Genomic DNA, 49,490 nt, shown 5'->3' on the forward strand with positions numbered 1-49,490 from the left:
GACGTGACAGGAGTTCAGTCGTGGGTTGTTGACCTGTCTGTGTTTTCCTCGGTTGTGAACAACCCAGCGACGATCGTCTCGATTAGTGCCTCCTCGATAGCCTCATAGGAGTCGTCAGGGATGATCGGAGTATTGCGTGCCTGCGTAACGAACAACACTGACCGCATGAGTCCCCGCACGACATCTGGGTCGTCGATCCAAACCTCGTCGTGTTCGACCCACTCGTCTGGCTGTTGGAGTACCCGTTTGAAAGTTGTCGGTGACTCGAATTGCTCGCTGGTCAGGTCGCCTTCGTAGGTGGCCCCGTCCAACTGCGATTCAAGTCGTCGTATCTCACCGCCGACGAACAACCGCCGTATCAGCGGGTTCGTCCGTACCTCACCAAGGGTCGTCCGCAGGATCATCTCCGCCTCCTCGCGGGGCGTTTCGGCGGCGACCATCGCTGACTCCAACGTCTCAAACAATCGCTCGCGCTCACTAAGCAATACCGTGAGATACAGCGCTTCTTTCGAGTCGAAAAATTGGTAGAACGTACTCGTTCCGATTCCGACCTCACTCGTCACGTCGCTCACGCGCGTCCGATCGAATCCAAATCTCGTGAAGTAGTCGTGACCCGCCTCAATCAACTCCCTTCGGAGGCGCTTGCGGTCCTCGTTGGTAAACTGCGTCATGACTGCCACCCGAGTGAGAGGTCACCACTGGCACCTCGAAATACGTCTGTACGCCCACCCACAAATCGAGACCGGTAGTTGTGCTGGGATCGGCTTGTATGGCCGCTGCGGTCCCGTTCGCTTCGTTCCATACACACATTAGGACTCCAAGAAAGAAATCTTTATTGGTTCGTAGAGGTAGCATTGTGTATGCAACGACCGAATCCCTTGTTAAGAGATCTGCCCTCTTTCATCAGTTGTCAACCGACGGTATCCACGGAGGGACGGTAACGGATGTATACTCGACCGCTCTCCGTGATACTTGTGAGTGTTTTGCTTGTCACGAGTGGTATCGGTATCGGTGCAGTCAGTGCAGAGATGGCTGGACTAGGAACCGGTGTCGACGCGACCAACGGTGAGATGGCCAATAACGACGCGGCCGCGGCAATCGACGGGCCCACCGACGGTGCTTCGGCACAGACTGAGAGCAACGCCCGCGGGTCACCCGATATGGGCGCGTATGTCACAAATCCGAACATTGTCCCTGGCCAGACAAACGAAGTTGGAGTGACAATCACCAACGATGGAAACCTCCGCTCTGGAACTCCCCAAGAGGGCGAGGCAGTGACGACCGCGCGTAACGTCCGCATCAAGGCTGAAGCGGAGGGACCGATCTCTGTTGAGTCAGACACGATTGCGATCGGCAGTGTGACTACGACGACGCCAAGTGAAGCGCCTGTGAGCATCAACGTTCCCGAGAATATCGATGCTGGCTCCTACTCAATTGATCTTGATATCACCTACACGTATCTCTCCTCTTCAGGAAACAACGATCGCACCGTGACGGTCTCCCGTAGCGTTGATGTGCGTGTGCGAAACGATGCTCGATTCCAAGTTGTCGATGCCGAAAGCAACGCGCAGGTCGGTGATTCAGGAACGCTCGACGTCGAACTCGAAAACACTGGGTTAGAACCGGCAACTCGGGCCGACGTGCAGCTCACCTCGGCCGCCGGGGCGCTCACGTTCAGCGGTGGGCAGTCGAGTACCGCTCGAATCGCCGAGCTGGCACCGGGCGAGACGGCCACCGTTACCTACGATGTCGAGGTCGCCGCCGACTCGGCCGTCCGGTCGTATGCGGTCACCGGAGAAGTCATCTTTAAAGATCCGAGCGGTATCACGCGGACCGACGAGAGTCTCTCCTTCGGAGTACGGCCGCTGGCGGAACAGGATTTCACGGTCGATGACGTCCAACCAAACCTGTACGTCGGCGAAGACGGCGAGGTGAGAGGCTCCGTGACGAACGAGGGGCCGGAACCGGCTCGGAACGTTGTGGTCCGGTACACGGGCGAGGACCAGAATGTGCTGCCGATCGAGCGATCGACCGCAGTCGGAACGCTCGACCCCGGCGAGTCCACGAGCTTCACCCTGCCAATAGCGATCAACGGCGAGGCCGAGCCTGGTCTACGCTCCCTTGATCTGGCAGTCGGATACCGCAACGCCGACGGCGAAGTCCGTACTGATGATGACCTTGTGGTCGACGTTGCGGTCGAGCCCAAACGCGACCGGTTCGGCGTTGAAGTCCAGAACCGCACCATCTCCGCGGGCGGCACTCGCATGGTCGACGTGGCTGTGACGAACAACATGAACGAGACCGCGAGCGACATCGAAGGCCGGCTGTTCGCCAACGACCCGCTTGATACCGGTGACACGGACACGGGATACGTTCAGTCACTCGACCCCGGCGAGACGACGACGATGACTCTCGAGGTGACAACCACCGGGTCCGCGACGCCGGGAAGCACGTATCCGATCTCGCTTGACTTCCGGTACGACGACGCCGATGGCGACAGCCAGCTCACCGACACCTACCGCGTCCCGATCGACGTCACCGAGAGCGAGGACGGCGGACTTCCGCTGCCGGTGATCGTCGTCGCGCTCCTCGTCGTCGGGACGGGAGTGCTTGTCGTCTACCGGAGGCGGCAGTAGCCAATGTCGCTCGGCGAGCGGATCGAGGCGTGGACGCGGCAGCTCAACGACGAGATAGTCGACAGCCCCCGGCGCGTCATTGTCGTCTTCCTCGTGCTCACGCTGGTGTTCGCCGGTGGGATAGGGCTTGTCAGTACCGACACCGAAGCCACCGATTCGTTCACCGACGGGCTCGACGAGCAGGAGGCGCTCGACGCCGTCAACGAGGAGTTCGAGGATCCCTTCGAGCCGGAGGGTGAGTCGACACAGCTCATCCACTCAGGGAGCAACGTCCTCACGAGAGAGGCGCTGCTCAGGGACCTCAGGGTGCTAGAAGAGGTGGAGTCGCGCGACGACCTCCGGGTCGCCTCGGCGAACGGCCCGGCCACGGCCGTCGCGCAGGCGATTGACCCCTCGGCGACCACCGCGGCCGAACAGCGGCGCGTCATCGAGTCGACGAGCGAGACGCAGGTGAGGCGGGTCATCCGCGAGCTGTCGGGAGAGCAACGGTTCACCGGCACCCTCTCGACGGACTTTAATCCGACGAGCGCGAGCGCCTCGGCGTCGATCACGGTGGTCTCACACGACGTGCCAGCCGGCTTCTCCGACGGCGACCTCGAAGAGATCCAGATCGACATCCGGTCAATCGCGGCCGACCAGCCCGGCGAGATAACGGCGTTCGGCACCGGTGTCACCAACGCGGAGACGGCGAACGTTATTGGCGACTCGCTCACCATTGTGATGCCGGTTGTCGTGTTGCTGTTGCTGCTGTTCCTCGTCGTCGCCTACCGGGACCCGATTGACCTCTCGCTCGGGCTGTTGTCACTCCTGATGACCGTGATCTGGACGTTTGGCTTTCTCGGCTTTTCAGGGATCCCCTTCAACCAGCAGATGATCTCGGTGCCGGTGTTGCTGCTTGCGGTCGGCGTCGACTTCGGGATCCACATCATCAATCGGTATCGCGAGGAGGCTGTCGCGGGATACGAGGCGATAGAGGCGATGCGAGAGGCGAACAACCAGCTGATGATCGCGTTCATCATCGTCACCGTTACCACCGTGTTCGGATTCGGCGCGAATGTCATCTCCGATCTGACGCCGATCCGAAATATGGGAATCGCCTCGGGGATCGGAATTATCTTCACCTTCCTGATCTTCGGGCTGTTCCTCCCCGCGGCGAAGTTGGAAGTTGACAAGCTGCGCAAAAAATACAATATCCCTGAGTTCAACTCCGCGCCGATCTCTTCGGAGGAGTCGACGCTCGGGAAGCTCCTGACCGCCCCGGCACAGGTCAGCAAGTACGCGCCGGTCGCGTTCGTCGTCGTCCTGCTCGTGACGGGGGGTATGGCCGCGGCATACGGCAGTGGGGTTGACACTTCCTTCGAAACGGAGGATTTCCTCCCGCCAGAAGAGCAGCCGGACTACGTGACGGGGCTGCCGGAGCCGTTCGCGCCGAGCGAGTACACCGTCACGGAAACGATCAATCTCCTCGAAGACCGCTTTGCGACCAATCAGGACCAGTCGGTGAAGTTGTACGTTGAGGGAAACTTCGAGGAGAGCCACGCTCTGGAGGCGCTTGATGATCCAAACGACGACGCGCCAGGAGCACTAGCAGTCGGCGACGGTGGATCCGCACAGCCGACGAGTATCGTGACTGTGATTCAGTCGTACGCTGACCAGAATCCCGAGTTCGCCGAGTTGGTTGCTCGCAACGACGTCAACGGCGACGGAACTCCTGACCGGAACCTCGCACTGATCTACGATGAACTGTTCGCCTCGTCGGCCGGTGACCGCGCCGAGCAGTACCTCACGCCGGACCGTCGGAGCGCACAGGTAGAGTACGCTATTGACTCGGATGCCTCGCAGGCGGAAGCCGCGGTTGACGCCCGGGAGTTCGCCGAGGAGTTCCGATACGAGACGACGGCGACCGGCCAGCTGGTTGTCTTCGACGCCGTGACCGACATCATCTTCGACTCGGCGATTCAAGGACTGATCGTCGCAATGGGACTGACTGGTGTGTTTCTCGTCGTGGCGTACGCCGTCTTAGAGGGGAAGCCGCTTCTCGGAATTGTGAACCTCTTCCCGATCCTGATCGCGATCGCGTTCCTGCTCGGGACGATGCGGTTCCTCGACATGTCGCTGAACGCCCTAACGGCGACAATCCTCTCCATCTCGATCGGCCTCGGAATCGCATACTCTGTCCACGCGACCCACCGATTTATCGACGAGTTCAACGCGGGCGCTGACGCTCAAGAGTCGATGATGATTACACTCTCTGGGACCGGTGGCGCTCTACTCGGCAGTATGCTCACTACCTCGCTCGGGACTGGCGCGCTCGCACTCGCAATCACACCAGTGCTTGGTGACTTTGGCCTACTGATGGCGATCAGTGTGGTGTATTCGTTTGTGTTTACCGTCATTGCGTTACCTCCCGCCGTACTGTTGTGGGAGCGATATCACACCACGTTGCTCCGGATCCCGACACCCAGACTTGGATGAGATCGCCTGTCGCACCGCGCCTCAGCGGAGTTCGGCGCGGCGCACAGCGATCTCCAGATCGAATTCGGCTGGGTCTGTTGAATCATTCGCCTCTTCAGCGTCGTAGCGTATCACCACGTTCTCAAAAGTTCGGGTTCCGGTGTCGAACGAGTCGAACGTCTCCTCGGCGTACGTCCGGCCGACCGCTGTCCGGTCGTCGACCCGCGGTGGGTGATACGTTCGATCATCTTCCGGTGGTTCATAGTAGGCGTCGATACGGAGCTCAAGGGTGCCATATGTGTACTCACCAGAGTTGCGAATGGCCACATCGGCAACAATCTGAGATAGATATATAGATTCGATAATCCGCGAAATGTTCGTTGATTCGACCGTTATCCCGGCAGGATCGGGAGTTTCGTTTTCCCCATCAGATGCGTTCGCGACCGCACTCGTATCGTCAGTCTGTGCCGCGGTTCCTTCATTTCCTGCCCCACTTCCCGTCGTCGGATCGCCGACCTCGCTCTCACTTTCTGTCTCCGTTCTCTCCTCGACTGCCTGTCCGTTGCCGTCAGTCGCATCCGGATTAGCCTCAATGAGACAGCCAGCGAGCGCGAGGGGAGCGGCAGCTGCGAGAAGACGCCGCCGTGAGCGTGGTCGAGTCATACAGTTCTTTCAACACGAGCCAAATTAAAACTTGAGTCCGGCAAACTGGTGGGTTCAAATCCCGATCGAAAGGTGAGATTGAACAGAAAAAAGACGGCAGGGCTCTCGTCCTGTGAACCGCTCGGGGTCAAGCCCCAAGGCACTCAGCCTGCTCCGCCTGTAGAGACCGGTACGATCTGCCTCTGACATCAAGCCACCACCCAGGTATCGACAAGTTGACCCTGCCACTGCGGCCGTTCCTCCCAGGCGTCACCGGAGAATCCGGTTGCGAGGAGGAACTCGCCGGCCTGGAGGAGATAGCCGTACTGCACACCGGGGAACTCGTCAAGATCTTTGCGAGTACTCCCTGCCTCGCGGTGGTAGTACCGATGCCACGCAGTCGCGTCGTCGCTTGCGTTTGTCTCCGGCACGATCGGCTCACGACCCTCAGTGTCGCCGGCATTCAAAATTGCGCTCAAGCGCTCGTTGGCACGCCCAGCGCTAGAATACCGCTGGACGTAGACTGGGACCCCGTCAAGATCGCCGGGAGCCCCACGGAACGCTACACCGCGGCGGCTGGCTGGTTCCGGGCGAGAAGCGACGGTGACGAACAGCTCAGCGGTTCGGTCGTCCGTTTGAATAACCGGACCAAGCCGCTCTCGAAGTGTTTCTCGCTGCTCTTGAGGCAGGGCCTCATCGGTGAAGGTTGGTGGATACATTCCCGACTCGTCTGAATACGGTTGGTACGCGAGTGTCGAGAACTGACGGTAGCCGGGAGCTGCAAGTTCGGCAAGGACTTTGTCGGGACCACCGGGCGCGAGTCGTTCAAGCAGCCGGTTGTGGATCGGATTTCGGGAGAATCGCCTGCCAATGTAAATTGGCGTTCGGATCTGGAAAAATGACAGGTGCATCCGTTCGAGTTCCTCCACAAACCGGTCGGCATCGTTCCGACGCGCAAACCGGATGAGTTCCGGAACATGGTTGTCAGTTTGTGCTCGGATCAGACCGGCCGGCTCAAAATGTGGTTCGAGCGCGGCTGCTGAGCGCTCAGCTGCGTCGTAGCCGGCGGCCTCAAGCCGTTTAGCCATCGCAGCTGTCGGGTCCGTTTGTCCGTCGATCGACTTCCGGACCGATTCAATTATCGTAAGCACGTCGGCCGTCGCCTCGCGGTAGGTGTCAATCGCGGAGGGGTACGACACGGCGAACCAGATCGTGTCGTCGACGACTGATCGGGTTGCCGCAGCGAGGTCGGGATGTGGGCCGAGATTGTCGTTTGTCGGGTCACCTGCCTGATCATCGTCTGGCGGCATCCCCCTATCCGGATCGCTCTCGTTGGGTACCGGCTCATCGGGGTAGGTGACCCCGTCGACGTCGAGACAGCCAGTGAGACAGACCGTAGCACTGGCGGTTAGGAGGTTGCGTCGTGTCCGTTGCACGCTCCTCTATCAGATAGGAAAGAACTTAAATCATCTTGAGATACCTAGTCGTCAGATACAGAGAACCCACGCGAAAGCCTTGAGATCACGCTCCGAGGGGTTCACTCGTCTCTTTCGACATCGAAGTCGAAGCTGTGATTCGTCTCTCCGTCGACAGCCTCAACAGACGAGTCGGCCGCATTACTCTTGGCGGCATCATCGACCTCCGCATCGTCGTCTTCGCCTACACTACCGTCACCTGCGCCTCCAGCAGTGTCATCAGTCAGTACACGATCGGGATCGACTTCGTCTTCGCGCCCGTCGCCATCGACATCGCTGTCTCTACCGGCCGCTGTGTCGTGATCATCCAAACTCGACAGAGGTTGCGTGGCAACTGCTTGTCGTTGTATCTCATCGATCCGGGGGATGTCCGTGACGTTCGAAAGGACTACGGTCGCAGTAATCTCTGTCGCACCGGAAACCGGTTCGTCGCCGGCCAGTACTTCTACAGTTGTTGTTTCCTCTTCGAGGAGGTACCGGCCAGTCTCGAACCCCTTCCGCGAGATAGTGTTGGGTGGGCCGGAGAGGATCAGCAAGACCCGATCGGCAGAATCGACCGCACATGGGAGGGTTAGCTTCGATTCGAGCGCTTGTCGTATCAGTCGCTTGATGGTCGCAGCATCAGCGCCGTTATCGTCTGTGTCATTCGAGAGACTGAGCAGCCGTAGCAGCCGCGCGAACAGATTGTTGTCGTCGCAGTTGAGCTCGTGAGTTGCGTAGCCGATTGTGGTGACACCGCCAATTTCGAGCGTCCGGCTGAGATCAGCTGAGTCGACACGCATCTCTGAGGTGGCCTCCGGGTCGCGCTCACCAGCACCGAAGACTGCTAATAGGCGCGTGACGATACCCTCATTTATTTCATTATGGCGTGCGGCGACTGAGTCAGTGCTATGCCGCCACGCCTCGTTATCAACGGCGAAGGTAGCGTCGGCGAGTGGCACAAGCGTTCGGATCCCACGAGCCGCGGTAAGCGCCCGATGGTCCGGTTCTGTCGTTGATGGTAACACACCGAGAACGTACACCGGCGTCTCATGGATTGCGTTGAGTTCCTCAAGTAGAACGCTTCCCACGCCACTACCGGTGCCGCCACCGAGCCCGACGACTAGCATCGTAGCGGCCACCTCGGTCTCATCAATCTGATCGAGCGCACGACGGATCTCTGGTAGCTCCGCCTCGGCAACCGTAGCGCCAACATCGGGGTTGCCGCCGACACCGTAGGAATCAATTATGTCTGTGTGTGTCCCTGTGTGGACACGATCTGCGTCGCCGTTGTCTTCAGCAGACACCGACACGTCTGTAGAGTTCGGCCGACGCTTGACGGCAGAGTGGGTTTCGCCGAGTAAGACCTGTCGCTCTTCGGAAATCTCCCTCGTGTCTTCGAAGGCCCTGTCGTCGGTGTTAAACACGAGGATGTTCCCAGCAGTGATCGACCGTCCCGTTGCCTGCTCACGGCGAACGAAGTGATCGACGATTCGGGTACCTGCGTCACCGACACCAACGAGTGCGAGTTTCATGTGTTCACCGGCAACAACCAATGACGGCCGACACACGGACGCCGATCGGTACGGGAGAGACAGCTGTCGAGGATACCCCGGTAACAGGTTCTGCGTGCGATGGGAGACACGCGATCCGCAGCCTCAGACAATCGGGTCCAGATCATTGTCATCATCGGTGATCAACGACTGGATCTCTTCTTCCCGGACTGCATCCTGTTCTCTGATCTTGTTCTGTGCATCGACTGCTTGGTTCTGTATCTCATCGATCCGAGGGGTCTCTGTGACATTCGAAAGAAGTACCACTGCCGCAAGCGTCGACGATCCAGGTCTGGGGTCGTCACCTGCGAGAACGTCAACTGTGTCGGCCGCTGATTCAAGCCACTCACGAGCAGACTCAACGCCTTTCCGTGAGATGGCTTCTGGCGGCCCGGCAAAGACGATGAGCGCACGGTCTGCGCTCGATACCTCACAGGGGACGGTCAATCGAGAGTTGACAGCCCGGCGGACGAGTCCCTTGATTTTGGCGGCGTCAGTGGATTCGTCCTCAGATTGCTCCGAGTCATTGAATTTCGACAGCAGACCTTGCTTTGCGGGCGAGAGCTCAGTCGAAGCGTAGCCAATCGAGGAGACCCCGCCCGTATCCAGAGTGCGCATAATGTCACTAGAGTCCATCGCGTTCTCACCCACCTCAGACTCGTCGACTTCACCAGCCGCCAACAGGGTGACAATCCGGGTCGCGAGCTCCTCGTTCATCTCTTCGTAGCCCTGCTCTATCGTCTGGCCACGCGAGCGCCAGGCATCATTGTCGAAGGCGATGAAATTATCAACCTTAGTGACAAACGACTGGAGCGATCGAGCGGCGTTTAACGCGGGGCGTCCACCCTCGTATTTGCCCGGGAGCACACCGAGGCCGTACACCGGCTCGTCGTACATCTTCTGGATCTCGTCGATGACAACCGGAGCGGCACCGCTACCAGTGCCACCACCGAGTCCAGCCGCGACGAGTACCGCGTCAACCTCGTGGATCTCGACGTCGTCGAAGACGCGGCGGATCTCATCGATGTCAGTTGTGGCAACCTCGGCACCGATCTCGGCGTCACCACCGACACCGTGGCCGCGAGCCTTCCGGTGTGTGTCTCCCATGAGAACCCGACGGTCCTCGGGAATGTTCTCCGGTTTTGCGAGGTCTGTTCGTGCCGTGTTGATGATAAGGGCGTGTCGACAGAGGTTCCGTCCCGTCTCAACCTCGAACTCGATCATCTGGTCGATGAGTTTGCTTCCAGCGTTTCCAACGCCGATCGTAGCGAGCTTCATCTGTTGAGCCCCCAAGATGCCTCAGTAGGGAGATGTGCGCGCGACTGTTGTCCGGCAATCGCGGCGGCGACACAAATCTTATGGTCCATATGGTTATCGGAACACATGGACTCAACACGTATGAAGATACGTCAGACGCACAGCATCCCGTTAACTTTGGCGTGAATTTGGTAGACGGCGAAGGCTTCGAGCCAATTTTGAGTGGTCTCTAGCGCAACATGACTAGAAATATTTGCGAACGATGATGTTCGCCGTTCTATTTCCCAAAAGACACGTTCGATAGCATTCCGATTTCCATGGCGAATCACCCGAAATCGATAGCCATCTTCAGCAAGGACTGGGCCGAGATAATCGGCGGCATCAACGAGAAATTCGACATCATCAAGCTGGTAGCGTTGGTGAAGCTCGGTGAGAAACCACCGCGTCGTCTGTTTCGTTGCGGTCGAATAGAGGCTTACATGGAGAATTTCGTTGGTATACGGATCAACCGCGCCATACAGCCAGAACTTCTGACCATGGAGGCGGATCATCTTTTCATCAACCGCGAGCTGATCCGCGGAGACTGTCGAGATCGGCTATAGATCGGCCTTATGAACCAGTTGTGAATAACGACGTGACTCCGATTGATCCCGAACCTTTCGAGATGTTTACTTACCTCGCGGAGCGACATACCGGCCAAGTGACAGCGGATCCCTACTTCAATCGCCTATCGCGGCGTCCGATCTCGCTCCACAAACGACAAGTCAACCCACGCGATACGTTCGCTGAGGCGCTCGATTTGAGGCATAGACACTCTGAAGTCGAGCGCCTCATCCTCTAACTTAACGCGACCCTTCAGCGCGGGGAGGATGTCAAGTCAGGACGGCTGTCGATCCCCCTGATCGTACTCAGGAATGGAAGCCGGCGACACGCCCCGAGAACGAAGCGATGCCAAGTCGAACTTCGAATCATGATCTTGTAGGGCGATATCGCCGGCGTCTCCCTACATACACTCGTCAGGTATAGGATTAGTGACTCAAGTAATATTACGGCGCTCGCTGTCACTCATCAGGTGAGGCATCGTCCGTTGACATCCTCCTGCTCCTGAAGACGTGGAAACCCCGAGCGGTGGGAGTTTCAGGTTCGCAACCATGGACGCCGCCACTTCACGGGAACCCGTTTAACCCGGTCGTCGTGATCGGTAGCTATCTAGCCGTGCCAAGCGACTGTTACGGAGAATCAAGGAGAAAGCCTCGCGCTTCAGCGCGGGGATGAATCTGACCATCCCTCCACAATCCACCGTTCGATGGCATAGGAGGATATTCCACGCTGTGCCAATATCCACACCATTAACTAGGAATACTGTCATAGGTTACGTATGGCAAAACAGGTCGTCACGCGCACCTATACTGCTTCCATTCGGAACCAGTCACGGGTGTCGGACGATCTTGATGCCCTCGGGTTCGCAGCCTCGAAACTCTGGAATGTCGGTCGGTGGACATGTATCCGGATTTGGGACGAAATCGGTCACATCCCAAACCACGCCGAACTCACGCGTACCTCGAGAATCACGAACGCTATGATGACCTACATTCTCAGTCAAGTTAGCGAGTCCTTCAAGAACTCGCTGAAGCGTTCCGTGGGTGGTACGGCAAACGACGCAACGGAGATTCGAGAGCGAACCCGCCCGGCTACCGCAAACACGACGACGAACACCCACGAAGTACGCTCACGTTCAAAGCCGCCGGCTTCAAACTCGATACCCAGTACAATCGCGTCCGACTCTCAAAAGGCTCGAACCTCAAGGAGTATTGGTCCGACTTCATCCTCTATGAATTCCACACTCGACCCGACGTTGACCTCTCTACCGTAGAGAACGTCCAACAAGTGAAGGTGGTTTGGACAGGTGAGAAGTGGGAACTCCACTTCGTCTGTAAGGTTGAAATTGACGTGTCTGACTCGCCCGGCGAGCAGACTGTCGGCATCGATCTCGGGATCAACAACTTCGCCGCGCTCGCCTACGAAGACGGTCACAGCGAGCTATACCCACTCAACTGTCTGAAGCAGGACGACTACTACTTCAGCAAGCAGCTCGCTCAGTGTAACGATTCGAACTCCGAGCAAGCCACGCGGCTAAACCAGAAGAGATCTGGTCGGCGTACCCACTACTTCCACACGCTTTCGAAACACATTGTCCAGCGGTGTGTCGAGGAAGATGTTGGGACGATCGTGATCGGTGATCTCTCCGGAATCCGTGAGAACGACGAGACCGATGAGTCGAAAGACTGGGGTATACACGGCAATCTCGACTTACACTCGTGGGCGTTCGACCGGTTCACAAAGCTGCTCACTTATAAGGCTGAGATGGAAGACATCACGGTTGAGGAGGTGTCTGAGCGCGACACATCGAAGTCGTGTTCGTGTTGTGGTCGCAAACGGGATGCGACCGTGTTGAACGTGGATTGTACGTGTGCGACGACTGCGGGACGACGGCAAACGCAGACGTGAACGGGGCCGAGAACATTCGACAGAAAGTATCTCCGAGTTCACCGAATTTGTCGGTGAATAGGAGTAACGGCTGGTTGGCACAGCCATCGACGTTCTTGTTTGACAAGGAAACTGGCGCGTTCGCGCCTCAAGAACAGGTCACGTCGTAAACCACAATATCCCAACTAAGCGGCGCGGTGCCGTGAGAATCCTCGCGCTTCAGCGCGGGGAGGATGTCAAACTGCTTTCGGGTCGAAGAGACCCACAGCTACCGTGAAACGCCGAATCGGCTGAAGTACATGGCTGAAGTTCGTGACGCTCTCGATTTGGATCAGGACGATCTCCCCGATCACACGACGATCTACAAGTCGTTTGATCGGCTAAAAATGTGGGTGTGGCGGGCGCTGCTGCGCGTTTCCGCGCAGCAGCACCCGCAGTCTGGCCACGTTGCGCTCGACAGCACGTTTTTTGACCGCCGACGTGCGTCATTGTACTTCCGCCAGCGGGCAGGACGAACGATACAGACGCTCAAAGCGACGACATTAACAGATGTAGAATCGATTGCTGTTCTCGACGTCCACATCGCAGCACGGTGGAAGCACGATACGAAGACCGGACCGCAGGTCGTCGCCGCCGACAACGGCTTCCAAGACTGGCATACCGAGTACGAAATCGCCGCACACGACGTTGAGTATCTCGTTCACTACCGTGGTTCGTCAGCGAAAGCAGCCGCGAACAACGCGCTCAACCGAGCAAACGGCTACGCTCAGCGGTGGATGGCCGAAACGTCCTACTCGACAACGAAGCGCTCGCTCGGCGATGCCGTGCGAGCGCTTGCTGGTATCGACAGTTCCGTGAAATTGTCCTCCTGTTCGCCATTATCAACATAGGACCGCTGTGTGAACCACGGCAACTGTGACTCAGCATTTATTCAACACAGCAGGTTCGACAACTACTGTTAAGCACTGGCTTTCTCCTTGGACCTCCGTAATGATCACAAGGCTCCGTTGAATTCTGTCGGACCGCCAATAGTGAACCCACCACGCTGTATGGTGACCTCAATGTCGAAGTTATCCGCTGATTTTGAGAGGTCAAAGTCACACCTAATAGACCTATCAGACTCAACCGTGGCCACACAGTTGAGTGTCTGACTGATTCCACCGTTGGGCTCTTCGGCTGTCACGCGAACGATAACCGACCCATCCGGCGCAAGATTGGTGTCAGCAGTCACAGAAAGCTGTGGATCATCACTTACGGACTGGTTTGTGAACTGGGCAGTCGGCTCGACGATGGCGAACGACTCGCTGAACGAGACACGTGGCACAGACGAGGGAGCCGACTCACCGACTGTGAAGTCCATTCTGTACTCACCAGTTGCGAACGCATCAGTGTCCATGGTTACAACGAGCCCGCCGGCCGCGGGATCGTACGTTGTGTCAACTGCCGCGAGCGGTGCAGTCGGCACATCACCATTTGCCGTCCGCGGGCGAAGATCTACCCCGTGGCCAAGTGTCCCATTGCCAGCAGGACCGTACAGCACGGTGCCACGCTCCCGGTGGGTTGACCGGTTACCGTGAAGTGTCACAGTCACGTCTGTAGCCCCCGTCGTGTCGGGATTACGCATCTTGTAGGCTGTAAGGAGTGTATGGTTCTCTGAGACGGTAACTGGACGGTCAAAGGTGATTGTGATGCGCCCATCGGTACCTGTCCGAATATTCTGAATCGCGGCACTGACAGAGCGGTCGACGAAGCCATTTCCCGTCTCATCAACGCCGAACACGTCGATATCGCTTCGGGAAAACTGGTGGACGCCCCGCGGCGGCACGTTGTTGTCGACGCCGTAATCGATGGTTAGCGACCGCATTGAGATAGTCTCATTCGGGACAGTCTGAACCGTATGTATTGTGTCTGCGGTCGGTGTACTGTCCATGACGTAGACGAGGTTGCGCGCAGGCGCTGGTGATTCAAGGACGCCACCGATTCCACTCACCCCAAAGCGTGTCCGGACGCGATCACCACGGGCAGCCGACAGGAGTGCCCCAGTGGCGTCTGTCGAGGCCATCGACTCATCTGCGCCGATCTCACTCGTATTGGTTGCCGGATCGTTTTCCGATTCGATTACGGGTGTATTGGGAGCGACGACGCTGGCATGTGTCCCACCTGCCTCTGGCTCGTCGACAGAGAGGACCGCCGCAACGCTCGTCTCATCAGTCGAGACGATCAGATTGTAGCGGCCGGGATCGAGGGCGGTGACCGCTGAAGTGTCAGTCACACCTGACTCGGTCAGGAGCTCAACGGAGTCTCCGTCGCTCCCTGCGGTAAAGCGGTCGGCATCATCGATATTGCCACCCCGGACGGTGTTCGAGCGCACAGAAACAGTACCGTCGCCGTCGCCATCACGGACGCGGAGTGCCGCTTGGTACTGCTGGTTGGCCGAGTTGATCCGGAGGGTAGCGTGATCGGTGTTACGCAACTGGAGGTCGATAGTGGCGACATCGCCCTGGGTGACTGTCGTCTGGGCGTCGCTGAAGCCAACTGCTGGCTCAGACTGGGCCGCTGCGGGGGCGGCGATTGTCGCGCCGATCCCTCCGAGTCCGACGAGAAGAACAGTCGCGACGAGGGCGAGACGTGTATCCATATACATGATATGTTACCATTGTCGCGGATAAATACTTTCTGTGAGGCAGAGCCGTGATCGGACGTTTCGAAGGCTCTCTCTGGTGATCACACTACGTGGCTGACAGGTGGGAACGCGAAACCGGATGTCCGTTTATCGCACAGCGTGTCACACGAGGAGCGTCGATTCTCTGATCGGTTAGGATCGCGGCACAATCAGAGCTACACGCCAAGAACAGCCCCATATCGTACAAAGCGACCGAGCTGCGCCGCTCACGAGTGTGAGACAAGCGTGGAAAAATGGAACCGCAAACCGCGTGAGCCGAACAGGCCGTCCGTTCGGTGATTACTGTCGTTAGTTGTTACGGCGAGTGGCGAGGAGCGCGGCCGCGATGAGCGCGACAAGCGCGACGAGCGCACCGAAGCCGGGCGTACCGTCGTCGGTACTGTCGCCGGAGCCGTCACCGGAACTGTCGCCGGAGCCGTCACCGGAACTGTCGCCGGAGCCGTCACCGGAACTGTCGCCGGAGCCGTCACCGGAACTGTCGCCGGAGCCGTCACCGGAACTGTCGCCGGAGCCGTCACCGGAACTGTCGCCGGAGCCGTCACCGGAACTGTCGCCGGAGCCGTCACCGGAGCCATCGTCGGTGCCGTCGTCAGTCTGGCGTTCTTCGACAATTTCGACCTCGGCGCGGTCCGTGTTCGTACTGTCGTCAGATTCGACAGTGTACGTACCGGGTTCGAGGTTGGAGGTGTCAACCGTGGCGTTCCACTGACCGTCGGTCTCCCACTCGTCAGTGCTCGAGATTTCCAGAGACTCGCCGTCCTCGTTCAGGACCTCGACGGTGATCGAGTTGTCGTCGGCACGGAGGTTGGTCGAACCGGAGACGACCATCGTCTCACCGGTCGCGACCGGGTTGACGCCCTCGGCCTGCGCCTCTTCGGGGTAGACCGAGTCGATCGTCGTCTGGCTCTCCGCGTAGCGGAACGTCTGCGTGACCATCAGGTCGTCGCTCGCCGTGTCCTCGGTCGTCTCGCTGACGATCCGGTCACGGACCTGATTGGCGTTCAGATTGGTGTTGCTGAGGTTCTGGTTGACCCAGTTTTTGAGGGCGGTGACATCGTTGCCACCCTGGCCCGGAATATCGCTGTCGCCGATCACGTCGTCACGACTCTGCGAGATGAAGTGCGCGGTGACCGTCCCCTCGGACAGCCGGGAGTTGACGCCGGCGCGGTTCGGGATCGTGACGTCTTCCTCGTCGATTGTCCCGTCGCTGTCGACGTCGACCTCCTGGGCCACGAGGTTACCGCGGCGGTCCACGAAGATCAGCGCGATGCTGGACTGGCCCTCTGCGGAGCCGGAGATGTCGGCCTGGTTGTCGAGATCGTAGTTGATCTGGCCATTGATAGTCTCCAGCTGCGCGTTGAGCTCACCTTCGACCGTCCGGAGCGACTGCGACGTGCTCGACGCACGGCTGAACTCCGTCGTCGTCAGGGTGTCCTGACCGTTGGACTCGCTGGCGTCAACGACGCCGTAGCGGTACGTACCGGCCTGGTTGATCAGGGATTCGCCGGGGTTGCTCTGACCGGTGCTGGTCAGGGTGATGTCCTCCTGCTCGTACTCGTCGGCCGAGTCGACCGAGATACCCGAGTAGAGGAGCTCCCAGGCGTTGTTGTCGCGGACGTAGATGTCGACGTTGTCGGCACTGGTCGCAGTACCGTTGATGTCGACTTCGGAGCCGATGGTGTATTCGCCGGTCGGGCTACCGATGGTGATGTCGCCCGACTCGACGGAGAAGTCGGTGTCGTCCTCCGAGTCCTGACCGCTCACGCTGGAGAACGAGCCCGAACTCTGGGTGCCGTACACGTCGAGCGTGACCGACGTGTCGTCGAGGGCAGAAGTGCGGATCGATCCGACACCTTCCGTGCCGTCGATCTCGACGACTGCGTAGGCGTACGACGCGTTTTCGGGGGTAAGACCGGTGGCACCTGAGTCGTTCGCGAAGCCGACTGCCGAGGTGTCTCCGACGTTACGGAAGACGTTACTAATGCTGTCGCTGCGGAAGTACTGCTCGTCGATCGTAACCATGTGGTACTGACCGTTCGTACCGCCGCTCACGGTGTACTGGAGGTTAGTTCCCTGCGTGACCGAGTCGCTAGCAGTGTTGATCGAGAGCGTGTCGTCGTTGGTCAGTTCGATCGTGTACTCCTCGACGACGGCGTCATAGTCGAGGTCGTCTGCACCCTCGAAGATGACGGTGTATTCGCCGGCGTCCTCACCGTTGAGGTCGAGTCTCGAAGTCTGCTCACCGTTGCCGGAGAGCGTCTCGGGGCCGGTGACGACCTCGCTGGTGATGTCCGTTCCGCTCGGGTCCTCGACGGTGAGGCTAAGATCCTCGGCCTCGTTGAAGTTCCACTCAGCCGCGATGTCGAGGCTGCCGGCGTTGTCCGGGCCGACCGTACTAAGATCGTCTCCGTTCAGCTGGACCTCCGCGGTGGTGATCGTCGGCTCGACAACGGTGACCCCGAACGCGGGCGCGGTTCCGGGACCGTTCGTGTCGTAGGATCCCGTATCAGCATTCTGCGGGATCGGAAGCCGAAGGGGCGTGCCCTCACGGTTTCCGGACGTACCTTCGAGGTCACTAGCATCGAGCGTGGACCCGTCGTTGTTGATGAACGTCAGGTCGTCCTCACCCTGGAAGACGTTCGTGCCGTTGAAGACCTCGTCCTCACCGGGGGAACGCTGAGCGCTGCCGGTGGTGTAGCTGGTCTCGAAGCTACCGGTGGCCGTGATGACGCCGGAACCGGTGGTAACCGGGGCGCCGGACCCGTTATCCGAGTGAAGACCCAGGTCGAGGTTGTAGGACCCCGCCGACGGGTTCGTCAGCCCAGCAACTGCCACGGTGTGCGAGTTGCCCGACTGCGCGAGCATCTGCGGACTGCTCATATTGATGATGAGCTGGTCCGCGCTCGCGTCGTAAACCGTCGGGGTTCCGGGAGCGGTAAGATCGCTGTTTGTAACACCACTAAGGTCGACATCGCTACTGCTGATCGACACGTAAGTGGCGTTAACGTTGCTGTTCGCGTTTCCGCTAACATTGAAGTCAACTGTATACGTTACGCCTGTCGCTTCTGCGGCGGAACTGGTCAGTGTAATCTCGTCAACACTGACCGAGTCGCCGGATTCGACCGCCGCGGCAGGTGCCGCAGCGAATCCGACGGCCACCATGGAGATGACCATGAGAACGCTGAAGAAGACCGCGTTGGCCTTCGTGCGTGTATTGTCGTTTGTCATTGTGTGTTGTGTTGTCTGCGTCGCGACACCCTGCTTTGTCCTCACCTTGTTCGCCCGTTCGTCATCAACCAACGTTACATCGAGGGCGCGACCGGACTTGGATCGGAGTACTCGCAACCGGCGTCGCATTTTCGCACCGGATAGGGGTACTGCATATTCAACGAATATCGGCTAGTATAAGTGCTTTGTGACCATCTGGGTGTGTGAACGCCCCACACAAGCTGTAGCGGGCGTCAGACGGTCGTTTTTAAAATTGAGAAAGACGGTCGCAACAGGCCGTGACACAGTCAGTCTTGGCCAGATCCGTGCGTTCCGTCTGAACGGAACATCTACATACACACCGTGATCTAGTCAAGATGGGTTCGGACCCTCTCAGGCGACTGGGCCCTGGTTTTCAGGGTAGGGGACTTGCCCAGTCGTCTGCGTTCCCACATTAACTCCGAGAACCTCCAGTTACGGAGAATCGAGGAGAAAGCCTCGCGCTCCACGCGGGGTAAATATCAAGATCCTGTCTCCTCGAACGCAGCGGCAGCTGCGTCGCCCCACGAGCCAAAGCGGCGCTGATAGGTTGCGAGCCCGTACTCGCCCTCGCGAGCGACATCTGTCGAGGTCGGCTGCTCACCGAGCTCGTCACGCAACCGATGAAGATCGGCGATGAGTTCGGCATCGGTGATTTTGTTTCGGTTCGGTGGGTCGAGGTCAGCTGCCTCCAGCGCGTCAGCCCACGAGCCGAAGCGTCTCATGTACGTTTGATCGCTGTGAGAGCCGTGTTCGCGCATCTCTTTCGAGGTGGGCGAATGTCCGAGTTTATCGGCGAGTGCGCGTAGGTCCTGGCGTAACGTTTTCTCTGACACACACGCCCCGGAGGTTCGACCTGAGCCGGTACTGCTCGAAGGGCGGAACTCATCAAGTGTATCTCTGGTCACATCGTCGAAGACCTCGACAAGGGCTGTGGTCCAAGACCCGTAGTGTTTCTCGTATGTTTCTGTCCAGTGGGCACCGTGTTCGTTCATCTCACTGACGGTCGGGAGATGGCCGAGCTCTTCACGGAGGCGCTGAAGTTCAGCGGCGAGATCAGCTTTCGAGACAGGTGTATTCGGTGAATTGGGTTCGAATCCTGCTTGTTTCACCCCTTTGTTCCACGAGCCGAAGCGTCGATGAATCGTGCTGTCGGCGATGTCACTGTACTCGTCGAACTGTGTGATTGTTGGAGCGCCATCAGCATCGGCGACGTCGGCGACGCGACGGATCTCCTCAAGCAGCGCTTCGTCACTGTGTATCTCGCTGGTGCGTTTGGTGCCAGCGTTGGCCGCGTCGGCGGTGTCCTCCGGGATGGTCTCAAAGGCGGCCTCGAGAACGTCGCCCCACGAGTCAAAGCGGTCGTAGTAGGTCTGGAGCGAATACCTGCCGTGTTCGCGGACAACCGTCGTCGTTGGCCTTCCTCCCAACTCGTCGTGAAGCCGACGCACCTCGGTGAGCAACTCCTCGGTCGTTACACCCTGCGGTGGCGGCGGCTCGAACCCAGCCGCTTCAAGCGCATCTCGCCACGAGCCGAACCGATCTCGATACGTCGTTGGCGCGTGGGCCCCGCGCTCTTGGACGTCGACCGTCGTCGGACGCTCTCCATCGTCGTCGAGCCGCTGGAGCTCGGCGATGAGCTCGGCGTCGGAGACGTGTTCCCACTCGCGGTCAGGAACCTCACCGAAGATCTCCTCAAGGGCGTCTGCCCACGAGCCAAACCGCTCGTAGTAGGTGATGTACGCGTACGCGCCGTACTCGTCCATCTGGCCGGCAGTGGGGATCTGGTCGAGTTTGTCACGGAGTCGGCGGAGTTCGGTGACAAGGTTGTTACGCGGGATCTTGTTGGGTGATGCGTGCGGATCAAGGCCGGCCTGCTCGACCGCAGTACCCCACGAACCAAAGCGGCGCGTGATGGTGGACGATGACAGGTCGGCGTGCTCGTCGAACACCCGCCTGCTCGGCACCCCGTCGACGGCGGGGAGCTCCGAGACACGACGGATCTCGTCGAGAAGATCCGCATCGCTGTACGGGGGCATGTCTGGGAGAGGGTCGGCCGGCCGTATGAGTGTTCGGACAGCGCTTCAGGAACAGACGGTTCGTCCGCTGTTGTCTGAACCCTCCTTCGTCGCCGCTACGCTAGAGTTCTAGTTCCGTCGTCAATCGCGGGTTCGGGTCAATACGGCGATCTCACCGTACTTCGGGGCACGGTACTCCCCACCATCACTCTCAACGGCGTAGTTATCGTTATCGACGACATCGTCGATTTTCTCGAGGATCGCTTCGTGTTCATCCTCACTCGTGAGCGCCTCAATGTGACTGTCGTCACAGTCTGTATCCGCCTCTAACGGTGTGTCTGTGTTGAAGATTGCTCAACACCGAGTGACTCACTGTTCGTCGCACAAGATGTCAGCGCCTCTGTAGAGTGCTGTGTTGAATAGACGTTGAGTCACAGTTACAGCGGCTCACACAGCGGTTCTATGTTGGTGATGGCGAACATGAGAACAATTTCACGGAACTGTCGATACCAGCTCAGCGCTCGCACGGCATCGCCGAGCGAGCGCTTCGTTGTCGAATAGGATGTTTCGGCCATCCATCGCTGAGAGTAGCCGTTTGCTCGATTGAGCGCGTTGTTCGCGGCCGCTTTCGCTGACGAACCGCGGTAGTGAACAAGGTACTCAACATCATGTGCGGCAATTTCGTACTCGGTATGCCAGTCTTGGAAGCCATTATCAGCGGCGACAGACTGCAGGTCGTCCGCAGAAACGCGGACGACCTGCGGTCCGGTCTTTGTATCATGCTTCCACCGTGCTGCGATGTGGACATCGAGAACAGCAAGCGATTCCACATCAGTCACTGTCGTCGCTTTGAGCGTTTGTATCGTTTGTCCTGCCCGCTGGCGGAAGTACGATGACGTACGTTGCCGGTCGAAAAACGTGCTGTCGAGCGCAACGTGGCCAGACTGCGGGTGCTGCTGCGCGGAAACGCGCAGCAGCGCCCGCCACACCCACATTTTCAGCCGATCAAACGACTTGTGGATCGTCGTGTGATCGGGGAGATCGTCCTGATCTAAGTCGAGAGCGTCACGAACCTCAGCCATGTACTTCAGCCGATTCGGCGTTTCACGGTAGCTGTGGGTCTCTTCGACCCGGAAACAGTGAAGAATGACATGGACCTAGCGGGCGAACCCGCCGCTGGCGGGCTCGCCCGCGTGCTTCCCTAACGCTTGTTTAGCTAGGTCACGACACTGCTCAATGAATTCGAGGATGTCGATCTCCATGTCAGGTTCGATTTCCTCGGCTTCACCCTTCTAAACCGATGATATCGGTATATAATATCGCTATTCACCTATGGAAACGCTGCTACCCGGGCAAACCACGTCTAGCGATAAAATGATTACGCCGTCCGGGGATTTCCCCTTTCCACAGCCGGTAGGCAGTCGAAACGTGTCTGCGGTGCGGTCGCTGTCTGGCGATAGCTGGCGCTCACGGAGGGCCTCGGTCGGCCACTGAGGGTCGCCGAGTCGGCGGCCCTCAGATCCCTCGTCTACGCGGTCACACCCGGTGGATCATACGCTTCTCCCCGATCAAGCATATGGTAGATCGATACCAGCATCTTCCGAGCTGCCGCCACGATCGCTTTCTGTGAGTTCTTTCGGCTTGCTAACCGGTCGTAGAACCGGCTCAGGTACTCGTCGTTACTGGTATGGACTGCGGTGTTTGCTGCTTGAACAAGCAGCCATCGCACACGACCTGATCCACGTTTCGAGATGCTCCCTTCGATCCGCGAGTCGCCTGACCCGCGGATCACCGGGTTCAATCCGACGTAACTGACGACCTCCTTGTCACCGTCAAACCGGTCGATCCCGCCTAACTCCGCGTAGATCGTCAGCGCCGTGTAGTAACTCACACCGAGAATCGTCATCAGCAGCTGGGTCTCCTTCAGAGACCCAGCGCGCTCTTCGATCGTCTCATCGAGCTTCTGAAGCTCTTCGGTGAGCGACTCGATCAGGTCGAGATACGACTCAAGTAACGTGTCGAACGGTACCGGGAGCGAGAGTTCCCGCAGGGACTCTCGCCCCTTCTCGCTCAGTGGTTTCACGTCCTCAGTAATGCCGTGATCGGAGAGGAGTCCATGAACCTTGTTTGCGTACTTAGTACGCTTTTCGACCAACGTCTGTCACCCGCGCACGAGTGCGCGGGCTTCCCTGACCTCTTCGGTTGGGACGTAGCTTTCAGGCACCGAATTTAACCGAAGCATCCGCGCGAGTTCTTTCGCGTCCACGCGGTCGGTTTTCTTGTCGGTGTCTGCGATCTGGTTGATCTTTTTGGGATGAGCGACGGTCACATCCAAGTGCTCGGACAGCGTATCGTGGATGTGGTAGTAGTTGGAGGTCGCCTCAAGCACGGCTTGTGCGCCGGCGTACCGCTGAGCGAGGTCGTCGAGGTTCGCGTTTTCGACGCGAACCTCTTCGACGATCGTCCCAGCCTCATCCATCACTGCCACCTGTGCGTACCGTTTGTGGATGTCAATTCCGGGGTACATAGCTTGTTCACCCGGGATGCCAGTGCGTGAAGTAGAGATTCACCTATTCGGGCTTTCCCGGATGCCGCGGGCCGCGGCATCCGGGCTGTAGCGCCCATGACTCGACTTCTTTTGCATACGGACCAGTCAACACAACGTGCTCTGTGGCACTGAATAGCGGTCGGTCTCTTGCGCCCCATGTCTTAGTTCACGCGCTCATGGCGTAGCAGCGTTTCCATCGAGTCAACACAGTAGTGTGAACGGTCTTGTAAGCGCGACCAAGTAGCGGCGCGATTTGGTTGATACTTAGTAGCGTATCCGCGTAGAGCCTGAAAGCGAGAAGCACCTCACCACAGGAGAGGTGCTTCTCGTGAAATGGCGTTCCGTAGGTGTAGACCGGCTTAAAGTTACAGTTACGACATCGAACCCGGTCACGGGTCTCCGATATCATCAGACGCTGGTGACCGCAGCGTGGACAGGATGTATGCTCCTAGAACTGCTTGAGTCGCCGCTCGATGAGGTCATCGAGCGGCTCCGTGTTGATTTCGATAGCTCCCAGCTCAATCAGCTGTCGAAACATCCCGCCGAACGCTGGCTGAGTAGAAGCCATATCGCCAGATTAGCATCGGCTCAGTGTAATTATACGGTCTTTCCACGTTTCTACATAAGAGGGATATTCGCGTTCTCACCAGTCGGCGACGGTCTGTTCGTCGACGTCGACGATGTCGCAGCGGAGTCGCAGCTGAAAGAGTCGCTTTACAACAGCATCGTGTGCCCCTGACAGCGTCCACAGGTGGATCCCACCACCTGCGAGTGCTGTTCCTGAGTAACCAGGATGTTAGAGTACAACCCAGCCAGAAATAAGGACAACGATAGAGAAGCATTAGATCTAACAATTGACGGCGTCGTCGCAAATACCGCCACGTGGGACGGCGACTACTACGTCGTCTTCTAGGACGAGGAGACGGGGGACGTCCTCCTAGAGGGCTACACCGTCGAAGTGAGAGAGTAACCGCGCCGCTGCTTCCGTGCGCACGCGTAACTATCGCGTCCAGACAGGGTGCCCTAGAATACCTCCACCTCCCCTTCTGTGAGAAACACCGGTTGTCCTTTGCGAGAGAAACGTATCTTACCCCTGTCTCTCTGTGATATGCGAGGTAATACGATGCCACAACACCATTGTGTCATACTCCCTATATTTTATTCCCATAGTCCCCCTTGACACGCCAACATTAACAATCCACCACCGTGATTCGGCGTCGACTGGTAGATGTGGGACTACTGTTCTGGATAGCCGCTCAAGATACTCCTGCTGGTCAGCCGTCCGTCCGGCACCGTTCGGGACCACGGCGAGGACGCCGACGTCGACTTCTCCAACCATCGCGTCGAGACGCTCAATGCCATCCGCTCGGATACGGCTGCGGCTGGCGCGGCCTCCTTCCTCATCGACGAGTTGGACAGCCCGTAGTGGGAGGGCGAGGTGACGATCCCGCAGCGAGAGGCCGGGTTCAACTTGGTCGACGCGATCGCACCGTCGCAGTTGCCGACCTCCGGTGACGAACGGTACGAGATCCGGGGCATCGACGAGCCAGCCGGCGAGGTGTCGCTCACGCTTGGGGCACATCAGTCGGCCAGCGATGTGCTCGACCGGATCGAGCGCACACTCGGTGAGACGCCGCGAGAGATTTAGTCACAGATGACAACATATGATCTGTCTGTCGGCCGTAGACGGAGATATCTGAGCAAAAGCCGAGGAGATTTTGATCAACCTTTCAGTCCGCCTGTTGAACAGACGGATCGGCTGTGGTGATGCGAAACAGTGGACAAACGACGTGGGCTAGACGTGGTTGCCCTCTGTTGGGGCCAATGGCCCCGACCAAAGGCGGATGGTCTACGGGCTTATTCGTTACGGACTATCCGATCCTGTGTGCCAGTACGGGACATCTAAAGGATGCCCCTCCCCCGGGGTTGGACTCAGATAGCGCTCCCTGCGTGTCCGACGACGAGTTGGTCGTGGTGGCATCCGACACGCAGATGTGGTGAGAGCAGGCCGGTCGGCAGTTGGGGGAAGGGGCTAGCCTGCTCTCATCAGGGACCAGTTGTCCCCATCTACTGGGTACCGATCACCCGTAGATAAGGTTGCGATTTTTCTGGAGAGTGTGATATTGTACCAAGGACACCACACAACATTACCGACCTGAGTCGCATTGCTCTCGACTACGCAGCCGTGATCGCGCCGACGCTCGCCCTCCTTGCGCTGCTCGTCTCGCAACGTGTGTGGGGCGGGTGGCCCGACCTGTGGCGAGTTCGGCGTGTGGCCCTCCCGATCGTCGACCGCCTCGCCGATGGCGACTACGACGAGACCGTCGACGCCATCGACGAACACACCTCTATCGATGTGTCCAGCGCTGTCGACAAGCTCTCGGAGAAGACGGGGCTACCGCTCAACACGCGGACGTTCGTCGGCGTGATCGACGTGCCGCCCTCGGAGGTCCGCGAAGAGTTCCAGTCGATACCCCGGTGGTGGCCCTGCTGGCTCGCCAGCATCCAGTACGAGATGCGTGACGAGCAGCGGGTGTACGAGGTCGGCTCGTACGCGTTCCGGAGCGAGGGGTTGCTCAACCCGCGGCAGGTCCACGTCCGGCTCACGCCACGCGAGGGCACGAGAAGACAGCACTGTGGGCGCACGAGGAGTGGTCGCCCTGGCGACGGCCGGTGGCGCACTACAGCGGTGAGACGTGGTCGGCGGAGCACGGGGTGCGACACGTGGCGTCGACGTTCGTGACCGACGAGCGGTTCGAGCCGAGCAAGAGGTTAGTAGAACGCTGATTCCACAAAATTGGAATATCGCTATAGTAGTCGTAGTAGTAACTGTTTTGTATTATAGCGGTTCTATAATCAGATGCACCTGGGACACACCAGAGACTCACCAACCCTCTGCCATGACAGCGACGGTGCCTCGCCGCTGTGACGGCGAGTAAGCCACACTCCTGCGAGGGAGCGAGTGGGCATATCCCATCCTTTCAATACCAAATGAATAGTGCCGCCAGCAGCCAGCTGGCGGCTACACTTCAGTTCACGTAGGCCCACGCGACGAGCGCGGCCAGGACGAACCCTGCGCCGATCGCCACGGTGCCGCCGTGAACGAGCCACACTCCTCCGAGAACCGCAGCCGCTGGCGCTGTGACGCCAGGTAGGAGCGAAATAGTAGACATATCCACATCCTCCTGCGTGGTATCTCATCCACGCAGATCGCCGCTCGATGGCGACTCGCTCCCCTTGTGTCAGGGGGCTGAATTTACGAAGCGCCGGAAACGGCTAAACCGTTTCGGACCCGGGCGTAAGTGAAGAAAAACCGCTATATTGGGACGTCATCCGCCCGAATCGCATCGATGTCCTCCTCGGAGAGGAACTCGCGATACGGCCGAGTGCGAGTCCCGTCCAGCTGCTGGAGTTCGCGCTTGTGGTTCGCCTTGGCGTGGAATTTGAAGCACTTCGGCGTGGGACTCGACGTCGCCCTGGACGTCCTCGCCGCACTCCAGACAGGTGAACACGCAGTCGTCGGTCATGCTCAGTACTTCACAAAGCCGCTTAGTTAGAACGTCTGCTTGCTGAAGGTGTGTCTAAAACCAAGCAAGCAGACGGTGAGATCCACGAGGACCAGCTTCTTAACTTTCTCGTCAACCGCCTTGACGAGGAAGTTCCGCTCTCCTTAGCCAATAACGCTGAAATCACTGCTGAAGACATCTATGAGGTCCTCGTCGGCGCTTGCGCCGACGGGAGCTCCGTCTCTACGCTCTGTGCGTCGAGCCAGAACACGCCTGCTACGAACACGATCCTCTACCATCTCCGGACGAAGTTCGAGCCGGAACGGCTCGAACGAGTCGCTAACACGCTCCTCCGGAAAGATCTCGATGAACTACTCCCCGAGCAGGTGGAGGTCTGCGCAGACCTCCACCTACGGCCCTACTACGGTGACAAAGACGACACAGACGGCCTCTATCACTCAGTAGCGAAGCGTAGAACCACCGCATTCCACGCCTACGCCACACTCTACGCGCGTGTAGAGAACAAACGCTACACGCTGGCGGTACGCCGTCTTCGAGACGGCGATACCGCCAGCAGCGTCCTTGCTGAGTTTTTCGGTGTCCTTGACGGCCTTGACACCGTGGTCAAGGCCGTCTACCTCGACCGCGGATTCTACGACAGCAAGTGCCTCACGCTGCTTCAAGCGCACGACTACGCGTACGTGATCCCGATCATCCGGTGGGGAGAGACGATTCAGCAAGAGCTCTCGGAAGGGTGGAGCCGTGTCATTCAGCACGATCTGACAGGGAAACTCGACAGTCCAGCTGTGACCGTCGAGTTTCCCGTCTATATCGACTGTACGTACCTAAACGGGAAGTATGACGAGAACGGCGTGGCGCGTCACGGCTACGCCGCTGACGCGCCGTTCATCGACTCACCACGAGACGCTCGATACCACTACTCGAAACGCTTCGGTATCGAGTCGAGCTATCGATTATCCGAGCAAGCGATAGCGACGACAACAACACGAGATCCAACGATACGGCTGCTGTACGTCGTGGTGAGTCTCCTCTTACAGAACGTCTGGCGATACCTTCACTACGAATATGTGGCGACGCCGCGCCGAGGCGGGCGTCGCCTCTGGTGGTGGCCGTACAAGGAGTTCATCAATATGATTCGACGAGCTGCGTGGACGGCCCTTGCGGTGCGTCGGGCCGTCCCCGCGAATCGGCCACCTGACGACCGATTCCACCGCTAACCACCGACCGAGCAAGCCAGCGGAGTGAGTGGCGACGCTTTGTGAGATACTGAGTCTTTCCTGTACTGTCACGAGGGTGTCATAGAACAGTTCACATACCCGCTGTATAGCGATCTCTATCAAGAACAGCTTCAGGATTCTGGCGCTATTTTTCGAACTCAAATAGACAAACGCTCTCTCATGCCACCCATGACAATCGTTCTATGACACCCTCCATCTTCAGCAAAAACTGGGCCAAGATAATCTGCGTCATCAACGAGGAATTCGACACCATCGAGCTGGTAGCGTCGGTGAAGCTCGGTGAGAAACCACCGTGTCATCTGTTTCGTTGCGGTCGGATAGAAGCTTAAATGGAGGATTTCGGGTCGCGTAAAGTTAGAGAATGAGGCGGACGAGTTCTGAGTGCTTATGGCAGAATTCGACCGCCTCAGCGAACGTATCACGTGGATCGACTTGTCGTTTGTGGAGCGAGATCGAACTCCACGCTGGGCGATTGAAGTAGGGATCCGCTGTCACTTGGCTGGTATGTCACTACGTGAGGTAAGTAAGCATCTTGAGCTGTTTGGGATCAGGCGGAGTCACGTCGCTGTCCATAACTGGGTTCATAAAGCCGATCTACAGCCGATATCGACCATCTCCGAGGATCAACTCGCGGTCGACGAAAAGATGATCCGCCTCCACGGCCAGAAGTTCTGGCTGTACGGCGCGGTTGATCCACAGACGAACGAAATCCTTCACGTGAGCCTCTATCCGACCGCAAATAAACAGACGACGCGATGGTTTCTCACCGAGCTTCACCAGCGTTATCAGCTCGATGGTGTCGAATTTCTCGTCGATGACGCCGATTATCTCGGCCCAGTTCTTGCTGAAGATGGCTATCGGTTTCGGGTGATTCGTCATGGAAATCGGAACGCTATCGAACGTGTCTTTTGGGAAATAGAACGACGAACATCATCGTTCGCAAATAGTTTCAGTCATGTCGCGCTAGAGACTACTCAAAATTGGCTCGAAGCCTTCGCCGTCTACCACAATTCACGACAAACTTAACGCGAAGGGATTTCGTTGGTATACGGATCAACCGCCCCGTACAGCCAGAACTTCTGACCGTGGAGGCGGATCATCTTTTCGTCAACCGCGAGCTGATCCGCGGAGACTGTCGAGATCGGCTGTAGATCGGCCTTATGAACCCAGTTATGAACAGCGACATGAGTCCGATTAATCCCAAAAATTTCGAGGAATTTACTTACCTCGCGTAGCGACATACCGGCCAAGTGACAGCGGATTCCTACTTCAATCGCCCAGCGCGGAGTTCGATCTCGCTCCACAAACGACAAGTCGATCCACGTGGTACGTTCGCTGAGGCGGTCGAAATCTGTCATAGACACTCAGAACTCGTCCGCCTCATCCTCTAACTTTGCGCGACCCAAAGAGCAGGGTGAACGCTGAGGTGGTATGAGCCCAGCGACCCTGTAAGATCACCCTTCGGTAGACTCGTTCATCAATGTCGTGGAGACCGAGACGTTAGCGTTGTTTGAGCACCTCTCCTTCGAGTTTCTCGAAGAATTCGACGTGTTCGTCCCGGCGGAGACGGGGCGAACACGAGACCACGAACCACCAGAGTTGATGCGTGGCTTCCTCCACTGCTACTACAAGGACATCTACGGCATTCGTCCTGTTGAGCGAGAGCTGCGGAACACGGTTGTCTGGCTGAGCTGTGGCTTCGATCGACCGCCGTTAAGAGACGCGGTCGATCGCTTCCTCACTAACCTCGAACACGTCGTTAACGAGGTATTCGACCGGCTCGTCGAGCAGGCCGCCGCCCGCGGCCTGCCCGACTTGACCTATTGCATTGATTCAACCGACGTGAGGGCGATGCCCGCTGATCAAGACGCCTCGAAGTGCTACGATCCAACCGAGGACGAGTACTACTACGGCTGTACAATCGTCTCGACCGCCCAAAAGATCCCGATTGCAGCCGAGTTCACCGAGAGCAAACAAGCGCCAGAGGAGACGGCGATGCGCGTCACGTGTGACGCGCTCGTCGTCAAGCACCCAATTTGGATGGTCGGTGACATCGCCTACGATACGCTCGATATCGAGTACAGGTCGAAGACCGCATCGAGGAACACAGCGAAGACGTTCACCCGAAGCAATCGATGCTGGACGAGACGTACAATCGCCGTACGGGAGTTGAACGAACTAACGAATCAGTGAAGGACTGCGGCCTCGGGCGAACGCACGCCGAAGCCGCGTTCATGCACGAGCGCAGGTGTTCCTTGCGCTGTGGCTTCGTCTCGTCGTCGCAATCACCAACTACGAACGAGGAGACAATCCGGGAAGCACCGTGATCACAGTGTGAGAAGAGTTCTATGACTCCCTCACACGTTCTCTGTAAGATAGGTTTCGATCTGAGTGACAAGCTCTGGTCGGAACGTCCAAAAGCCATTCCAGACGTTCGGCTCGGCTTCAAGCGCAACGAGCGCGGCATAGTCGCTAGTCGCACTGCCTGCTGGGGGTGTGAACACGACAAACCACGAGTTCTTGTACACGTAGGTGTCTCCCGTGTGGACGGTGACTGGCGGTGTTTTTGACGGTTCAATATCACAGACGCCGTAGATGTGGATGTCAACGTCCTGCTTGCTGAGGGTGTCGTACACCTCGTAGGTTCCTTTCTCATCGTAGAGTCGAGATAGTCGTTGGAATGAGGCGCGAAGTGTCCCGCCACCTGTTTCAGAAGCAATTCGTTCAATCACTCGTGAGATAACGATCAACAGGAGTTTCTCGTTGTGTGATTCTGGATACCCTCTGACTCGGAACGGAACCTCATCAAGTCCTTTGAGTACGTCTGGTAGGACAACGTCACCAAGATCGATTGCACCTGTTTTGTACAGGTCTGAATTGATCAGTAGGACTGATTCAAGCAGTTCATTAACGCTTGACCGAGCAAGTACATTGCCGTTTTCGACTAAGGCGACGACACGTGTGTCGGCCTCGCCGCGAATAGAGTCTGTATCTTCAGCATCGAGCTGAGTGAGTGAGACGAGCTGGTCTTCAACTAATGAGTTAAGCATGTTCCGGACCGGTTCTGGCGAGGACTGGTCGAGAACAACTAAGTTCCGGTCCGGGTTTTCAATTTCAGCGAAGAAATCGCGTATCGAGTCAACCATAGGTACATATGCCATTACTCAAGATGAAAAAGGTGTTTACGACTTCAGATGCTACGCTAGTGGCTCGTGGTGACAACAGCTTGGAAGGTGTCATAGAACGGTTGCCCCACACTTGTGTTGCTCCTTGGGAATCGCTCAAGACAGAGTACATATCACTCACTCTCAGATCAAACGATCTTCGAATTTATATTTACTCTTGGATTCTATCATATGAAAAAATAGACATAAGTTCCTCTGTGAGATTTCTTAGGTGATGGGCCGGACCAACAATGGTGACATCAGATACGAGCAAGTAGTTTCTAAGCTGCATGATGTCGCTAGTGAACTCGCGAAGAGAGATTCTCGCGAGGAGATTTGCCAGCAGATCATTGATTCTGCAGAAACTCTTTTAGATTTCGACCTCTCAGTTGTTGCGCTTGAGGAAGACGGGCAATTACATCCAAAATTTGTCTCTTCGGGCTTAGAACCTGACGAATTCGATGCGATGTCCATTGACGAAGGGATTGCGGGGAAAACATACCGAACAGGTGAGTCGTACCTTATCGAGGACATAACTGAATGGGAGGAAGCGAATCCACAAGGGTCGTGGATTTCCGCAATCAGTCTCCCGATCGGTGAGTTCGGAAATTTCCAAGCGGTCAGTAAAGAGGCCGATGCATTCAATGAACAGGATTTACAGCTGGCAGAACTGCTCATTACGCACGCATCACACCATCTCGATCGGGTAGCGAACAAAGAGGAATTGGAGCAACAGAACGATCGTCTGGAGGAGTTCGCTAGTGTCGTTTCTCATGACCTCCGAAATCCGCTGAGTGTTGCCACCGGACGATTAGAGTTAGCCAAAGACGAGTGCGATAGCGAGCATCTTGACGGTATCGCTCGCGCACACGACCGGATGGAACGTTTAATTGATGATCTCCTTACTCTGGCACGCACCGGAAACAGAGTCAGTAACATTGAACCAGTTGATCTGGCGACCCTTACTGCGAACTGCTGGGAGAACGTATCTACTTCCGAGGCAACACTCAATACGGAGATTAACCGGCAGATTCAAGCAGATCAGAGTCGGCTCAAGCAACTCCTTGAAAATCTCATGCGGAACGCGGTTGAACACGGTGGGGACAACGTGACGATTACAGTCGGAGAAGTAGACGGTGGGTTCTATGTCGAGGACAATGGGCCGGGGATTCCTGATGAGGAACAAGAGGTAGTATTTGAGATGGGTTACTCCACCACCGAAGGCGGGACTGGATTCGGGCTGAATATCGTTAAACAGATCGCGCAAGCCCACGGCTGGGACATCCATGTGATCGACGGGTCTACGGGAGGAGCACGGTTCGAGATTACCGGTGTCGAGTTCGCTGCTGAATAGATCCTCCGCTCTTCTGTAGGAGATTGTTGATACTGCTGAGCTGTAGCTGCCGAGTCGAAGAGGACAAGGACACCGCGTCAGCGGTGTCCGACACGGATAATTCCGCTAGATGTGTTTGGGTCGGAATCGGTCGCAGCGGACCTGCTCCAACAGGTTCGCTGGCGTGACGGTGTTTCCTGTCCTCGCTGCCGTTCTGACCGAACGGTCAGAAACGGCAGCTATGGACACTTTCAACGGTATCTCTGTAAGGATTGCGACCGCACGTTCAACGATAAGACCGGCACGATCTTCGCTCATTCGAAGATTGCGCTCCGCAAATGGTTGTTCTCGATCTACGCGTTTTTGCGGTTTAACACGAGTCTCAGACAGTTACAGTGCGAAATCGAGGTCACCTACAAAACGATCCACAGGCGTGTCGAGCGCTTCACCGAAGCGCTCGACGCGCCGTCACTCGATCTCCGTGGCCCGGTTGAAATTGACGAGTTCTACGTCTCTGCCGGCCTAAAAGGCCGCGAGCGCGACCGCTGGTCGCGCTCTCGTGGCCTCTCTCGACGCGGGCGCGGGACGTATGAACAGGACAAACCGCCGGTGTTCGTCCTCGTGGATCGCGGCACCGAGCGGCGGTACATCGTGCCGGCGAAATCTGCAGACGAATCGACGATTCGGCTCCTGCTGGCTGACCGCCAGCAGGAGCCTCTCACCGTCTATACCGACGGATTTCGCGCGTACGATCCGCTTGAGGAAGACGAGAGCTTCGACCGGGAATACGTCGTTCACGGAGACGGTGAGTACGCCGCCGACACGGTCCACGTGAACACGTGCGAGAGCCACGCGTCGCTGGCGCGACGGTGGCTCTCGCCGCATCGAGGCATCTCAAAAGACCGTCTCACACAGTATTTCCGAGCGTTCCAACTCAGACGAGAACTCTACCGCAAACCCGGACGAGAAGCGCTCAAACATGCCGTCAAAGCCACTCTCTGAAATCAACAATGTGCTACACAAGAGCGGACGCAAAAATGACTCATGAATGGAGCGCGACCCCCCGACCCTGAATACAACACTAACACACGAATAGAGTACAACCCCTCCACGAAGTATTCGGAGCAAGCCACACCAATACTGATTCTCTAGCTCTCAACCATCGAACGCCAGCTGGTGCCGGCACCCTCACACCCTACAGCTTCCAAGTCAGCCTACCTCCTTTCACGATAGCCACCAGCTCGATCTCCCCACTACTTTGTGCTTCCTACCATATTTAGTACAGTTTTCACAGCCTAACCAACCATATAAATACCAGACGGCACCGCGACTACGGCATTCCATATATAGTCTCGTAAATACCATACGGCACCAGTATTGCGGGGATACGTATTAACTACCAAATCCCAATCGCACGACCAGCCGAAAATTTCCTATTTACAATATGGCAGTACGATACGGCTTTTTTGTATATAGTGCTGTAAATACCAGACGACACCGGTATTCGGCAGGTACATATTAACCATCAAAGCAGGAGGTGCGAAACACAAACTACCACGATAAATACCAGACGGCGGCATGATACAGCCTTCTTGTATATAGCACCGTAAATACCAGACGGCACCGCTATTCAGGTATTCTGTATATATCCGATAATCCCGATCCAAATTCTCCAGTAATACTAGACAGCGTGGCGATTGGCACCACCCTCTATTAATTTATGTATTCTATCTATCTATTCCTATAAATACTAGATGGCAGCGGGATTTGGGGGGTTCGTATATAGAACAGCACACCTGATAGCAGCTACACAAGTTCAGCCATACAACTAGAAAGCTTTAGAGATGCTATAAATAAATTTCTAGTTGTCACACATGTTCAGCCGAATTCACACAATTAGGGTTCAGGGGAGATGAAGTTCAGTAGATAGTCGCGTAGCGAACGATTCGGGACGGAGCCGAGAAACAGATCTGGAGAAACAGGGAACGAATGTCGCGGCGAGGCGAAGACTATCAGAATACTGATATTGGGTGGAACCCTCAGCGAGTGGCGCAGGAGATGGGAGTCGAGAGAGGATATAGAGCAGCCACCAGAGGTAGATGATGGACAGACATCAGTGACCGGAGTGTACCGACGAAACGCACCCACTGATCCACGGAGACACAACGAACGACCAGCGGACGCGCTCGATGACCAGCCAGTTGAAAACCGACTAGCTGAGAACAGCCCCGGCGAGGACCACCGACACTTCGAGCAGCGACCGACACCGACGACGGACACTAAAACACCACACCGAGATCGGAGCTACACTGAGAACGAACGACGACCCGCCTCGACGAGACTAGACTAGCACCAACAGTAGACGACGAACCACCTCAGCGAGACCGGACCAGTATCGACGACGAATGACGAACCACCTCGGCGAGATCAGCACCGAGGACGAAGGACGACCCACCCTAGCGAGACTGGACTACCATCGAAACCCTCAAAATCAGACTCGTATTTGCGAGAGCAACATCATCGAGTCCGTATTTTGACCCAGCAAAATGCGAGCAGTATGTCGATTCCTCTTCAGCGACTTCTGACCCAGAATAGAGCGCGCCCTCCGACTCCCGAAGCGAAACTAACTCAAAATAGAGCGAGGCGCTTCAAACACAGAATCCGGTATAGATACACTAGTACTGGCCCTATACTCTCAGCCGCCAAAACGCCAGATAGTGCCAGCATTCTCATGCCCTACCACTTCCAAATACGCCAACCTCATTCACAATGACTACCATCTCAATAGCCCCACTCCTCAGCAGAATATACCAATTTGAGTATGATTTTTCGGGGGTCGTCGCGCTACTAATTACTGTATGGAAGCGGGATAGGAAGGGTCCCATCCGTCTTCAGTTAAGCCTCACACCTCGGTTGTGTAGCGGTAGCGAGTGTCTCTTGTAAGATCGGTCGCTGCTTGTGGATCTTTTGAGCGTCTTCTATCAGCCGTTCGAGCAGCGGCGGTGGTGAGTAGCCGAGGTACTCACCGAGTTCGTGGAGAATAAGCTGGGCGTGCGACCGGAAGGTCGCCGCCCAGCGCTCTGTCGGAAAGACGAGTTCATCATCCGCCCGCTCAGTGACGAGATCCAACAGATCACGGCTTACAAGCAGCGACAGCAGTGCTGCGTACAATAAGATCCTCACCACGTGTTCGTCACTTGTGTCGAACTCGTCCAGTTCGTACTGAGTCTTCAGCTCGCGGAACAACAACTCAACTTCCCACCGACAGCGGTAGATCTCCGCTAAATCCGCCGGAAAGAACTCCTTCCTCGCTAAATTCGTCACATACAGGTGATAGTCGTCGGCGTCCTCGTCGCGGACGCCGACGACGCGAAATCGCTTCGTATCCAGCGACCGTGTCCCGTTATACGGCCCTCGTTTGAACTCTACTTCGACCTCTACATCGATGTACTTCCGGTCGAGATCGTCGAGAACGGCGCGGAGCTGCTTGCCCTCTAAGCGAATGGCGCGGCTGCGCCATTCCCGTAATTCTGCCGTAATCACCGGATTTGCGTTCTGCTTCAGCCGACTCACGAAGTAGCCGTCGTTCTCGTCGATCAGCGCAAACCGGCGGTACTTGAAATAGGCGAGATCGAACAACACGAGGCGGTTCTCAAGCCACGGTCCTGTTTTGAACAGGGTGCTGTCGTGCGTTTTCTCGTTAGCAGTATCGAGCCGTTCAATCGTCTGCTCTGTGGCATTGTGGAGCAGGTGGAGCTTCGCTCCAGCCTGCTCCTCGTGGCGAGCTTCGAACTGATCGGAGAGAAATTCGTGTAACCGCAACACCGTTCCATCAGCGATCATCACATCTCTAAATCGGTTAATATCAGCGTCAACAGCGTTAGGAACAGCGACCTCGTCGAGACCGCGCTCGACGAGGTCACGGAGGTACTCCGCAAGCATCGGAGTCAACCGCTGATAGAATCCGCTCGGAGAGATCGTCTCATCGGCAGTAGAGTTGTAACAGCGTCTGAACCCGGCGAGTGTTCGGCTTTCGCCTGCGGCGAAGCCGAACACGAATGTCCAGACGAAGGCAGGGATCTGGAGCTTGCGGTCGCGTTCGACCACGCCGAGTTCCTCGGCGTGTTCTTCAAGAAATTTAGAGGGAAACAGTGTAGTGAGCCGACGCATAATTCGAGACGAGGAGTCGTTGTTGTGCACAGACACGGCTTCCTCATTCCTTCCGAAAGGTGCCTCAATAAGCTGCCGCTGTCACGCGGTTTCTCGCTTAACTAAAGACGGATGGGAAGGGTCCATAATTAGTTCACTAATTACCAGACGGCAGCAAGATATAGGATACTTGTAATAACCAACAGCGAGGAGTTGACTTGGAAAGGCAAAATAGTATAATTACCAGATAGCAGCGGAATAAGAGGGGTTCATAATTAGTTCACTAATTACCAGATAGCAATGCGATATAGGGGTTCTATGATAACTACTAGAACTCGACTGACCTCCTTACTACATCCAGTCTCATTACCAGATGGCGGCAGGATTGCGAGTATCTATAATTAGATTGCTAATTACCGTACGGCAGCCGATTCAGATAGATTCGTAATAAGCGGCCAAATTATCTTTCCAGTTCCTATAATTACCGGACGGTATCTGATTTGAGGGCTTATATAATAATATACATATAATATTTTATAATATGGCTAATTACCAGATAGTGGCGGGATTCGGGGGGTCCGTAATTAGTCTAACACCTCCGAAATCAACTACACACGTTCAGCTATACGATGAGAAAGCTTTAGAGGTACTATGAGAAAACCTTTGGTTGTCACACATGTTCAGCCGAATTCACACAATTAGGGTTCAGGGGAGATGAAGTTCAGTAGATAGTCGCGTAGCGAACGATTCGGGACGGAGCCGAGAAACAACCCCGGAGAAAGAGAGGGCGGACGGAGCAGCGAGGCGAAGACTATCAGAATACTGACAGTGGATGGAACCCTCGGAGAGCGGCGCAGAAGATGGGTGTTGAGGGGACGATAGACCCACCTCCAGAAGCAGGTGCGAGACAGACAGTGACGGGGGGAGACACACCACCGGCGGACAACGCCAGCAAAGAGAGACCACCGACGAGACGCACCAGCAGATCCGCGGGGGGCACCACCGACCGACTAACGAACGCGATCGACAACCAGCCCAGCTGGGGATCGACTGACTGAGAACAGCGCCGGCGAAGACCACCGACATATCGAACAGCGATCGACAACGACGACGGACACCGAAGCACCCCAGCGAGATCAGCAGAGCACTGAGAACGAATACCGAACCGCCTCAGCGAGAACAGACCAGTACCGACGGCGGAGGGCGACCACCGAAACGAGACTGGACCAGTATCGACGATGAACGACGAGCCCAGACCAGCGGCGACGGCGACCCCAAGAGACACCTGTTGCGACGCGACACCCGAGACTGAACCAGCGGCGGCGGGCGGCGGCGACAACACCTGCGAATCACCGTCGCGATGCGAGAGTGGGGGTGCGGGTGCGTCGACGACGTCGAGTGTTGCGGGCGCGATGCGAGAGTGGGGCTGGGGGGTATCGACGACGACACCGACACCACCAACTGCGGGAGCAACGACGCGACAGGACTACCACCGACAGCGACGTCGACGATGACCGAATCTCGAACCGACGAGCGCGAGCGAACAGCGAGGCCAGCCGAGACCTCAAACAGCGAACCGATGGCACAACCAACAACGACCGGACCAGTAGACGCGGGAGACAGCAATCAGCAGAGCAGAAGACGAGAGACGAGGGAGAGAGGTGGGGGTGTAGACTGACGAGGGATTATCGCTCTCGGGTTATCGTCGGCGATTCGTTCGGGGCGGAGCCAGTGAGCGTGTTCGGGGCGAAGCCAGATGGGGGCGCGGCAGCGGGGAGTAGCCGGGGCCGGTAGATACCAATTCGATATCTACTTGGCGGAATTAAGCCAATCACTCAAAAGCAGTCGAATCAACATAGGCACGAAGATCAGCTCATACATCGACGAGGGCCTAGATGAGATTATTCAGGCTATCTCCAAATACCATGACATCCCTCAGTGTTGAGCAGTTGTACTGCCTCTCCGCGAAGGGGTCCAAGCACACGAGATGCGATACCGGTACGAGCAGAGGGACTCGAAACTTGATCATCTCATCGACAATCTTGGTGTGAGTTCGACAACATTAGAGGTCGTCGAACGATTTGAGACGGCTAGCGAACGATCGTTGCCTGCCGGCGTCGCTGGTGTGGAGTTAACCGACAGTCTGCTTCCGCACTTTCAGAGCGTAGGGCATCATCCAGACCGATCGGACGAGGAGTCTGCTGTACAAAAGGAAGTCCTTGGTGAACGAGATGCGGTTGAGGAGACAGAAAGAAATGATGACTGATCGACTCGTCGCTGGCGAGGTCTGTCGGGCACGGTGAGTTATTCTCACCGCAGTCGTCCATCTCGGTGCCAACATCAACGAAGTGACAGCGGAGAGAGTCGGCGTCAGCCCTGCCATCATAGATGTCGTTAATTTTAGACTCATAGTCTATGAGAAGTATGTTTTTAGCTACCGGTGGGAGCGGAGTGTGATTTAACAGGAGATTAAGACTACAGACTGATTCGAGCGGTACAGCCACTCAAAAACGAGAATACAGTAGACGCGGTTTGTGACACGAATATAAAAGTCACAATCGTCCGTCTAGCGGAATAGCACGATCCGAGAGAACTCCCCCGGCGCTCGGACGCCGGAGGAATCGTGCTGCCAGACCAATGACAGCAGGCCAAAGTACCCGGGTCAGGAGTCATAACTCTGTCTCTCAGAGCGCCACTCCACAAACTGACCCACTGACACACAGCATCGTACAAACCGCCCACCAGCGTGACGAAGCAGCTAGTAGCGCAGATATCCACACTATCGGCAGTCAACTTCGCGAGTCAACCCGAGAGTCGCAGCCATGCCGACAGGACAATCTCGATGAGTACCTAGCTAAGTACGGCTCGTCAAAGAGACGGCAATCACACCGGCAGACGATCCCACCCGCGGAGGCGAGCTGAATGACAAACACAGCTGACGAGACGGCATCGCTCGCTATCCCAATGGATCCCGATGTCGCGTTCAATGCGATCGGAAATAGTCGCCGGCGTCGCGTCGTCTTATCCGTATCACGCGCTTCCAAGGCAGTCTCTACTGATGAGCTCGCAATCGAGATCGCGGCCATCGAAAACGCAATTGACCCCAGCAAGGTCGGGAGCGACGAACGCACGTCGGTCTATATCGCGCTGACCCAACAGCATCTCGAGACCCTCGATGAAGTCGGTGCAGTCGACTATGATGACCGATCCAAGACAGTAACCGCGACAGACGCAACTGAACCACTCGCCGAGTACATCCGCCGCCTCCAGACAGCCTGCTACAAGCCAGATTCTGAGGAGACCGCATGACTGATACACAAGCCCGCGCTCTCGAGACGCTTCGAGACATCGACATCCGCCTCCATCGACTGTTTGAGGCGGTTGACGAAGCCGATGAAACAACAGCCACACCGGCAGACCCTCTCACCACATTACGGCGAGCACGGTCACAGATCGATGCTGCGCTGTTCGAACACCAACGTCGAACGGATGACCGTACACTCCCCGACAATGGGTCATGTGTCCTCCAGTGGGACCCACCTTGTACTCCACCGCGACGGCTTATCCTCGACCCAGACAACGACAGCAACACTTGGACCCGCCGTGAACTCGAGTGGACCGGTGAAAGCTGGCGTATCTGTGGTCGCGACAGTGTCACCGACGTTGCGATCAGCGCACCAGCGGAACCACAATATCCGAATCCCATCGACCCGCCGACAATCGAGACACAGCTCGAATGGATTCGTGAGACGTGGACCCATCCGGATCCAGATGTCCTCGTCTTCGACCCAACGGCGACAATTGAACAAGGTGTGCTTGGGGCCGTCGACGGCGAACTGCGGTACCGGGAAGCCGACAGCCCCCAGTGGGTCACCGTCACCGACGAAGCAGCACTCTCCCACCATCTCCAAGAACAGGGTCAGCCAACCGTCCAACCACTCTCAGAAACCTCACTGACTCGCCAGCACTTCACCCCCAGCCCGCTTACACGATGATCCCGGACAAATCTCACCTCCCAGACGGGTACGCAGATCACCTGCGCTCGCTCACGGAGAGACTCACGTCACTCCGTGAAACACTCGAAAGCGACCACACGCTCACAACTGACCAGCGGATGTTCGCCCGCCGCCTCATGCATCTAACCAGCCAGCCGATCACGGAGGCCGAACGGATACTCCCTGACCCAGATTGTGATGATGACTCGACCGACGACAGTGTACTAGATTCTGCCGACGACTACGCGAATGCGCTCGCTCACGTCGAAGAACAGTTATGCTGGCTAATCCGCTCACTGCGGGCTGCGCTGGTAGACGCCAACTATGACGAAGCACCCGCTGAGAAGTTCACAACAGCGCTTGAGCACGCTACAGCGCTACGCGACATTCTTCCCACGGTGCCAACAGAAAGTCCAGTACTGGCCACTCAAGCGGATATCAACCCTAGCGAAATCGACCCACATGTCGGGGGTCGTGGTGACAGTGATGGGCGGTGGCTCGAGTATCAACTCGATCGGGCACTCAACCGCTGGGGATACGGGGCGGCAAGACGCCAACACATCTTCAGTCTCGAGGTTGACGTTGTCGCTCGGCGACGAACGAAACAGCAGGAACCCAGCGACTGGATCGTCGCTCAGTGTAAAGACTGGACGACGGATCCAATCACACCGCGTGTCCTCTTTCGGCTCTGTACGGTAGCGTTTGCCTGTCGTGCGATGCCAGTCCTCTGTCACACAACCGAGCTCACTCCGCGAGCCGAAAAACTCGCACGCGAACTCGAAGTACGGGTACTCACACTCAAGGATCTAGAGCGTGCAGAACTCCCTGCCCCGCATGTAGCGAAGCCAACTACGGCACTTAACAAGTGGGGGCCGCAGTATCAAGCTCGAGAGGATCGTGGTTCATTCCCACTAATGTTCCGTGGGGAGCCAGGGAAACGCTTCAGCTACGTCCCAGGGTTTGCCCCCGTTGGAAACGGTGCCGATTACGAGCCAATCGAGGGCGACCAGGATGACGATGATACCCATCCTGCTGCTGGTCATTAACCCCAGTGAGATAGTGTGTTGACGTACAGAGAGTAGTGAGACGCTACGCTTCTTATTTCGTGTGGAACAACGGCTCTGCGAAACCCGTAATATCATCTTCTGAGAAGTCGTAACAAGGATGCCAGTTCCCGTCGACGAACTCACGGCTGATGAGCCGTTTCCGGTTAAGCCAGAATCAAACGAGTACAAGGCCCTTAGCTTCCTTGTTACACACTACGAGTACGGATTCACGCCACGTGAAATCGTAGCTCGAACAGCCCTCGACAAGACAACTGCGTCAAACGTGATGGCTCGACTCTTTGAAACTGGCCTCGTCAAGCGAGTAGACGATGTGTATCATATTGAGCCACGTCAAGTCGATGAACTAAAATATCGGCTTGAGTCGCTTGATTCCGCTGTCCGCCTGTTTGAGGCGACACCCAACGACGACAGCTACGCCGAAGAGGGCTGGGAACAAGAAGTTCCAAGCATCGATCCAGATGGGTGAATAGAGATATCTGGTGAGGGGGGTCAAGAAATAGTAATAGTGTGAGCAGAAGTTCTCATTGTAGGAGTCGGGGTTCTTGCTCAGAGAGATATTACACGATACTGATATGGGGTCAAAACGGGGGGTCTTACACACACACCCCTTTTGCGAAATGTTTCGGATGTTCAGGGGTGGGGGAGGGTCAGCGAGCAGAAGCCGTGAAACCGCAGAAAACATGGATTTAGAGCGGTAGATTGTCTAAGGCACCCGTTTTCTAATTAACCGTTTCTAACGGAAACGCTTAATAAGAAAGCGTTTGAACAGAATCTTCACCGCAGTTAATGTAGGTGTCGACGAGGGATCGAGGACGACACCTACTCCGCAGACAATACCGCCAGCTTATCTCTTGTTTTCTACCTCGATAGAGGTTCTTCGTGTGATTTCCAGCGTTGATCGTTGGACTCACCGGCGCACACCCACCCGGCAAATACATCCCGAACATTTCGCAAAAGGGGTGTGTGTGTGATTCATTTCGAGATAGCGAGAAAAACGGTCATCACCCTACCAAGAGGAACCGTCTAAATCACATAGTGAGATCTTCGTCTGAGTCGATACACGATGAACCCGTAGTGGTGGCGGGGCGGTACTGGTTAGTTAGTTGGGGCGCTCTGGGCTGTGTCGTTTGTATCTCCCAAGGGAACGCTCTTGTGGCGTAGATTGTTGGTGGCGAGCTGTCTTGCGGTTTTACAAACTCGGCTCTTTTGAGCTTCCCCTCCAGAACGGTCGTGAACATAGCTGAACCTTGGCTTCTTGGAACCCACCTGAGCTAACGAGCCCTCACAACAATCCTCTACCCAAGAGCGCCCAAGGGAAAGTGCGGTAAGAAAGAGATGGGCGCATTAGTCACTCCAGAAATCGGTAATACTGATGTGGTTAGCGGCCGTTCCCCTCTCAAAGCTAAGTATCGGATGCCTACCGACAGACCGTCGTCTCGACATCTGACTACCGCCACCCGACGACCGGGAAAATTGCGGTGACTGGTCGCGAGAGACGCACGCCTGAACGGACGGCTCGCGAAGCACTCAATATGTATCTCGCACAGGCGATCACGCGGTGTGAGTCGCCCGTCGTCCGCGCGCATCTCGAGGCAGCCCGCGAACAGTGTCGCAACCTCCCGCCGACGCCACTCGTGGAGTGTCCCGTCTGTGGAGCGACTGGGCTCCCGGAACGGATTGCCGTCCATGACTGCCCAGCGGTCGCTCGCGACTGCTAAGGTCGTCTTCTCTCTTTTTATACCGTATCTCGGAATTTCCCTATCAGCATTGCTCGGAGTTATGTGGAACTACAGACGGATTTTGTTAACCAACATAGGAGACCAATATGCTCTACCTGTTGGTTAAGACTCTTCGCTCTTATGTAGAACTGTGGAAAGTCGATCTGACATGAACCGGACCTGCTCTCTTCTGGCGATTTAACTGCTCACTCAGTTTCACAGCGTGAAGTAAACATACGCAGACGACCGATTTCCGCGTTTCTACATAAGAGCGAGACTCTTTGCGCTCCCACCAGTCGTCGACGGTCTGTTCCTCGACGTTGACGCTGAAGCTGATGCCGCAACTACAGTGGACGCCGATCTTGTTCGCGGTCGTCGTCATGTGCTCCTTCGAGACCCCGCACCCCGGACAGTTGACGGCGAACGTGGGCATACAGAAGGTTGGTGGCCGCAGCGGAAATACGATATAGTCCTAGGTTTCTGGATAGTCTGATATATTCCCCATATCAGGTACAAGAGCAGAGTTCTACATAACCTACAGATATCTGGTATAAACCTCTCTATTTTGCTAAATATCCGTTGTGAGAGAAGAAGTCGTGAACGTTTCGTGTCGTTCGCAACTTACCCACCACGCAGAGATATAGCGGTAATAGGTTTGTACAGTATTCTGTTTGAGCCCCCGATCGCCGGCGAGGTGCCGGGCATACTCTCGGAAGACACGTTTATCGAGGTCTTTGAAGGTGGGCTCTCGGTCGATGTCGTCGAGGACGATCTCGGTCCAGTCGTCGTCGCCGCCCTCACCGGCGGCCCATTCAGTGAATCGCCCGAGTTTGCGGGCTGCGTTGCGTCGATAGTTTTCGCCGTCGACACCGCGACCTTTCCCTCTGTCCTAGAGGTACCGCTCGAACGAGTCGGAGAGGGAGGGCACTGGTGTTCGTTCTGTGGATGTAGTCTGGTCCATAGTGCTCTCTTGAGGTATCCAGGTCAGTCACACAGACAGACGCCACCTTCCCGAATCTGGCTCACTGCGAACTGATGAACTGCGCTGGCCAGGTCGGTCATTGCTTCCGCCTGTTCTTCAGTTGGACGTCCGCCGCCGTAATAACTCTCTGTGCGGTTCTCGCTGTAGAGGTCCTTCATTGCCTCTGCTGTCTCCCGCTCAAACAGCCCGATCTGGTGAGCACGCTCGTAGCTGAATTGGTGGTCTTGAAAGTCCTGAAGCGTATCGTTCGTCATCGCGAGCGTGTACGCCTCGATCGACCGTTCGATAGCGCCGAAGCAGACCTCGATGACGGCCGTGTAGTACCCGTCCTGTGACTGGAGGGTGTCAACAACCTCGAGGAGGCGACAGGCTTTCGTCAGTTGAGTCTTCCAATCTTCGTCGGCACTAATCCCGTCCTCGAACGCTGCCCGACCGCGTCCGACCATCTCGAAGGCATCCTGTGCGCGGTTGAGTGCTGTGAGTACAGCGTCCGGGTCGGAACCGTTACTCATCGGCGGCTCCTTCCTCCAAGAGGAGGTTTTCGACGGTTTCGAAGTCACTCGTCTTGTAGACCGGAATTCCTGACACGACGATCTCTCGGATGTCCTTAGTGTAGGACGGAATCGCTTGGACAGCCTCGACGTCGATATCGTAGGCGTATCGGTTCCCATCGAACTCCGTTTCTTCAAGATCACGGGCAATGGCGTTCGCTTCGCGTTGGCTTTCAGCTCGCCCAGAACGGGTTAGCACCCAGAGATCGATATCACTCCGTCGGTCAGCCTCGCCCCGAGCCACACTCCCATACAGGATGATGCCAACGACATCGTTGATGTTCTCACGAAGCTCGGTAACCGCAGCTTTGACCGGTTGGTGATACTCTGACTGGGAAATTCGGAGAATCGGATCGTCTGGAATCGACAGGCGCTGTCTGTTGATCTGGACAAGTCGCTGGTTGCTTTCAGGAGAGTCGACGACTAGGTCGTTCGCGCTGAGAACGTTTACTGCCCGTCGGACGGACTGATGTGAGTGATCGATCTGTGTCGCGAGTTCTCGCAGTGAGAAGTCACTGAATCGGTGATTCGTTAAAAAGAGGAGGATGTCGCTCGTCGCTTTGTGTTTGAATAACGCTGGATCTGAAGGTGGTATTGAAAGCGAAATGGTCCCCCCAGGCGAATTCTGGCTGTTCGTCTCACGGTTCATATGCCGTCTCACGGACCACTACTATAAAAACATTATATGTGAATCGGGATTCACATAAACATTCATCTGCCAGCAGCGGACGTGCGGAGAACGAGGTCCGTCACCTCAGGGACTCACCACATTCAGTCGCTGGGGCCAGAAAGTCCCACTCACGGATGACAAAACCCACAATTTCGATTCGCTGCCGGAGCTGTTCCCACTCACGTGCGATCCCTCGGCGACGATTCTCTTCGGTGACGTCGAGTCTCTGGTCGGCAATCGTCCCGCGAAGCTGGTTCGGCGATTCGACATCGAACTCGGCCTCCCATCTTCGGATCTGAGCGTTCATCTCAGTGAGCCGTTCGATGAGGTCTTCGACGGTATGGCCGCTGTCCCGGAGGCGTACGGCCTCGTTGAGCGCTTGACGACGATAATCGGGGAAGTATGTCGTGTGGGCTCCGGTGTCGTCACGGTGGAGGACACCGTTGTCGACGAGACGTTCGAGGGCACGCTTAGTTGGCTCGTGTGACCAGTCCGTTTCGGAGGCAATCCAATTTGCTGTCCGCGGCTCTGAAATCTGCCGGGCGATCATTCGTACCCGGTCTTCACCCGTGGGTTGGCGTTCCATCGGGCCCTCGGGACTCGATTCACCTCCGGTCATACACCACCGTTCGTGCGGTGTCGTAATATAGGTCATAGACATCTGGTCTATCACGAAGGCTGTACCCGCAGAACACGCAGGCTCGGCTGAGCCCAGCCTACGAGCGGGAGATTCAGGGACTCTGGGACTGCTATTAAGGTATTGTGGAATAGTTTCCTATTTTAGAATAGTACACTATTCATCAGATTCTAAAGAAGCGGATTCGCGGGCTTGTCCGAACCGTTCCGCCACTTCGTCGACGAGGTCTTCCTCCACGACAGTTCGGAGGAGCGCGTCTGTCATCTCTCGAACGACGATGTTCTGGTAGCCCTGCTGGTTGATCTCGCGTTCCAATTCGTACTTCAGCCAAGAATCGAAGTCCTCGATCGTAGTCTCACGGGCATAGAAGGGGCGCTGTTTGGCAGCCTCGTAGCTGAACGCAGTATCGGTTATCGGATCCCGCGGCTCCACTGAGTCTTGAGTAGAGGTATCTTCCGTCCTCTCCGGTTCGGACGCCTCATCCGTGTCCTGTGGTTCGTCGTCCGGTTCATCTTCAAGCGTCTCTCCGAGGTCGGCAAACGGATCGTCCTCAGTCATGCCGAACCACCTTCCCGGTCTTGACGATGTGCGCCAACTCATCGAAACACTTCAGCTGGTCACAGTCGGGATCGTAATCTAGCAGTGGTTTGCGCTCACCGTAGGCCTTCGTGATGCTGGTACGGTCCCGGATCCCTGGTGAGGGTTTGAGATCGCCGGCGTCGACGGCCTCCCAGTCCGTGATCCGCGCGAAGTTCGGGATGCGGTCCTGAAGGTTATCGTGCGAGTTGAGGCGTTCGAGGAGCTGCCGATCCTGGGTCTGCTGGTCGATACGACCGCTCAGCATATTCGGGACGAGCGCCAGCACGTCAACGTCCATGTGTTGACGGAGCGGGGAAATCTGCCGCTCAATAGTTCTCTCAAGGCCGGCTATCGCCTCGTTTCCAGGTGCGAGGGGAAGGACTAAATTTGCCGTCGCGACCAGCGCGTTGTCCGTAAGTCGGGACCGGTACGCCGGTGAATCTGTGACGATGTAATCATAGGTGTTCCCGAGAAGTGGGTCGACGACTTCTCGCTTGAGCAGCCCAGAGGGCTGGAAGACATCACCGACAACAATCTCCCGCTCAACCTGTTCGAGGTCCTCGCTGGAGGGGAGAATATCAAACTCGTAGCCGGTATCATAGACGACAGAGGTTGGATCAGCATCGTCGAAGAAGACATCACCAATAGTCTCCTCCGTGTTGTGATATTCGTCGTCATAGCCTAATCCGACGGATGCGTGACCGTTTGGGTCAAGATCAATGAGGAGAACGTCATGATCTTGAGCGGCCAGCTGTCGGGCGAGGTTGACTGCGATTGTTGATTTACCAACGCCCCCTTTCAGCATGCAAACCGACACTGCGCGAGAATTCCCGTCGGTCTGTACCGATCTATATGGGCTATTTGGGCTACTTGTACTATCTATACTATTCTGGCTATCTGAGTCACTCATGCTATTCAACAGAATATCCCCCTCACGACTTAACTCTGTGGTGAATAGCTTGAATAGCATGCTATTCCACTTTAACATAAATATTTTAGAATAGTAATCTATTCTGAAATAGGGGAAACCGATGAGGAGAGCGTAGGACCAGGAAATGAGCCCTAATGTCGACCGAAGCTCAGATTTGACAGCAATCAGCAACTGAAAGACCACTCAAACGGGTTCTCACCAACAAGAGTCACGACTACCAGGATGAATGACCCGTCGCTACAGAAGTCGTCGATATCGAGGAACTTGACGCCACCCTCGACGAACGACTGGACGAATAGTATCCGTGTCAGCGCAACGGTTCCTATCTATGGAGTGTCATATTACTTGTCGTTGACCTCGACAGGGCTCTACTGGTCACTAACTCGCTGGTCCGTCTGTGAAAATGCCTCGGTCGCCATATCGGCGCGTTCAGCCGCTTCGATGTGCTGGTACGCCTCGCGGACCTGCTCCTCGCTGTTGTCGAGATACCGCGCGGCCGCGGCGTAGCCGAACTGTCGAACGAGGACCTCACCAACGCCCCGTCGCCCGCCGTGGAGTTCGAGGTAATCGCCATCGAGCGAGAGGTCAAGCTCGTCGCGACGCTCGACGAGTGCGTCGTGGGTCCAGAGCCGCTCCATAATCGATCGCGCGCCGTCCGTGGTGAGCGGCTTCGGCGCGTTGAGGTCGTGCTCGGCGGCGACGATCAGGTCGGGAGCGCCCGCTCGGACGCGCTCGATCGCGTCGTCGTCGAGACCAGTGTCAGCAAGCCCCTCGGTAACATGATTCGCGAGCGACGGCCGGTGGAGGGTCGTGAACACCGGCCACGACTCCGGTACCTCCAGCACCTCGGCGTACCGTTTCAGCGGCGCAATGACGGGCTCGGGGAGCGATGCCTCCTTCCACTCGCGACTCTTTCGGAACACGGTGACGCTGCTGTCCGCGAACGACACGTCACGCCAGCGGATGCCATTGCGGCCCTCTCGGTCCTCCTTCGGCGCGGAGAGGAACTCTGACCCGCGCAGGCCGGTGTAAGCGACGACGTACACGAGCGCCTGTTCACGACACCGCTGGTACGCTGTGAATCGGGCTTTCTGCTTGGCCTGCCACGTCTCGCTTTCGGGGTCGCCCCGGTCGGCGTGAGAGACCTCGATCGCACCGAGCGCGTCGAACGCCTCGGAGACGCGTCGGTCGACGAACTGCGTGATCACGTCGCGGTGGATCGGCTCCCACGCCTGCTGGTCACCTGGACGTCGACCGTTGTTCTCGGGGAGCGGGTCTTCGGCGTCCGACTCGCGAGCGTAGTGCCGCGGGAGGTAGCCCTGCGCATGTGCCCACCCGCACCACGACGCGACGTGTGCGTAGTAGGTGAGCACGGTCCCGGCGGCGTACCCCGCGGTCGAGAGATACCGCGCGTAGTCCGAGAAGACCGTCGTGTCGAGGTTGACGAACCGGACGGTGTCGCCGTCGACGACGCCGGCCCACGACTCCGGCGGCGTTGCATTCGCGGAGTCAGACGTCTTCCCGAGACACCAGCGTCTGAATCGATGGAGCTCGCGCTCAGCGTCGGTTCGGTACGCGCCGTCCTCGCCGGCGTCGCCTTTCCCCTTGTCGGTGAGGTACTTCCTGAACGTGTCCTCGATCGGCGTTTCGACGGAGCGGCGACCTGTCATTGAGCCCTCGGAGTGTGGGGGTTGTACTGTCGGATCACCGCTCCAGAAGCGTCGATCCGGCCGGAGCGTGTGTTGGAGGAAGTGTCGGCCATAGTTCTGAATCTGCTTCGTTTGGGGCCACGGGTGGGGGTGACTAAGAGTTTACTCTGTCTTACTCAGCTAAGACAAAGTAAGTTATCTCCCGTGATTTGTTTGGTGTTAAGTGTAGATCGGCCAAATTCCGGTAAGAGAGTGGTTTTACACCGATTGGTAGCTAGAGTATATTGTATATCGCTATACAAAATTTTTGCGGGTTCGATCA

Annotated in this window: 31 protein-coding genes and 8 pseudogenes; 16 read left to right on the forward strand and 23 right to left on the reverse strand. The window is 56.9% G+C overall.

From position 1 onward, the window contains the following. Nucleotides 1-14 precede the first annotated feature (14 nt). Nucleotides 15-671, reverse strand: a complete 657-nt coding sequence (locus BN903_RS10980) for a TetR/AcrR family transcriptional regulator (protein ID WP_048077794.1) — start codon at nt 669-671, stop codon at nt 15-17. Nucleotides 672-944: 273 nt separating this feature from the next. Here BN903_RS10980 and BN903_RS10985 point away from each other — a divergent pair, with 273 nt between their 5' ends. Continuing rightward, complete coding sequence (locus tag BN903_RS10985; protein WP_228841086.1) at nt 945-2,636, forward strand: COG1361 S-layer family protein; 1,692 nt, start codon at nt 945-947, stop codon at nt 2,634-2,636. 3 nt (nt 2,637-2,639) lie between these two features. Then, a complete protein-coding gene (locus tag BN903_RS10990; protein ID WP_048077772.1) occupies nt 2,640-5,111 on the forward strand; it encodes an RND family transporter in 2,472 nt (823 codons plus the stop codon). A 21-nt stretch (nt 5,112-5,132) separates the two neighbouring features. Here the strand turns inward: BN903_RS10990 and BN903_RS16875 are convergent, their stop codons facing one another. From BN903_RS16875 to BN903_RS15945, 5 genes and pseudogenes are all read right to left on the reverse strand, one after another. Further along, entirely contained in the window at nt 5,133-5,753 is a 621-nt protein-coding gene (locus BN903_RS16875) for a hypothetical protein (RefSeq protein WP_154018124.1), read from the reverse strand. Nucleotides 5,754-5,941: 188 nt separating this feature from the next. Further along, nucleotides 5,942-7,168, reverse strand: a complete 1,227-nt coding sequence (locus BN903_RS11000) for a hypothetical protein (RefSeq protein ID WP_048077774.1) — start codon at nt 7,166-7,168, stop codon at nt 5,942-5,944. 101 nt (nt 7,169-7,269) lie between these two features. Continuing rightward, entirely contained in the window at nt 7,270-8,721 is a 1,452-nt protein-coding gene (locus BN903_RS11005; protein ID WP_052334953.1) for a tubulin/FtsZ family protein, read from the reverse strand. Between the two features lie 123 nt (nt 8,722-8,844). Beyond that, the gene (locus BN903_RS11010; protein WP_048077775.1) at nt 8,845-10,017 is read right to left on the reverse strand and encodes a tubulin/FtsZ family protein; all 1,173 of its coding nucleotides are present in this window, start codon (nt 10,015-10,017) and stop codon (nt 8,845-8,847) included. A 131-nt stretch (nt 10,018-10,148) separates the two neighbouring features. Then, nucleotides 10,149-10,720, reverse strand: a pseudogene (locus tag BN903_RS15945) (IS6 family transposase). A gap of 654 nt (nt 10,721-11,374) precedes the next feature. On the opposite strand from BN903_RS15945, the pseudogene BN903_RS11020 reads away from it, so the two are divergent. Both BN903_RS11020 and BN903_RS11025 read left to right on the forward strand, forming a co-directional pair. Then, nucleotides 11,375-12,653: pseudogene (locus tag BN903_RS11020) on the forward strand (RNA-guided endonuclease InsQ/TnpB family protein). 69 nt (nt 12,654-12,722) lie between these two features. Then, nucleotides 12,723-13,402, forward strand: a pseudogene (locus BN903_RS11025) (transposase); the annotation flags it as partial. Nucleotides 13,403-13,477: 75 nt separating this feature from the next. Here the strand turns inward: BN903_RS11025 and BN903_RS11030 are convergent. The 6 genes and pseudogenes from BN903_RS11030 to BN903_RS11055 form a co-directional block, all read right to left on the reverse strand. Beyond that, nucleotides 13,478-15,121: a hypothetical protein gene (locus BN903_RS11030; protein ID WP_228841087.1), complete on the reverse strand. Its 1,644-nt coding sequence runs from the start codon at nt 15,119-15,121 to the stop codon at nt 13,478-13,480. Between the two features lie 333 nt (nt 15,122-15,454). Continuing rightward, a complete protein-coding gene (gene csg / locus BN903_RS11035; protein ID WP_195155786.1) occupies nt 15,455-18,394 on the reverse strand; it encodes an HVO_2072 family ArtA-dependent S-layer glycoprotein in 2,940 nt (979 codons plus the stop codon). Nucleotides 18,395-18,894: 500 nt separating this feature from the next. Beyond that, nucleotides 18,895-20,451: a homing endonuclease associated repeat-containing protein gene (locus BN903_RS15225; protein WP_052334954.1), complete on the reverse strand. Its 1,557-nt coding sequence runs from the start codon at nt 20,449-20,451 to the stop codon at nt 18,895-18,897. Nucleotides 20,452-20,867: 416 nt separating this feature from the next. Continuing rightward, a pseudogene (locus BN903_RS11045) lies at nt 20,868-21,692 on the reverse strand (IS5 family transposase). Nucleotides 21,693-21,958: 266 nt separating this feature from the next. Beyond that, a pseudogene (locus BN903_RS11050) lies at nt 21,959-22,957 on the reverse strand (IS110 family transposase). A 226-nt stretch (nt 22,958-23,183) separates the two neighbouring features. Continuing rightward, nucleotides 23,184-23,546, reverse strand: a pseudogene (locus BN903_RS11055) (IS1595 family transposase); the annotation flags it as partial. Nucleotides 23,547-24,416: 870 nt separating this feature from the next. Between BN903_RS11055 and BN903_RS11060 the strand changes: the two are divergent. From BN903_RS11060 to BN903_RS11080, 4 genes are all read left to right on the forward strand, one after another. Further along, a complete protein-coding gene (locus BN903_RS11060) occupies nt 24,417-24,626 on the forward strand; it encodes a hypothetical protein (RefSeq protein WP_048077777.1) in 210 nt (69 codons plus the stop codon). A 624-nt stretch (nt 24,627-25,250) separates the two neighbouring features. Beyond that, nucleotides 25,251-25,721: a hypothetical protein gene (locus BN903_RS11065; protein ID WP_228841088.1), complete on the forward strand. Its 471-nt coding sequence runs from the start codon at nt 25,251-25,253 to the stop codon at nt 25,719-25,721. Between the two features lie 834 nt (nt 25,722-26,555). Further along, nucleotides 26,556-27,722 carry an ISH3 family transposase gene (locus BN903_RS11075; RefSeq protein WP_048077779.1) on the forward strand — a complete coding sequence of 389 codons (1,167 nt, stop codon included), beginning with the start codon at nt 26,556-26,558 and terminating at the stop codon, nt 27,720-27,722. 408 nt (nt 27,723-28,130) lie between these two features. Further along, nucleotides 28,131-28,769, forward strand: coding sequence for an IS6 family transposase (locus BN903_RS11080; RefSeq protein WP_079890645.1), 639 nt, complete (start codon nt 28,131-28,133; stop codon nt 28,767-28,769). Here BN903_RS11080 and BN903_RS11085 read toward each other — a convergent pair. Continuing rightward, entirely contained in the window at nt 28,766-29,101 is a 336-nt protein-coding gene (locus BN903_RS11085; protein ID WP_228841089.1) for a hypothetical protein, read from the reverse strand. The two genes, BN903_RS11080 and BN903_RS11085, sit on opposite strands and share 4 nt — an antisense overlap. A 118-nt stretch (nt 29,102-29,219) precedes the next feature. On the opposite strand from BN903_RS11085, the pseudogene BN903_RS11090 reads away from it, so the two are divergent. Further along, nucleotides 29,220-30,081 (forward strand): annotated as a pseudogene (locus tag BN903_RS11090) (transposase). Between the two features lie 19 nt (nt 30,082-30,100). On the opposite strand, the gene BN903_RS11095 reads toward BN903_RS11090, so the two are convergent. Beyond that, the gene (locus BN903_RS11095; protein WP_048077780.1) at nt 30,101-30,889 is read right to left on the reverse strand and encodes a DICT sensory domain-containing protein; all 789 of its coding nucleotides are present in this window, start codon (nt 30,887-30,889) and stop codon (nt 30,101-30,103) included. A gap of 253 nt (nt 30,890-31,142) precedes the next feature. Here BN903_RS11095 and BN903_RS11100 point away from each other — a divergent pair, with 253 nt between their 5' ends. Then, nucleotides 31,143-32,261, forward strand: a complete 1,119-nt coding sequence (locus BN903_RS11100; protein ID WP_048077781.1) for a HAMP domain-containing sensor histidine kinase — start codon at nt 31,143-31,145, stop codon at nt 32,259-32,261. A gap of 96 nt (nt 32,262-32,357) precedes the next feature. After that, a complete protein-coding gene (locus BN903_RS11105) occupies nt 32,358-33,242 on the forward strand; it encodes an IS1595 family transposase (protein WP_048077125.1) in 885 nt (294 codons plus the stop codon). Between the two features lie 1,893 nt (nt 33,243-35,135). Here BN903_RS11105 and BN903_RS11110 read toward each other — a convergent pair. Next, nucleotides 35,136-36,410: an IS4 family transposase gene (locus BN903_RS11110; RefSeq protein WP_048077782.1), complete on the reverse strand. Its 1,275-nt coding sequence runs from the start codon at nt 36,408-36,410 to the stop codon at nt 35,136-35,138. A gap of 2,026 nt (nt 36,411-38,436) precedes the next feature. On the opposite strand from BN903_RS11110, the gene BN903_RS18125 reads away from it, so the two are divergent. From BN903_RS18125 to BN903_RS11135, 5 genes are all read left to right on the forward strand, one after another. Next, on the forward strand, nt 38,437-38,655 hold the full coding sequence (locus BN903_RS18125) for a hypothetical protein (protein WP_228841090.1): 219 nt from the start codon (nt 38,437-38,439) through the stop codon (nt 38,653-38,655). Nucleotides 38,656-39,311: 656 nt separating this feature from the next. Then, entirely contained in the window at nt 39,312-39,698 is a 387-nt protein-coding gene (locus tag BN903_RS11120) for a hypothetical protein (protein ID WP_228841091.1), read from the forward strand. After that, nucleotides 39,695-40,384 (forward strand): hypothetical protein, encoded by a 690-nt coding sequence (locus tag BN903_RS15960; protein ID WP_079890646.1) that lies wholly within the window; start codon nt 39,695-39,697, stop codon nt 40,382-40,384. Before BN903_RS11120 ends, BN903_RS15960 begins: the two co-directional genes overlap by 4 nt. Further along, nucleotides 40,381-41,430 carry a hypothetical protein gene (locus tag BN903_RS17520; protein WP_195155787.1) on the forward strand — a complete coding sequence of 350 codons (1,050 nt, stop codon included), beginning with the start codon at nt 40,381-40,383 and terminating at the stop codon, nt 41,428-41,430. Before BN903_RS15960 ends, BN903_RS17520 begins: the two co-directional genes overlap by 4 nt. Nucleotides 41,431-41,548: 118 nt before the next feature. Next, complete coding sequence (locus BN903_RS11135; protein ID WP_048077786.1) at nt 41,549-41,917, forward strand: helix-turn-helix domain-containing protein; 369 nt, start codon at nt 41,549-41,551, stop codon at nt 41,915-41,917. 1,391 nt (nt 41,918-43,308) lie between these two features. Here the strand turns inward: BN903_RS11135 and BN903_RS17525 are convergent. The 8 genes and pseudogenes from BN903_RS17525 to BN903_RS11170 form a co-directional block, all read right to left on the reverse strand. Further along, the gene (locus BN903_RS17525) at nt 43,309-43,602 is read right to left on the reverse strand and encodes a hypothetical protein (RefSeq protein ID WP_048077787.1); all 294 of its coding nucleotides are present in this window, start codon (nt 43,600-43,602) and stop codon (nt 43,309-43,311) included. 183 nt (nt 43,603-43,785) lie between these two features. Beyond that, nucleotides 43,786-44,130, reverse strand: a pseudogene (locus tag BN903_RS15975) (phage integrase SAM-like domain-containing protein); the annotation flags it as partial. Between the two features lie 23 nt (nt 44,131-44,153). Further along, a complete protein-coding gene (locus tag BN903_RS11145) occupies nt 44,154-44,663 on the reverse strand; it encodes a DNA-binding protein (protein WP_195155788.1) in 510 nt (169 codons plus the stop codon). Then, nucleotides 44,656-45,351, reverse strand: coding sequence for a nucleotidyltransferase domain-containing protein (locus BN903_RS11150; RefSeq protein WP_048077788.1), 696 nt, complete (start codon nt 45,349-45,351; stop codon nt 44,656-44,658). Before BN903_RS11150 ends, BN903_RS11145 begins: the two co-directional genes overlap by 8 nt. A 100-nt stretch (nt 45,352-45,451) precedes the next feature. Then, complete coding sequence (locus BN903_RS11155) at nt 45,452-46,033, reverse strand: hypothetical protein (RefSeq protein WP_048077789.1); 582 nt, start codon at nt 46,031-46,033, stop codon at nt 45,452-45,454. Nucleotides 46,034-46,165: 132 nt separating this feature from the next. Further along, nucleotides 46,166-46,567 (reverse strand): hypothetical protein, encoded by a 402-nt coding sequence (locus BN903_RS11160; RefSeq protein ID WP_048077790.1) that lies wholly within the window; start codon nt 46,565-46,567, stop codon nt 46,166-46,168. Next, a complete protein-coding gene (locus BN903_RS11165) occupies nt 46,560-47,498 on the reverse strand; it encodes a ParA family protein (RefSeq protein WP_079890651.1) in 939 nt (312 codons plus the stop codon). The genes BN903_RS11160 and BN903_RS11165 overlap by 8 nt, the downstream gene beginning before the upstream one ends. Nucleotides 47,499-47,887: 389 nt before the next feature. Beyond that, nucleotides 47,888-49,189 (reverse strand): hypothetical protein, encoded by a 1,302-nt coding sequence (locus tag BN903_RS11170; protein WP_048077791.1) that lies wholly within the window; start codon nt 49,187-49,189, stop codon nt 47,888-47,890. Between the last annotated feature and the right edge of the window lie 301 nt (nt 49,190-49,490).

This window comes from Halorubrum sp. AJ67 (assembly GCF_000513435.1).

Coding starts and splice junctions, on each gene's coding strand:
- BN903_RS10980 (WP_048077794.1), bottom strand. CDS start 671: ATGACGCAGTTTACCAACGAGGACCGCAAGCGCCTCCGAAGGGAGTTG.
- BN903_RS10985 (WP_228841086.1), top strand. CDS start 945: ATGTATACTCGACCGCTCTCCGTGATACTTGTGAGTGTTTTGCTTGTC.
- BN903_RS10990 (WP_048077772.1), top strand. CDS start 2,640: ATGTCGCTCGGCGAGCGGATCGAGGCGTGGACGCGGCAGCTCAACGAC.
- BN903_RS16875 (WP_154018124.1), bottom strand. CDS start 5,753: ATGACTCGACCACGCTCACGGCGGCGTCTTCTCGCAGCTGCCGCTCCC.
- BN903_RS11005 (WP_052334953.1), bottom strand. CDS start 8,721: ATGAAACTCGCACTCGTTGGTGTCGGTGACGCAGGTACCCGAATCGTC.
- BN903_RS11010 (WP_048077775.1), bottom strand. CDS start 10,017: ATGAAGCTCGCTACGATCGGCGTTGGAAACGCTGGAAGCAAACTCATC.
- BN903_RS11030 (WP_228841087.1), bottom strand. CDS start 15,121: ATGGATACACGTCTCGCCCTCGTCGCGACTGTTCTTCTCGTCGGACTC.
- csg (WP_195155786.1), bottom strand. CDS start 18,394: ATGACAAACGACAATACACGCACGAAGGCCAACGCGGTCTTCTTCAGC.
- BN903_RS15225 (WP_052334954.1), bottom strand. CDS start 20,451: ATGCCCCCGTACAGCGATGCGGATCTTCTCGACGAGATCCGTCGTGTC.
- BN903_RS11080 (WP_079890645.1), top strand. CDS start 28,131: ATGGCAGAATTCGACCGCCTCAGCGAACGTATCACGTGGATCGACTTG.
- BN903_RS11085 (WP_228841089.1), bottom strand. CDS start 29,101: ATGACAGATTTCGACCGCCTCAGCGAACGTACCACGTGGATCGACTTG.
- BN903_RS11095 (WP_048077780.1), bottom strand. CDS start 30,889: ATGGTTGACTCGATACGCGATTTCTTCGCTGAAATTGAAAACCCGGAC.
- BN903_RS11100 (WP_048077781.1), top strand. CDS start 31,143: ATGGGCCGGACCAACAATGGTGACATCAGATACGAGCAAGTAGTTTCT.
- BN903_RS11110 (WP_048077782.1), bottom strand. CDS start 36,410: ATGCGTCGGCTCACTACACTGTTTCCCTCTAAATTTCTTGAAGAACAC.
- BN903_RS11120 (WP_228841091.1), top strand. CDS start 39,312: ATGACAAACACAGCTGACGAGACGGCATCGCTCGCTATCCCAATGGAT.
- BN903_RS15960 (WP_079890646.1), top strand. CDS start 39,695: ATGACTGATACACAAGCCCGCGCTCTCGAGACGCTTCGAGACATCGAC.
- BN903_RS17520 (WP_195155787.1), top strand. CDS start 40,381: ATGATCCCGGACAAATCTCACCTCCCAGACGGGTACGCAGATCACCTG.
- BN903_RS11135 (WP_048077786.1), top strand. CDS start 41,549: ATGCCAGTTCCCGTCGACGAACTCACGGCTGATGAGCCGTTTCCGGTT.
- BN903_RS17525 (WP_048077787.1), bottom strand. CDS start 43,602: ATGCCCACGTTCGCCGTCAACTGTCCGGGGTGCGGGGTCTCGAAGGAG.
- BN903_RS11145 (WP_195155788.1), bottom strand. CDS start 44,663: ATGAGTAACGGTTCCGACCCGGACGCTGTACTCACAGCACTCAACCGC.
- BN903_RS11150 (WP_048077788.1), bottom strand. CDS start 45,351: ATGAACCGTGAGACGAACAGCCAGAATTCGCCTGGGGGGACCATTTCG.
- BN903_RS11155 (WP_048077789.1), bottom strand. CDS start 46,033: ATGTCTATGACCTATATTACGACACCGCACGAACGGTGGTGTATGACC.
- BN903_RS11160 (WP_048077790.1), bottom strand. CDS start 46,567: ATGACTGAGGACGATCCGTTTGCCGACCTCGGAGAGACGCTTGAAGAT.
- BN903_RS11165 (WP_079890651.1), bottom strand. CDS start 47,498: ATGAGTGACTCAGATAGCCAGAATAGTATAGATAGTACAAGTAGCCCA.
- BN903_RS11170 (WP_048077791.1), bottom strand. CDS start 49,189: ATGACAGGTCGCCGCTCCGTCGAAACGCCGATCGAGGACACGTTCAGG.